Below are 55805 nucleotides of genomic sequence, written 5' to 3'. Positions count from 1 at the left end.
ATGCACTGGGCCTGGACTGGACCTGCGATATCGGCAACGCCCGCGCCCGCGTCGGCGACAAGGTCGCGCTGCAAGGCAACATGGACCCGACCGTGCTCTACGCCAAACCGGAAGCGATCCGCACCGAAGTCGGGCGCATCCTGGCCAGCTACGGCAAGGGCAGCGGCCACGTATTCAACCTCGGCCACGGCATCACGCCTGAGGTTGATCCGGAACACGCCGGTGCGTTCCTGCGCGCGGTGCATGAGCTGTCGGCGCAGTATCACGAATAACTCAGCGACGGCAGTACAAAAAAACCTGTCCCGTGTCATGCGGGGCAGGTTTTTTTTTGCCGTTTAGAAAGCTTTAGGTTAATAGTTTCTTATTGTAAGAATTTTTTATTTAGTTGTCGGATTAGTTCCCGTGGCGACTATTCCTGCCGAACCCGGTGATTACTCCTACATAGAACTTTTAACTATCCACGTAAGGTTTCAGGCGTGTGTCCGGCATGGCGTCGAGCACCGTATTAGAGCCTGGCGTCGCGCCAGGCTCGCTTATTTGATATGAGCCTGGAATAACAATGAAAAAATCAATTTTCCGGAGGAGTGCATTGGCAACGTGCACTTCTTCGCTACTCTTGCTGTCGGGCATGCTGGGTTCTTCCGGCGCTGCGGCCCACGGTTATGTGGAGTTCCCTCCATCGCGCGCTTTTCTCTGTCAGAAGGGAATGAACACCGGTTGTGGTGGTGCTCAATATGAACCGCAAAGTGTTGGCGAAACCTTTCAGGGCTTTCCGGCCGGCGTCGGCGGCGCGGAGGGCCAAGGACCGATCGATGGCAAAATCGCCAGTGGCGGACATGAGTTGTTTTCTGCCGTGGACGTGCAGTCCGCCACACGCTGGCAGCTCACCGACATCAAAGAGCGCACTCAGGATTTCAAGTGGCATTACGAAGCTCCACATCCGGTGGCCAAGCACGAGTATTTCATTACCCGTAATGGCTGGAACCCGAATGAATCGCTGAAACGCAGTTCTTTTGAGAGCACGCCTTTTTGTCAGGTCGCGGGTGACTTCCAGATGCCGGTTCCCGGCACCAAGCACCGTTGCAGCATTCCCGAAGACAAAAACGGCCACCACGTCATCCTCGCCATTTGGAGCGTGGGCGATACCAAGATGGCGTTCCACAGCGTCGCTGACGTCAACATCCTTGCCGAAGCCGTTCTGCCGGGTGGCTGGTCTGCTGTCGGCGCCATCGCTGCATCGACGCCACTGCTGACTGGCGACAAGGTCAAGGCCCGTGCCTTTACCGCTTCCGGTGAAAATCCGTCCTACAGCGTTGAAATTTCGATCGACAATGCGCAAGACGCCGAGGCGCAAAACTGGTCGTTCAAACTCGCCGAGCAGATCAACAAGACACACACCCTGATCCGCGCTGGCGTGCGTGATGAAAACGGCAACATCGAAGCGATCCGCGGCAGCAACACGTTGTACGCGCAAAAAGAAAGCGGCGTCGTCCGCTACGAAGTGCAGTTACTGATGAAAGAGGACGCCGACGCCCGCTTGTCGGTGGCCTCGCAACAAGCGGAATATGTACTCGACAAAGGCAAAACCAAAGTCGACTTCAGCCTGATGTCCAACCGCAAAATGAACGTCGAAGCCAACCTGTTCAACGAGCAGAACAAACTGGTCGGCACCACCACCGCACAAGCGGACAGCGGCGCAACCTGGCTGTCCATGGACATCCGCAGCAATCCCGGCCCGCACACTCTGACCCTGGTCGGCACCACGCTGGATGGTCGGACCACCCGTCAGGACACCCAGCCTGTCAACGTCACCGGTGAAGGCGCTGGAGCCGATTACGACTTCCTGTTCCCTGAAGGCCTTAGCGACTACACCGCCGGCACCAAGGTACTGCAGCCGAAAACCAACGAGGTCTTCGAGTGCAAGCCATTCCCGGCTTCTGGCTATTGCAAGCAGTACAAACCTGAGGCGAACGGTTTTGAACCGGGCGTGGGCGAACACTCGCATGCGGCGTGGAACAAGCTCTAAGGCTCCTCCCGTGTAATTACGTCAGACGACCGTCCAGGTCGTCTGATCGCTGGTGGTTTTCAGGGGCGATTCAAATGGCGCTTTCGGTTTATTCCAAGCAACAAATACTGCTGCACTGGGTGTCGGCAGCTGTAATCCTGTGGACGCTGGTCACCGGGTTTTATGTGGCTAACGTCAACGTGGCCAACGACACCAAACAATGGGTGGCCGGGGTCAATGTGTCGCTGACCACGCTGTTCATTCCGGTGTTCTGCTGGCGGCTGGTGGTGTTTATCAGCCATCTGCGACATGAACGCATGTCGCAGTTTTCTTCGGCAAAAATGCTTGCGATGTTTGTCCATCGGCTGATCTATCTGTTGGTGGCCGTGGTGCTGTTGAGCGGGGTGCTGATGATGGATCGGCCGATCCCTGTATTTGGCCTGCTCGAATTCCCCCAGCCGCTGGACGATGTGGCGCTGACTGACGGCTTTTTCGTGCTGCACATCTGGGCCTGCACGGCGCTGGCGGTGCTGGTGGCGATGCACATTGGCGCGGTGATTCTGCACGAGCTGCGCGGTTATCGCGTACTGCGGCGCATGTCGTGGCGCTCGCGCGTTCGCCAGGCGTGCGGGCGCATCGGATGAGCCGTCAGTGAGACTTTTATCGCTGTCGGGACTGTGGGCGCTGCCGTTCGCGTGTGCCGCGTTTCTCGCTTGGCAGGAATGGACATTTCGCAGTGCGCAACGTCTGCCGGCACCGGTCGCTGTGCCGCTGCCGGCATCGCCCGCGCTGGCGCGGTTGAACACCGCAGCAGTGGCGACGGTGTTCGGGCTCGCTGCACCAACCGCACTTCGGCCAAGCGCCGAGTCGTTGACTCTGCAAGCGACTTTCGCCGTCGACAGTGGTTTGTCGAAAGCCCTGATAAGCGTTGCTCAAGGGGCGCGGTTATATCGGGTCGGCGATGACTTGCCGGGCGGCAGCGTGCTGCGTCGGGTCGAGGCGCAACATGTGGTGCTGTGGAACAAGGGCCGGGAGGAATCGTTGCCTCTCGCACCTTTTGCCAGTGCGTTTCTCAAGCGTTTGCCCGCATCCACCGAGGCAGACCCCGCTGGCATTTCCGCCCGTTTTCTACGCCCGCTCGCCGGGCAGTCAGAGTGATCACATTGATGAACAGCTTGATTGGCGCGCAAGCCTTGCGCGCCCTGTTGGTTTGCGCCGTGTTGGTGACACCGCTCCTCAATCGCCCAGTGCACGCCGGGGAACAGCGCTGGCAGTTGGCGATGAATCAGGCCGAACTGCGCGACATCGTCGAAGAGATCTCGGCGATTCTCGGCACCACCGTGGTGCTCGACCCGCGCGTCTCGGGACGCATTACCGTCATGTCCCGTCAGGCGCTGGATCGCGAAGGCGTACGGCGCTTGTTCTACTCGGTGCTGGACGCGCACAACTTCACGGTGATCGATGAGGGCGACCGCATCCTCATTACCCCGGTGGCAGACGTGAAAACACGTGCTGGACAGGCTGCCAGTGAGCGCGTCACCCCCGCGCAATTCATTACCCAGGTTTTCGAACTCAATACCAGCAGCGCTGCCGATCTCGCCGCGCTGATCCGCCCGTTGGTGTCGGCCAATGGCTACCTTGGCCCATCCGTTTCGGCCAACGCTTTGGTAATCACTGACACCAGCGCCAACGTCAAACGCATCAGCCAGGTGGTGCGGCAACTCGACGCGGGGCAGCAGGATCAGCACACAGTGGAGTCGCTGCGCTTTGCTCAGGCCAGTGATATCGCCACGGTGATCGAGTCCTCATTGGGCAAGCGCAATGCTGACTCGCTCATTCAGGTGCTGGCCGATGTCAGAACCAACCGCTTGATCGTCATCGGCCCGCTCGCCGTGCGCCAGCGCTTGACCGAGCTGATTCGCCAACTCGATGTCCCCGCCACCGCCAGCCTCGATACCGCGCGGGTGATTCGTTTGCGCCATAGCGACGCCAAGCAGTTGGCGCAGGTGCTGGAAAGCATGGGCCAGAATCGCAAGGCGCCGGCAGCCCTCAACGGCAGGGACGCAGCTGCTGCGACGCCGTTCATGCTCAAGGCCGACGAAAGCCAGAATGCGCTGGTGCTGATTGCCGAACCGGCTCAGGTCCGAACCATCGAGAACATCGTCCGCGAGCTGGATCAGCCGCGTGCGCAGGTGCTGATCCACGCCGCTATCGTCGAAATCTCCGGCGATATCGCCGATGCCGTGGGCGTGCAGTGGAGTTTGAACACCGGCGACGCGAAAGGCTTTATCAACTTCCCCGGCACCGACATTCCCATTGTCGGCGGACTGAAGTTCGACGAGAAAAAATCGGCGCCCGACGGTGCGATTCTGCAATTGGGCGGCGACCGTTTCGGCGCGTTGATTTCGGCACTGGCGAGCAACACGCGGAGCAATCTGCTGTCCACGCCGAGCCTGCTGACCCTGGATAATCAGCAAGCGGAAATCATTGTCGGGCAGAACGTGCCGTTCAAGACCGGATCCTACTCTACCAACAGCAGCGGGGCGGATAACCCGTTCACCACGGTCGAACGCAAAGACGTCGGCATCAGCCTGAAAATCAAACCGTACATCAACGAGGGTGCGACCCTGCGTCTGGAAGTCGAGCAGGAAGTCTCGGACATCGCGCCTTCAGTAACAGGCATCGACTCCTCGGATCTGATCACTAACAAGCGCGCCCTGAAAAGCACGATTCTCGTCGACGACGGCGAAATCATCGTCATTGGCGGGCTGATCCGCGACAGCGTGCGCACGCAGAAAAGCGGTGTGCCGTTGCTGCGCGATATTCCGTATCTCGGCGCGCTGTTTCGCTGGAGTCGCGACACCCAGACCAAAAGCAATCTGATGGTGTTCCTGCGCCCGACCATCGTCCGCAGCCGTGAGGATCTCTCGGGCATCAGTCAGCAGCGCTACAACACTTTGCGCGACCTGAGTCAGCCAAAGGCCGGGGAGAGCAACTCGCTATTGCTGCCGGCCGAAGCGCGACAGTTGTTTGAGCCGGCAACGGTGGCGCCATGAGTGCCGCGTTGGCAATCCTGCCATTCGGTTTCGCCCGACGATTTGGCGTGCTGCTGGAAGGCACGGGCACGCAGGCCCGCGTGCTCATGCGAGCCGACACGCCGCTGACGGCGCTGGCCGAAGTGCGCCGCTTGTGCGCTCGCGAACTGCCGATCGAGATACTTGCGCAGGAGTCGTTCGCCGCGCGGCTGGCCGCGACCTATCGCGAAGGACATAGCGCTGCGCAACAGGTCGCGCAAGGGCTGGACGATGAGCTCGATCTGCTCAGCCTCGCCGAACAGGTGCCGCAGACCGCTGACCTGCTGGAGCAACAAGGCGACGCGCCAGTGATCCGCCTGATCAATGCGCTGCTTAGCGAAGCCGTGCGCGCACAGGCCTCGGACGTCCATCTGGAAACCTTCGAGCAGTACCTTTCGGTACGCATGCGCGTCGACGGTCAGTTGCGCGAAATGCTCAGGCCAAGACGTGAACTGGCGACGTTGCTGGTGTCGCGGATCAAGGTCATGGCGCGGCTCGACATCGCCGAAAAACGCGTGCCGCAGGACGGCCGGATTGCCTTGCGTCTGGCCGGGCACGAAGTCGATGTGCGCGTCTCGACATTGCCGTCGGCGCACGGCGAACGTGTGGTGCTGCGCTTGCTCGATAAGCAAGCCGGGCGTCTGCAACTGCAACGTCTGGGCATGCCGGACGACACTCTCGCTACCCTGCAAAGCCTGCTCGCCAGGCCGCATGGGATTTTGCTGGTGACCGGGCCGACCGGTTCCGGCAAAACCACCAGTCTCTACGCGGCGTTGAGCAGCCTCAATGATCCGTCGCGCAACATTCTCACGGTCGAGGATCCGATCGAATATCACCTGCCGGGGATCGGCCAGATGCCGGTCAATCCGAAGGTGGAAATGACCTTCGCGCGCGGCTTGCGCGCCATTCTTCGTCAGGATCCGGACGTGGTGATGGTGGGTGAAATCCGTGATCGCGAGACCGCGCAGATTGCCGTGCAAGCTTCGTTGACCGGACATCTGGTGCTGTCGACCTTGCACACCAACAGTGCGGTCGGCGCGGTGACGCGACTGAGCGACATGGGCGTGGATGCGTATTTGTTGGCCTCGTCGCTGGTCGGTGTGCTTGCGCAACGCTTGTTGCGCACGTTGTGCGTGCATTGCAAGGCGCCGTACTTTGCCGACGCTGCGACCTGTCATCGGCTGGGGCTGGATCCCTTATTGGCGGCGCCGCTTTTTCGTGCGCAGGGCTGTGAGCATTGCCAGCACGGTTATCGCGGGCGCATCGGCATCTACGAACTGATCAGCATCACCGATGCGGTTGCCGCGCTGATTCATCAGGGCGCCAGCGAGCGCGAGCTGATTGACGCAACGCGCAAGGAGTCTCGCAGCCTGTTTCAGGCCGGCCGGCAACGTGTGCTCGACGGCGAGACCAGCGTCGATGAGTGGCTGCGCGTGACGCAGGAGGATTAATCGATGCCGACCTTCGATTACCGCGCCGACAATGCTCAGGGCCACCGCTGCCGTGGCAGACTCGAAGCGGAAAACGCCCGGCACGCGCGACAGTTGTTGCGTGAGCGCGGACTGTGGACGTTGCAACTCAAGGAAATGCAAGGCAATGGCAGCGGCCATGGAGCGTGGCGCGCCGGTCGCTTGAGCGTTGCCGATCTGGCGCTGCTGACCCTGCAATTGTCGACGCTGGTACAGGCCGGTTTGCCGCTGGAAGAAGCGCTGGAAGTGGTCGCCCGCCAGACCGCCAAGCGGCGCGTTGCCGGTTTACTGTGGGCAGTGCGCGGGCGGGTCATGGAAGGGCACGCGCTGGCCGTCGCGTTAAGCCGGTTTCCTGCGGCGTTTCCCGAGTTGTTCCGCGCCACGGTGGCGGCGGGTGAGCGCTCTGGCCATCTCGGTCATGTGCTGGAGCAACTGGCTGTTTACACCCAGGCGCGCCAGGCATCGCGACAAAAGATTCAGATGGCGCTGATCTATCCCTCGATTCTGATGTTCGCCAGCGTGGCCATCGTCGGTTTTCTGCTCGGCTACGTGGTGCCGGACGTGGTGAAAATTTTCGTCGACAGCGGTCAGCCGTTGCCCTGGTTGACCCGCGCACTGATCAGCCTCAGCGACGGTGTGCGCCAGTTTGGTCTGGTATTTCTCGGCGGCAGCCTAGCGCTGTTCAGTGGCTGGCGCTGGAGCTTGCGTCAGCCGCTCTGGCGGCTGCGCTGGCATGCGCTGGCGTTAAATATTCCGCTGCTCGGCACGTTGCTGCGCGCCATGGAAGCGGCGCGATTCGCCAGCACGTTGGCGATCCTCGGCAAGAGCGCCGTGCCCTTGGTCGATGCGCTGGAAATCGCCGCCGCCGTGATCGGCAATCAGACCATTCGCGGGCGTATGAGCGAGGTCGCCCGCTCGGTGCGCGAAGGCTCGACGCTGACCCGCAGCCTGGAACGCAGCGGCGATATCCCGCCGATGATGCTGCACATGATTGCCAGCGGTGAACGCGCCGGCGAACTCGACGCCATGCTCGCCCGCGCCGCCGAACAACAGGAGGCGAGCCTCGCTGCGCGCATCGCGCTGATGGTGAGTCTGTTCGAGCCGGCGATGTTGCTGGTGATGGGCGCGGTGGTGCTGCTGATCGTCCTCGCCATCCTCCTTCCGATCCTCAGTCTCAACCAATTGGTGAATTGATCCATGGCTCTTTTGTACAGAAAAACAGCGGCCGCGCAGCGCGGTTTCACCCTGATCGAAATCATGGTCGTGGTGGTGATCATCGGCATCCTTGGCGCAATTGTCGTGCCGCAATTCATGAGCCGGCCGGATCAGGCGAAAACCACGGCGGCGAAGATCGATATTCAAGCAATCGCCACGGCGCTGGAGATGTATCGCCTCGACAACGCGCGATATCCCACGACGCAGCAGGGCCTCGAAGCGTTGGTCAAGCGCCCCTCCGGGACACCGGCGGCACGTAACTGGAACCCTGCCGGTTATCTGAAAAGTCTGGCGCGCGATCCCTGGGGTACGCCGTACCAGTACCTCAACCCCGGTACGCGTGCGGCGGGTGGCGGTTACGACTTGTATTCGCTGGGCTCCGATGGCGTCAGTGGCGGTGAAGGCCACGCCGCCGATATCGGCAACTGGGCCATCGATTGATGCGCCAGCGCTGCCGGGGTTTCACCTTGCTGGAATTGATGGTGGTCATGGTGCTGATCGGCGTGTTGCTGGGTATGGTCGGCCTGGTGGGCGGGACCAATCCGGCGCAAGTGGCGCGGCAGGAGGCGAGCCGGCTGGCTCGGCTGATCGAGCAATTTCGCGAACGGGCAGTGCTGGAAGGACGGGAGTTTGGTGTGGGTTTTAGTCTGGAAGGTTATCGCGTTCTCCAGCTCGGCGAGAAAGGCTGGCAGGCGTTGCTGCCCTTGCAAGCATGGCCGCCGGAACTGCAGCCGCGACTTACCGTGGAGGGCCTGCCGGTGCGCTTGGCGAACAGTGCGCAGCTGCCGCAATTGTTGATTCTCAGCAGTGATGAAATCAGCGCATTTACCATGTTTCTAGTAACTCGTGAGCGAGTTTGGGCGAATTTGTCTTCGGACGGTTTGAGTGAGATCTCACTCGATGAGTGACCGACCGACGATCACTCGCATGCGAGGTTTCACGCTGCTGGAAGTCATGGTCGCACTCACGATTTTCGCCGTACTCGCAGCGGCGATATTGTCGGCGAGCCGTTACGTGGTGCAGCAGAGCGGCGCCGCTGAGCAACGGCTTTTCGCCGCGTGGCTTGCGGATAATCATCTAAATGAGTTGCGCCTGAAAAACGACTGGGTCGCCGGACAACAGCAGCGGATTGTGCACATGGATCGCCGCGACTGGCGCCTTCGATCATATCTGCGCGTGGGCGAAATGCCGGGGCTGTTCACGGTGGAGCTGGAAGTCAGTCTCGGCGACAGCGATCAACTGTTGTATCGCACGTCTGCGCGGTTGCAGGGCCGCCATGAATAACCAGCGCGGATTCACCTTGTTGGAACTGGTGATCGCAATGGCGATTTTCGCTCTGCTCGGTCTCGCCAGCTGGCGCCTGTTCGACAGCGTGGTGCGCGTGCAACACGCGACGGCGAGCCATGAGCGCGGCTTCAGAAGTTTGCAACGGGCAGTCGCGGTGATCGAGCGCGATCTGCTGCACATCACCGAACAGCCTATCGTCTTGAGTGCCGGGCAACTGAGTGTGCAACGCAGCAACTGGCGCAATCCACTGGATCAACCACGCAGCGAACGCCAGGAGCTGACATATCGCCTGCTCGACAGTGTGCTGTGGCGAGAGAGCCGCGCCGAAGGATCGCTGACCGTACAGCGGCAGAAGTTGCTGGAGGAGGTTGTCGATCTGCGCTGGCGGTTGCTCGGTGGTTCTGCGGGCACACCTTTGACGCTGGAGTTTCTGGTCTCGACCCGACGCTATGACGGCATTCGCCGGGTACTTTTGCTGCCGGGAGCATTGCCATGAAACACCGGCAACAAGGGCTGGCGTTGATCAGCGTGATGCTGGTGCTGAGTCTCGCCTTGCTGATCACCAGTGGCATGTTGCGTAGCCACCGAATGTCGTTGCAGAGCAGCGCGCAACAGCTGCAAACCCTGCACTTGCGTCAGTGGGCGGTGGAGGGAGAGGTCTGGGCGCTGCGGCGTTTGCACAAGGCTGTTGTGGATCAGCAAAACCATGCCGAGATGCTCCTGGACTGGCCCCAAGACATTCCTGAACTGGGCCGCGAAGACACGCAAGTCGAGGTGCACATCGAAGACCTGTCGGCGCGTTTCAATCTCAACGCATTGCTGCATCAGGGGCAGATTGATGCGGTGACGCTGGAGCGCTGGGCGCGGTTGCTCGAATTGCTGGAGCTGCCTGCGCTGCAGCCGAGCCAGGTTGGCCAGTTATCCGAGGTGAGCCAATTACGTTTGCTGCCAGGTTTCGACGCACCAATGCTGCGGCGTCTGGAACCGTGGGTGGCGCTGCTGCCCACGGATGCGACGCTGAATGTCAACACGGCACCGGCGTTGTTGCTGCGTGTGCTCGAGCTGGAACCGGATGTGGCTGACGCCCTTGTTCGCCAACGTTCGACGACCTCCTGGCACAGCGTTCAGGCGTTTAGCGCCGACCCTTTGATCGCCGATACCGGAATCAATACACATGGGCTAGGCGTCGACAGTCGCTGGCATCGCATCACCGTACGCGTGGTGCAAGAACAGCAGGTGCTGACGCTGAACACTGACGTCGAATTCGTCACGAAAACCGCCCGATTGAAAGTCGTGCAACGCCGTTTGCTTCCTTCCCGCGGCATCGAGATAACGCAATGAAAAACTGGCTTTACCTGACCGCCGAAGGGCTTGCGCACCTGTCGTCCGACTGGCCTTGTTGCCTGTGGTCGCACGCCGGCGAACAACAAACGATGCCGCTGCACCAAGCGGTACAAGTGCTGCACGGGAAAAAAATCGACCTGTTGCTGCCCATCGAATCTTGCAGCTGGCTGCGCAGCGAACCCTGGCCCGGGCGACGTGCGCCGACCGCGCAGGCGCTTGCGTTTGCCGTCGAAGAGCAGCTTGGCGAAGTGCTCGACAATGTGCATTTGAGCATGGGTCAAGCAGATGGCGAGCGACGTTATCCGTTGATGGTCATCGCTCGCGAGCGCTTGGCGGCCGTTTTGTCGTTGCTCGCCGAAAGTGGTCTGCAAGTGCGCTCGGTGTTCGTCGATGCCGATTTGTTGCCAATGAATCAGCCTGCTGGTGTCCGCTGGTTCGGGCGCTGGTTGCTGGGCGGGGCGTTACCGGCCCGACTTGCAGTGACAGAGGAGGGATTGCTGGCGTTGAAAGGTGTGTTGCCCGAGAGCATGGTTTGGGTCGATGAGCCGGATGATCGGTTATTGCTGGCGGAAGGTTTTCGACAAGCGATCAATCTGCGGCATGGCGAATTCGCCTTGCGGCATTCGCCGCTGCCGTGGCGTGCGTTCTCGGCAGTATTGCTGATCCTGTTGTTGCTGGGTGTGGGCGCCAGCGAAACGCGGTTCCGTTTTCTTGACGACGAAACCCGGCGACTCGCCGAGCACAATGAGCTGCGCTTTCAAACGCTGTATCCCCAGCACGCGCAAACCCTCGATCTGACCGCACAGATGCAGGCGATTCAGAGTGTGCCAGCGCAGTCCCGTGACACCCGGGTTGCGGCGCTGGTCAGGTTGATCGAACAGGTGATTGGCGCCAGTCAGGTGGAGGTCAGGCGCATCGAGTTTGGCGAGGGCGATGGTTGGAAAGTCCAACTGACGGCCAACGGTTTCGCCGAGCTTGAGCAGTTGCGTGAGCGCGGGCGTCAGCAAGGTCTGGCGATCAAGATTGATGGCGCCAGCAAGATCGGCGATCGGGTGACGGCGACACTGACGTGTGAGGCTGGCGTATGAGGTCTGTGATGTTCCTTGAACGATGGCGACGACTGTCAGGTCGTGAGCGCAACCTGATACTTTTTCTGGCGACGGGTTGCCTTGGCGGCGCAATGTTACTGTGGCTCTGGCAACCGAGCGTGCAACGGCTGGAAGCGGCCGAGCGCCTATATCGTCAGCAACAGACTTTTGCGATTCAACTGAACCGCGCTCAGCCACCAAGCGGTGCCGTGTTCGATGCGAGTCAGCCATTGTCATTACGGATCAGCGATAGCCTCGCCACGGCGGGGCTTGACGTTCAGCAAATGGATAGCGACAACGAGCAGATTCGCCTGACCCTCACTGGCCCGCCCGAGCCTTTGCTACTCTGGCTGGACAGGCTTGAGCGTGGCGGTGTGGTATTGCACTCGCTGACGCTTGAGCCGCGCGACAATCTGCTGGAGGCGCGGTTGCTACTCAGATAGTCGTGCCGGTCAGGGGTGGCAGCTTCGCCAGTTTCAGTGCGACCAGCAGCGCGATCAGCAACAACGCGCCGATGAACAAACCGATGCCGTTCCAGCCGCCAAGGTGCCAGAAGACCCCACCCGCCGTCCCGGCGATGCTCGAACCGGCGTAATAGCTGAACAGATACAGCGAGGACGCCTGTCCCTTGGCCTTCAACGCCCGCCGACCGATCCAACTGCTCGCCACCGAATGTGCACCAAAGAAGCCGAAGGTGAAAATCAGCATGCCGACGATGACCAGCAACAGCGGTGTAAACATCGTCAGTGCCAGACCGACGAACATCAGCGCAATGGTCGCCCACAACACCTTGCGCCGCCCCAGTTTGTCCGCCAGTGAGCCGATCTTCGCCGAGCTGTAGATGCCCGACAGGTACACCACCGAGAGCAAACCGACGAACACCTGATCGAGGTTGTACGGCGCGGCCAACAGGCGATAGCCGATGTAGTTGAACAGCGTGACAAACGCACCCATCAACACGAACGCTTCAAGAAACAGCAGCGGCAACCCGGCATCGCGAAAGTGCATGGTGAAGCCGTCGAGCAGGCTGCGCGGGTGCAGCGAGCGCGAGCGGAAGTTGCGCGACTCGGGCAGGATCTTCCAGAACACCGCCGCTGCAATCAACGCCAGACCGCCGATCACCAGCATCGCCGTATGCCAGCTGACAAAGTCGATCAGCACCCCGGTGATCAAACGACCGCTCATCCCGCCAATCGCGTTGCCGCCAATGTACAAACCCATCGCCAGGCCAATGTGCTGCGGGTGAATTTCTTCGCTCAGGTAAGTCATCGCTACCGCCGCAAGACCGCTCAACGACAGCCCGATCAGCGCGCGCATGATCAACACGCCTTCCCAACTCGGCATCATTGCGCTGGCCATGGTGCACAGGGCTGCGGCGAACAGCGCGGTGACCATCACCGGTTTGCGCCCGACCCGATCGGAAATCGGCCCGGTGATCAGCAGGCCGATGGCGAGCATGCCGGTGGCCACCGAGAGGATCAGGCTGCTCTGCGCCGCATTGATCCCGTACTCGTGGGACAGCAGCGGCATCATTGGCTGCACGCAGTACAGCAGCGCAAAAGTCGCAAATCCGCCACTGAACAGCGCCAGCACCGTGCGCATGAACATCGGCGTGCCTTTTTCGATGTAGATCTCTTGCAGTTCGGCGACGACATCGTCGGCCGCTGCAGGCGGGACTTCATGGGCAAGGGGCGCGACAGCTGTTTTCACTTCAGACCTCGGAGGGCACGGCCAGGCAGGCAATGAAAAAATCATATAGCTGGCTAATGTTTCTATCCAATATATTGTTCGACCTGTTTGATAGCTTTAACGACCTAATGGGGTTTCCATGGAATTGCGTCATCTGCGCTACTTCATCGCTGTTGCCGAAGAATTGCACTTTGGCCGCGCCGCCCAGGTGCTGGGGATTTCTCAGCCGCCGCTGAGCCAGCAGATTCAGGCGCTGGAGCAAGAGGTTGGCGCGCGGCTGTTCGAACGGACCAATCGTCGGGTCGAGTTGAGTGAGGCCGGGCGGTTGTTTCTGGAAGAGGCGCGGCTGGTGCTGGCACAGGTCGACAAAGCGGCGGACGTCGCCCGGCGTGCGCAACTCGGTGAGCTCGGGGAATTGAAGATTGGCTTCACCTCATCGGCGCCGTTCAACTCGACCATTCCGCAGGCGATTTTCTCTTTCCGTCAGCGCTTTCCGGCGGTGCACCTGAACTTGCGTGAGATGAGCAGCACCCAAGTGGCCGAGTCACTGGTGGACGAATCAATCGAGGTCGGCATCATGCGTCCGCTGGGTTTGCCGGATTCCTTGAGTGTGGTCGAGTTGATGCGCGAACCTTTGGTGGCGGTACTGAGCGCCAAGCATCCGTTGGCTCAAGGCAGCGAGGATGGCCTGTTTCTTTCGGCGCTGGCGCTGGAGCCGTTTGTGTTCTTCCCGCGCAGTTACGGCAGCGGCCTCTACGCGCAACTGCTCAGCCTGGCCCGCGATGCCGGGTTCAGCCCCCACTTTGCCCAGGAAGCGGGGGAAGCGATGACGATCATTGGTTTGGTGGCGGCGGGGCTGGGCGTTTCGGTGCTACCGGCGTCCTATCAACGCATGCGCATCGACGGTGTGGTGTATCGGCCGCTGCTCGATCCGGAGGCGATTTCAGCGGTGTGGCTGGTGCAGCGCAAGGATCAGAAATCGCCGATGGCCAAGGCGTTTGTCGAACTGCTCACGCGCAAGGTCGAGCCTTCAAAAGCTTGATTGCTGCGCAATCAAATCGCGAGCAGGCTCGCTCCTACAGGGGAGCGCATTCCAAGGTGTGAGCGAGCATGCTCGCGAAGGCGTCAGCTCAATCACCACCACCCTCAGGGCAACCGCACCAGATCCCCCTTCAACGCCACCCGAGTCACAAAAATCCCCGCCCGACACTCGTAAGTATTCAAATCCTTGCGCACATGCCGGTCGTAATAACTGACGATATTGACCACCGCATTCGCCCCGACCCGCTTGGCCTCGGCTTGCAACTTGATCAGGTTCGATTGCAACACCCACTCGCAGGAATCGTGATCACTCTTGTTGAAACCATTGGTCTTCAGGTCGCTGATCACATCGCGCTGCAACAACCGCTGAGTACCCTGCGGCCCATTCCCGGCCAGATAAAACTTCACACTGCCATCCAGCCGCCCGGCGCGAATGGCGTCCGACAGCACGGTTTCGAAGGGCATGTACATCAGATTGGTGGCATGGCTGGCGCTGGGCAGCAGACTGAAGAGCGTGGCGGCGATCAGGGCTTTCACTTGCATGGTCATCTCCTTGACGGTGAAAGAGAGCAGCGAGTGCTCGACTGATGATGGCTCGCCGTTCTGGCAGGCGTTAAGGGGAGTGGCCTGCTTGAGCGAGTGTAGATGTTGCTGGTGAAGGTGTTCGGTGTGAGTGATTTGCAGCCATACATTTCGAGTTACGGAACTGCCGTTGGGGAAATTGCTGCTGTCGGGCAGGATCAGTTTTTTCTTGAATGAGTGTCACGGATGCCACTTCGATACCAGCCTAGGGAGGGCAGCGTTCTGATTTGCGATTTCAGGGGTCATGAAGTACCTGAGATGGTGAAAGTCAGGCCTGTCGTTGTGATACGCAAGCACCGAACGAATAGCTTGCTGGTGACGGTGGTGCCGCTGAGTACCACTGCTCCGGAGCGCTTGCTCGACCATCATCTTGAACTCGCAAGCCACCTTCACGGAGCCAGTCCAACCTGTTGGGCAAAGTGCGATATGGTTGCGACAGTCAGCCTTTCGCGACTTGATCGAATCAAAAGTCGGGATCGTCAAGGCAAGCGCGTTTACCTGATCTCACATCTTGCAACAGACGAGTTCTACGCCATCAAAACTGCAGTCAGACGGGCGTTGGGACTGTAATGGCAGATGCAGTGGCGCATTGAGGCCAAATGCCAGCCGTTGTCCCTCCCTGTTTTTCGGGCAATACTGCCAGCGTTCCCGAAAGGGGCTTGTGAGACTCTGAGGATCCTGGGCAACCAGCCATCGCAGAGCCAGACAGGTAACTGGCGATGACAAGCCAACCTGTTTGTGAAAGGGCGCCGAAAGGCGCCCTTTGTCGTTTCTACAGCTCAATCAATCAACGTGGGCGAGGTCACCACGCAACGCCACGCTCGACACCACCAGTCCCGCACGGCACTGGAATTTTTCGGTGTCTTTGTACAGGTCGCGCTGATCGACGCTGGCGATGTTGATCACGGCGTTGGCGTCGGCTTTTTTCGCGGCGTTCTGCAGGGTCGCGAGGGCCGATTGCAGGGCCCAGAAGCAGGCGTCTTCGTCGGATTTGTTCGAACCGTTGGTTTTGCGGCTGCTGCTGACGGTGTCGAGTTTGCGCACTTGTTTCGGCAGGGTTTCGCCGGCCAGGTAGAACTTCACGCTGCCGTCGAGCAGGCCGGCGTCGGTGGCGCGTTTGACGCCTTCGCGAAAGCTCAGGTAAGTCGGTTCTTCCGCACCCTGTTTGATGATGCCCAGATTGTTCACCGCTTCGATGTCCGGGTTGATCGACAGTTCTTTGAGCACGTTGTCGCGCAGGCGGTTGACCCAGCGGTTGTAGTTGCCGTGAATCTTGCCGTCCTTGGCGTCGAGGCCGTAGCTGCTGCGATAGTCGATTTCGAACGAGGTCGGGGTGAACGGGATATCGACTTCGGCGTGGTGGCGGCCACGTACGGTGATCGCGGCTTTGATCATGCCCGGGCGTACCGACTGCACGACCCATTGGCGGTCGTTCAGCGCGGTGACGATGGCGCGGCTCATCTGTGACTGGGTGAAGCCGAGGTCTGGCGAAAACTCTTCCTTGGCGTTGTACACCGGTTTGCTGGTGCAACCGCCGAGGACGAAGGCCAGGGCCAACAGGGCGGCGATGCGGTGAAACTGAGTCATTCCCTTCACTCCAAACGTATTGCGGTCAGTGCCAGCGGCGGAAAATCAACGAGGTGTTGACGCCACCAAAAGCGAAATTGTTGTTCATCACGTATTCGTGATGCATCTGGCGGAATTCGCCGCGCAGGTAGTCGAGCTTGCCGCAGTGCGGATCGACCTCGTCGAGGTTGAACGTGTGCACGTACAGGTCGCGATTCATCATCTCGATGCTGAACCACGACTCCAGCGCCCCGCACGCCCCGAGCGTGTGGCCGAGAAAACTCTTCTGCGAGCTGATCGGCATGCGCTCACCGAACAAACTGCTGGTCGCCAGTGTTTCGGCAATGTCGCCCTGTTCTGTAGCGGTGCCGTGACCATTTACATAACCGATGGCATCCGCTGTCAGCCCGGCATCTTCCAGGGCCAGCTCCATGGCGCGGCGCATGGTGATCTGTTCCGGGCGCGTGGTGTGCTGGCCGTCGGCGTTGCTGCCGAAACCAACGATCTCGGCATGGATGTGCGCGCCGCGAGCGAGGGCGTGTTCCAGCTCTTCGAGCACCAGCATGCCGCCACCTTCACCGATCACCAGACCGTCGCGGCCCTTGTCGTAGGGGCGTGGGCTGGTTTGCGGTGCGTCGTTTTTCAGACTGGTGGCGTACAGCGCGTCGAAGACCATGGCTTCGGTCGGGCACAGCTCTTCGGCGCCGCCAGCGAGCATCAAGGGCAGGCGGCCGAACTTGATTGCTTCGTAGGCGTAGCCGATGCCCTGACTACCACTGGTGCAGGCGCTGGACGTCGGGATCAGACGCCCGGTGAGGCCGAAGAAGATGCTGATATTGGCCGCCGTGGTGTGCGGCATCATCCGCACATAGGAGTTGGCGTTGAGGCCCTCGGCCACCGAGTTGAGCAGCATGTTGCCGAACGCTTTGATCTCGTCGGTGCTGCCGGTGGACGAACCACAAGCCACGCCCATGCGCCCGTCCTTGATCGACTCATCACCCAGCAAACCGGCGTCGGCCAGCGCCTGTTCCGCCGCGCCGACCGCCAGCCGCGACACCCGGCCCATGCTGCGCAGTTGCTTGCGCGTCCAGTGCGCCGGGACGACAAAGTCATCGATCGGCCCGGCCAGACGGGTGTTGAGTTCGCTGAAGCGGTCCCACTCGTCCATCCGGCGGATGCCGCTGCGGTTGGCCGCGAAGTTGCCGGCGATGGTCTGCCAATCGCTGCCCAGCGAGGTGATGCCGGCCATGCCGGTGACGACGACGCGCTTCATCAGCACAAGCCTCCGTTGACCGCCAGCACCTGGCGGGTGATGTACGAGGCTTCCGCCGACATCAGGAAATTCACCGCACCAGCGACCTCTTCCGGGGTGCCCATGCGCTGCGCGGGGATCATTTTCATCAGTTCTTCCACCGGCACGTTTTCGTCGAGCATCGCCGTGTCGATCAGGCCCGGCGCGACGCAGTTAACCGTGATTTTGCGCTTGCCCAACTCGATCGCCAATGCCTTTGCCGCGCCGATCACGCCAGCCTTCGAGGCGCTGTAGTTGACCTGGCCACGGTTGCCGATCAAACCCGACACCGAGGTGATGCAGACGATCCGACCGGCGGCGCGGCGGCGGATCATCGGCATCATCACCGGGTGCAGAACGTTGTAGAAACCGTCGAGGTTGGTGCGCAGCACCACGTCCCAATCGTCGTCGCTCAACGCTGGAAACGCGCCGTCGCGGGTAAGGCCAGCGTTGAGTACTACGCCGTAATAGGCGCCGTGGGTTTCGACGTCGGCCTCAAGAATGCTTTTGCACGCTTCGCGGTCGGCAACATCGAATTGCAGGACACGTGCGTTGCGGCCCAGTGCTTCGATTTCGGCCTGCACCGCTTGTGCGTCGGCAATGCCGGTGCGGCAATGCACGACGATGTCATGCCCGGCCTGCGCCAGACGCAGGGCGATGGCGCGGCCGATGCCACGGCTGGAGCCGGTGACCAGTACGGATTCAGTCATCGTTCGACTCCTGTGTTTGTTGCAGATATTGGGACGGTTGGGGCGGGCGAAACACGTTCAACCGGGCGCTGACTTCAATGCCCGGCGCGTTGATATGGCATTCGAAAACGCCCATACCGTTGTCGTCTTCCAGCGAGCGGATACCGTGGACAGTCAACTCGCTGCCGGCCGGAAATGCGTCGACGTTGCACTCGAACTTGCGTGTGCCGAGCAGGAAACCCAATTCCACCGGATTGCCTTTCAGGCGTGCGTGGCAACCGGCAAATGCGGCGACACTCTGCGCCATCAACTCGATGCCGACCCACGCCGGCAAACTGCCGTCGGGCAGGTTGAACAGGCCGTCAGGCTTGACCGTGAGGCGGGTGTAAATCTGTTCATCGTCGAAGCTTTCGATCTTGTCGATCAGAATCATGTCGCCGGCGTGGGGCAGCAGGTCGGCGAGCGGCCAGTCGGTCATGGGGCGTCTCCGATAATCAGGCTGACGTTATTGCCGCCGAAGGCAAACGAGTTGCTCATCAGGTAGCGGGGTGCAATGGACGTCAGGCGTTCGTTCGCGGTCACCCACTTCAGCGGCGGCAGGCCGGGATCGGCCTGGCCATCCCAGACGTGCGGCGGCAAGCCGTGTGCCGGGTTGTCAGCGCTCAGGCTCAACCAGCAGAACGCCGCTTCCAGTGCCCCGGCCGCGCCGAGCGTGTGACCAGTCATGGGTTTGGTCGACGAGCAGGCTACGCCGCCCGGGAACAGTGTGGCGACCGCCAGGCTTTCCATGGCGTCGTTGTGCTGGGTCGCGGTGCCGTGCAGGTTCAGATAGTTGATCTGGGGGGCTTGCAGTTGCGCGCGGCTCAAGGCCTTTTGCATCGCTTGCAGGGCGCCGCGACCGCTCGGCTCCGGGGCCGAGATGTGGTGAGCATCGGAACTGGCACCGGCGCCGAGCAGCGCGATGGCCGGGCCGTCGCCACGCTGCTTGCTCATCACGAACAGCACCGCCGCTTCGCCGATGTTGATGCCGTTGCGGTTGGCCGAGAACGGATTGCAGCGCTCGTCGGACACAGCCTCCAGCGACGAGAATCCATTCAGAGTCAGCTTGCACAAACTGTCGACACCGCCACACAACACTGCGTCGCACAGGTCGAGATCAAGCAGACGCTGCGCGCTCATCAAGGCCCGTGCGCTGGAGGTGCACGCGGTGGAAATCACGTAGGCCGGGCCGCTCAATTGCAGCCAGTCGGCGAGGAAGTTGGCCGGCGCGCCGAGTTCCTGCTGCCGGTAGTCGTACTCGGCCGGGAATTGCTGCTCACGGATGTAATGCTCCAAGCCACGGCTGGCCTCGTCGATACCCGAGGTGCTGGTGCCGAGGACCACGCCGATGCGCTCGCGGCCGTAGGTCTGGATCGCCCGATCGATGTCGTCGCGGATCTGCAGCGCGGCTTCCAGCAACAACTGATTGTTGCGGCTGCTCTGGTCGGCCAGGGCTGACGGAATGGGCGTCAACTCACCGTGCACCGCCGCCACCGGCAACTCGCGCCCGGCCACCCAGCCGGATTCGCGGCGCATGCCCGAGCAGTCACCGGCAAACAGGTTCTGCGCGACTTGATGCTTGTCGCGGCCCAGGGCGCAGATCACCCCGAGGGCATTGAGGTAGGCAGTCATGGCTTCGGGTCACCGAGGGGAGAAACCCGATAGTGCGGGCCTTGGGACAGGTTCAATTCGAAGCTCAACGGTTGCGTATAACGGATCGCCCAGCGCGGCGGCAGCGAGCGTTGCCCGGCCTGTTGCTGCGCGGCGGGATAATTGCGCAACAGCTCGCCGGACGGGATCAGGGCGAACAGCAATGCGGCGAACAGCTCACGGGCTTCAGGATTGGGCGGCAACAGACCATCGGCCTGCCAGTGTCCATCGATCAATTGCTGACGGGCTTGAGGAATTCCCAGCGGGTCCATCATCGACCAGCGAATGCCGGGGCCTTCGCGCTGAATCACCAGCAGCCAGTCCTGGCGCTGATCGGCGAGGTTACGTTCAATGTGCAGTTGCAATGGCAGTGGCAAGGTCGGGTTGCTCGCAGGCAGGGGCGCCTGGCTGGCGCAACCACCCAACAGGGCAAACATCACCACCATCAGCCACACCAGAAATCCTGTGGGAGCTGGCTTGCCAGCGATGGGGTCGGCACGTCCAGCATTCACGCTGACTGACACACCGCTATCGCTGGCAAGCCAGCTCCCACAGGTTTTGGGTTGTACAGGTCGAATGCGGTACATCAGACGGCACCTTCAAGCGGCTTGCGCGCGACGACATTGACCAACGTCTCTTCCCGCTGCCCAAACGGCTTCGGCTTGCGCAACCCGAACCGCTCGAGCAAGCCGAAATCCTTCGACCGGCTCCACCACAGATACGGGTACGAGACATTGCGCTCACCAAACTCGAAACCCTGCTCGCGAATCATCTGCAAATACTGCGCAGCGCTCTTCTGCACATGCATCGGATGGCGGAACAACCAGCGAATCACCCACGTATCAATGTATGCCTCGGTGGACTCGGCGAACAGCAGATAGCCGCCCGGTTTGAGCACCCGATAAAACTCGGTGAGGGCTTTCTCTTGCTCGACCAGATGATGAAAGGTCTGGTGACAGAACAGTAGATCGACACTCGCATCCGGCACCTTCAGCGTCGCGCAATCACTGCCAATCAACTCGACGTCCAGACCCTGACGCGCCGCCTCTTCGCCGCTTAACTTCAGGCTGTGCGGATCGGCATCGACGCCGATCAGACGCTGTGGCGCGAAGGTCTGGCGCAGGTAACGGAACGACTTGCCCTGACCACAACCGGCGTCCAGCAACACCGGGTTCGCCGGCAGCGACTCGCTGAACAAGCCACGGAGATCGTTGATCGCCACGCGCAACACGTGGTGCTGCCAGGTGTGGCTGCGTAGGAACCAGAAGCCGAAGCGGGTTTCCTCGACGTAGCTGTCGCTCAGGTAACTCATGGGGCGTCCTTTGCACAAAGTTCGGAAATCATCTTCAAGCGGCGACGCGCTTCGCTGACGAACGGGTTGCGCTCGTCCCAGGCGTAGCCGGCGAGGATCGAGCAGATCATCCGGCGGATTTCCGGCTGGCTGTCTTCATAGAAAATCACGTCCTGAAAGGTCCCGGCGTACCAGCCTTCGACGTAGCAGCGGAAGGTGTTGACGCCGCGCTTCAGCGGCTCGGCGAATTCGCCTTGCCAATCGACCGTTTCACCCTGCAACTGACGGTGCAGCACCGCCGCCGCCATGCTCGCCGAACGCATGGCGATGGTCACGCCGGAAGAGAACACCGGGTCGAGAAACTCCGCCGCATTGCCCAGCAGCGCGAAGCCCGGGCCGTGCAGTGTCTTGACGTTGGCCGCGTACCCGCCGAGGGTGCGTGCCGGGGTATCCCACACGGCCTTGTTCAACACGCCAGCGAGGCTTGGCGTCTCGGCAATAAAACCGCGCAGGCAGGCGTCGAGGTCGGCATCACGACCGTTGAAGTGCTCGGCAGCGGCGACCACGCCGACCGAGCAGCGGCCGTTGCTGAACGGGATCGTCCAGAACCAGATATCGCGATGGTGTGGATGGGTGGTGACGAGGATTTTTTCGCGATCGAACGCCGGGTTGTCGATGTGATCTTCGACATGGGTGAAAACTGCCTGACGCACCGGGAAATTCGACGGCGCTTCCAGGTCGAGCAAGCGCGACAACACGCGGCCGTAGCCGCTGGCATCGAGTACGAAATCCGCCTCGACCCGGTACTCGCTGCCGTCTTCACGGCGCACATCGAGTCGCGGTTTTGCCCGTTCGAAATCGACGCTGACGATGGCATCGCCATAGCGGATCTCGGCGCCTTGCAGCGCCGCTTGATCAGCCAGCAATTTGTCGAAGTCGGCGCGTTGCACCTGGAACGTGGTGGGCTTGCCGTTGGTGAAGGTATCGCCGAAATCAAAGGCACTGTAGCGCTCGCCCCAGGCAAACGCGGCACCGGTTTTACGCTGGAACCCGGCGGCGTTCACCGCTTCAAGCATGCCGGCCTCTTCGACGAAATCCAGGCAATGACTCAGCAGGCTTTCGCCGATGGAAAAGCGTGGGAAGTGCTGGCGCTCGATCACCAGCACGTCGTGGCCCTTGCGCTTGAGCAGCGCAGCGGCAATGGCGCCGGACGGACCGGCACCGATGATCACTACCTGACGACGTTGCATTTCAACGGTTGGCACGTGAACTCCCGGGCGCAATGGCGGTGTGTTTCTGGGGCGCGCGATGCAGGCCGATCAGGGCCGGCAACAGCGTCGCGATCAGGCCCATCAGCATCAGCGCGAAGTACAGCGCCGGGGTGATGAGCTGTTGTTGCAACAGCAAGTTGAGAAAGACGATTTCGCTGAGGCCGCGAATGTTCAACAGCACACTTTCGCGCCAGCGGCTGGCACCTTCGAACGAAGCGCCGGCCCAACCGAGACCGAACCAGTTGCCGAGCAGTTTGCTGGCAATCGGTAACATCAGCAGCGCGGCCCATTGTGCGGGGCCGAGGCTGGCGAGGGCGCTGTGCACGTCAATCTGCACAATGCCAAAGGTGAGGATCAACGGAATCGCAATCCATGTCTGCAAACGGCTCATCCAGCGTGCTGGCAATGGCAGCACCAGCGGCACTTTCAACGCAGCCATGCACAGCAGATAACCGATGCCGAAAATCAGCGCGTTGAGTTTGTAGTGCTCGGCCATCACCAACAGGGCAAAGAAGCCGAAGCTGTAAGTCAGTGGTCGGCGCACACCGAACAGGCGCAGCAGCAACGGCACGCAAGCGAGACCCAGCGGCAGCAACAGACTGCTCAGGTGCAGACTGCCTTGGGCGAGGCCGAACAACGTCCAGCAGGTCAGGTCGATCAGGATCGCGGTCTGTACCAGACGTCGGGTGGCAGCGGGCGGGTAATCGATGTGACGCAGATACAGGTACAGCACCGGAATCGCGGTAATCGCGAACACCAGACCAATGGCCAGCGAGTTGAGCCAGGGTTGCGCCGGCAGCAGCCAATACGCGACCGCGAGACCGCAGGTGAACGGTACGGCGAAACTCGGCACGGCGATTTTCACGCTCTGACGATCCAGTCGCAGGTCGATCACGTCGCTGAGAATATGCCCGAGCAACAGCGCAAAACTCAGACTGTAGAGGTTTTTCAGCCACTCTGGCGCGATCAGTTCCGCGCCGCTGAGCTGCCAGCCCGGCTCGATCCAGAAGTACATCAACAGCGGCAAACCGAAGCTGGCCAACAGCAACTGGCTGACGATCGGAATCAGGCCGAAATGTCGACCGACACGGGTGGCGACGGCGAACAACACCAGGGCCAGCAACCAGAAACCGATGACCATCATGCTGCCGGCTCCGCTACGGGCGCCGCATGCTCATGTCGGCCGGCCCACGGCGCGAGCATGAAACTGAACGCCAGACCGAGGCTGACCGACAGCCCAAAATTGCTCACGGCCGGGGTACTGGAAACAGCCAGCAAACCAAACGACAGCCACGTCGTCACAGCCGCCAGCAAGGTGCCGAGCAGGCTCACCGCCGCACCGCCGACCTGCTCACGCATGAGGATCGCGTAGTCGACGCTGATCGCCGTCACCAGCAGCAGGCCGAACAGACTGAACAGGGTCAGCGGTTGTCCCAGCCAACCGAGACTGGCGAGACTGCACAGCGCTGCCAGCAACGGCAGGGCGACGATGCGCAATGCGCCGCCGAAGCCGAATGGCAGGATCAGCACCAGCACGATCAGCACGCAGGAGGCGAGTTTCAATTCGGCGGCGCTGATCTGCGTCGCGGCGAAAACATTGTTCAGATCGCCGAGCCGATCCACCAGCATCACCCCCGGCAGATCCAGCGCCTGCACCCGCAGCAACGACGGATTATTCAGGCCCTGCAGGCTGGTCATCGCTGCTACGCCGTCCTCGGTCGGGCCGAGCCACAACGTGCGATACGGTTCGCCGAGCGGCCCGGCCAGCGCAGCGTCGATGTCTTCGGTCGGCAGGGTCTGTAACTGTTGCAGCTCGGTTTGCAGCGCAGCGAGGGGCACGCCGAGGTCGAGCAACGGCTGCCAGAACTGCGGCAGTTTGTTCAGTGCGTCGCGTACTTGCTGTTGCTGGCCTGGCGGGCTGACCAGTTGATCCAAGGCGAGATAGCCTTGCAGCTTGTCGAGATTGACCAGTTGTTCCAGACGCTCGCTCAGCGCCGCTTGTCGCTCCAGCAGTTCCTGCTGATTGGCCGCACGCACGAGGAAGAACTGGCTGGTTGGCTGATAGCCGGTGATGCGCGCAATGGTCTGCGCTTCATCGGTCAGACGTTGCGGTGCGCCGACCCATTGGCGGATGTCGTTCTTGCTTTGCAGTTGCACCAGACCGCCGGCGCAGAAGGCGATCAGTAGCGCCAGCAACACCGGGGTACGAACGCGTTCGAGCAGCTTCTCGCGCAGATAGACCATGCGCTCAGCCAGGTGCAACGGCCATTGCGCGGGGCGCAGTTCGACGTTTTTCAGCAGCGCCGGCAGCAAGCACACGGCTGACAGATAGGCACCGAGCAACCCGGCAGCGGAGAACACGGCGATTTGCGTCAGCGCCGGAAACGGCGTCCACGCCAGCGCCAGATAACCGATGGTGCTGGTGAGCAGGCTCAGGGTCAGCCCGGACAGGGTCAGGCGCAAGGCTGGCCAACTGCGCCACGGCTTGAGGCTCCAGCTCTTCGACAGATAGTGCAGCGGGTAATCCACCGCCACGCCGATCAGGCTGGAGCCGAGCACCAGCGTCATCACATGCATGTGGCCGAACAGCGCCACGCACGCAACCGCGCCGAACAACATGCCCACCAGCACCGGCACGAATGCCAGCAGCACGCGCCAGCGGCGGAAGGCGAGCAACAACAGCAACAAAATACCGACCGTCGCGCCGCCCCCGACCCAAGTCATTTCACGGGTCGCTTGCTGCTGACCATTGGCTGCGTAGAGCAGACCGCTGGCGGCCAACAACTGCACGTCTGATTGCGCCGCTTGCTCACGGCTGTGTTGCAGCAGGGCGGCGACTTGCAGCGGCAGGTTCATGTCGAACGCGTTGCCCGTGGTGCGCGCCCGCAGCAGCACCCAGCTCTTGCCGTCAGCGTCGGCGACCAATGCGCCGCTGCCGATATCCAGTTGCACCGCGCCGTGTTTCGGCTGGCTGTTCTGGATACGCCCGGTCAGGCCCAGCCAGTCATCCTGGCTCGGCACCAGGCTGAAACCGGTAAAAGGGTCGAACAGTGCCTGCACCCGTTGTTGAATAAGCGCATCGGGGTGCTCGGTGAGAAGTTGCCGGTCATCCGCCGAAAGCATCGCCAGCCGTCCTTGCAGCAACTGCGTGCGCAGTGCGGGCAAGTCCGCTTGCAGGTTCCACTGGACTTTTTCGAACAGCCCGCTGGCCTGCCATTGCTCGCCCAGGGTCTGCGCCATGGCGACCGCTTGCTGGCGATCGGCATGGCCGACCAGCACCAGCATTTCCCGGTTGAGCGGTTCCTGCATGCGTTGTTCGGCGCGCAGTTCGAGGGCGTCAGGATGGGTACCGGGCACCAGTTCCATCAGGTTCGCCGACAACGGCGCACCGTCGCGCCATTGCCAGCCGGCCAGCGCGACAACCGCCAGCAGCAGGATCAGGAACAGCCAGGGCAGCCTGCGTTCACTCGGCAAAGTCATGTTGCTCCGTGTCGCTCAGCGGTTGGCCGGCGGTGCTGTTCTGCATGCGCAGCACCGTACTGTCGCCCTGGGTTTCCAGCAGTTCAATGGTTTGCACCAAAGCGCTGCCGTCGATGTTGATCTGGTTGAACACTTGCTTGAGCAGCAATGAGCGTGGAGTCAGGGTCAGTTTCCACTGTTGCGCGTCACCGCTCAGGGCCAGTTCGAAATCCCGTTGCAGGCCGCTGCTGTCACCTTGCAATACGGCGAGGAACAAACGGTTCTGCTCCGCTCCAGCACTCTTGTTCGGCAACAGTTGCCAGCCATCGCCGTCACGCCGGGCGATGCCTTTGGCAGTGATGCGGTAATCCTGTTGCAGCGGGGTTTTCAGCAGCCAGAGCAGGCCGTGATTTTTCGCGAGGACGAAACTGCCCTTGCTGATCAGCGGCTCGGGCAGGGCGCGCAGGTGTTTTTCCTGAATGAACTGGCCGTGGATCACGTCCGGTTTGGCCAGTTGCTCGCTGAGTTGTTGCAGATCGAAGGCGTTGGCCAGTGTCGATATGGCCAACAGCGCCAGCGCGCCAAGACTTCTGGAAATCAGGTTCATCGCAGCATCCTTTCCACGGCCTCGGTGAAGATTTTTGGCGAGGCCAGTTGCATCTCGCGACTGCTGACTTCGACCGCCACTTGCACCGAGCTGGCGCGGGTCAGGCGTTCGCCGGTTTGCGCGTCCGTGATCAAGTAGTTGATCTTCAGTCGGTTTTCCCACTCCACCAGACTGGCGCGCACGTTCAGACGCTGGCCGAACACCGCGCCGCGCACGTAGCGCAGTTGCAGATCGATCACTGGCCAGGCGTAACCCGAGTCGACCATCTGGTTGTAGTTGTGGCCGATCTTGTCGAGCAACGCGCAGCGCGCCACTTCGAGATATTTGACGTAATGGCCGTGCCAGACGACGTGCATGGTGTCGACGTCGAAAAACGGCACGAGGATTTCCGTGTCGGCGTGAATCACTCCGGCGCTACGCATGCAGCCTCCAGTGTTGCGCGGCGATGCGTTGCAGGCACAGGCGCAGTTCGCCTTCCAGCGCGCGGTCCTCGATGACCGGCGGGAAGTCCTTGGTCAGCGCTTCGTGCATCGCCGCCAGCGCTGGCGGTAGTGGTCGGGCATCGTCGGCCTGACCCCGCAGCCAGACGCCTTGGTTGGCGGCGAGCAGGGTGGCGGCGGCGACCTGTTCGGTCAGTTCCAGCACACGGATTGCGTCGCGGGCGGCGATGGTGCCCATGCTCACCTTGTCTTGATTGTGGCACTCGGTGGAGCGTGAGAAGACGCTGGCCGGCATGGTGTTTTTCAGTGCTTCGGCGGTCCACGCACTGGTGCCGATCTGCACAGCCTTGAAGCCGTGGTTGAGCATTGCGCGATCCGCCGGAGCGCCGGACAGGTTGCTTGGCAGGCCATGGTTGTAGCGCTCGTCCACCAGCAAGGCGAGCTGACGGTCGAGCAGGTCGGCGACGTTGGCCACCAGATTTTTCAGGCTGTCCATGGCGAAGGCGATGTGGCCGCCGTAGAAGTGGCCGCCGTGCAACACACGCTCGGCTTCGGCGTCGATGATCGGGTTGTCGTTGGCGCTGTTGAGTTCGGTTTCGATGAACGAGCGCAGCCAGTTCAGACTGTCGGCCAGCACGCCGAGCACATGCGGTGCGCACCGCAGCGAGTAGCGATCCTGCAAACGATGCAGCGGTGCGGTCGGTGCGTCGATCGCCAGATCCTTGCGCAGCCACGCGGCGACTCGCATCTGCCCCGGGTGCGGCTTGGCGGCGAACAGGCGTTCGTCGAAGTGCTCCGGATTGCCTTGCAGTGCGACCACGTTGAGCGCGGTGATGCGCGTGGCCAGTTGCAGCAGATAATCGGCGCGGGCGTAGGCGAGGCAGGCGAGGCCAGTCATCACCGCGGTGCCGTTCATCAATGCCAGCGCTTCTTTCGGGCGCAGCACCAATGGCGTCCAGCCGAGTTCGCGGTGCACGTCGGCGGACTGGCGGCGTTCGCCACGGAACATCACTTCACGTTCACCGGACAGAGTCGCGGCGACGTAGGACAGTGGCGTCAGATCACCGCTGGCGCCCACCGAACCTTCTTCGGGAATCAACGGCAGGATGTCGTATTCGAGAAACGCGTGCAGACGCTCCAGCAGTTCCACGCGCACGCCCGACACGCCGTGGCACAACGACTGCAAACGCGCCGCCAGCACAGCGCGAGTAGCTTGTGCATCGAGCAGTTTGCCGAGGCCGCAACCGTGAAAGGTGTAGAGATGACGCGGCAATGCCTCGACGTGATGCAGCGGCACCGCGACCACGCAGGAGTCGCCGTAACCGGTGGTCACGCCGTAGATCACGCCTTCCTTGTCCAGCAGCGAGTCGAGGAACCGCGCACCCTTGGCAATGCGTTCGCGGTAAGCCGCATCGCTTTGCAACTGCACGGGCGCCTGACGGTTGGCCAGGGCCAGCACGTCTTCGATGCGCAAAGGGCGTTCGCCGAAGGTTACCGGCTCATGGGTTGGCGTCGTCATCGGTCTTCCAGAAAGGGTAAAAGTTGAACCATTGCTGCGGGGCTTCGAGGCAATAGTGACTCAGGCGCTGCGCATAGCGGGTGGCCCACTGATGAATGACCTGCTCGCGCTCGCGGCGTGTCCACGTCACGGCATCGGCGAAGGGCTCGAGGGTCAGGCGATAGTGGCCGTCGGGTTGTTTCAGGCACATCAGCAGATTGACCGGGCATTTCAGCAGGCCGGCCAGCAGCCAAGGGCCTTGCGGGAACGGCGCCGGGTGGCCGAGAAAGTCGACGGTCACGCTGCGTCCCCCGTGCAGCGGCACGCGGTCACCGGCAATCGCCAGCCACTCTCCGCGCTCCAGGCGTTCGTGCAGTTGCAGCATGATCACCGGGTCCAGTTCGCTGACCTGAATCAGGCGCAGATTGGTCGCTCCGGCCTCGCCCAGCAGTCGATTGAACTGCTCGGCGTGCTTGGTGTGCACCAGCACATTCATGGTGACCTTCTCGCCGATCTCCGCCAGTGCCCGGCACACTTCGAGATTGCCCAGATGTGCGCCAACCAGCAGTTGCCCACGGCTGCCACGCAACTGATTGCGCAGCAGGGCCGGGTCGATGATTTCAATCTGTTCGATGCGGATGTTGCCGTTCCACACGTCGAGCTTGTCGAGCATCGAATCGGCGAACGCCATGAACTGGCGGAATACCCGCCAATGACTCGGGCGCAAGTCTGCACGGTTACTCCACTCGGCCAGCCGTTGCTGGTATTGCCAGGCACTGCGTCGAGCGGTGCGGCCGAACAGGAAAAAGTACAGGACGATACCGTACAGCAACGGGCTTAGCAGCCGCCGGCCAAAAACCTTGGCAGCGAACGCAGTGAATTTCATCAACAGGAAACTGCCGCGCTCTTCGCGGTCGGCCCAATGCTTTTTGTCGGCCTCGACAGTCATGGGCGCCACCGCCGCCAGAGGATCACCGGCAAACGCAGTAACATGCCGAAGAACAGGCGCGTGTGCATGCTGGAAATCAGTACGTTGTCGTGGAACAACCGGAAGTGCGAGACGCCATCGAGCGGGTAATGCACGCTGGTTTGCAGCCAGCGCATCGGCTGATTGCGCCAGGCCAGACGCACAAGAATGTCCGAGTCGAAATCCATGCGTTTGCCAACCTTGGCCGAGTCGATCACGGCCAGCGTCGGCGCCAGCGGATAGACACGAAAGCCGCACATCGAATCGCGGATCTGCAACGACAGCGTGTTGATCCAGACCATTACGTGGGTCAGATAGCGCGCGTACAAACGGCCCTTGGGCACGCTTTCATCGAACAGCGGATAACCGCAGATCATCGCTTCAGGGTGTGCTTGCGATTCTTCGACGAAACGGGCGACGTCGTGCAGGTCGTGCTGACCGTCGGCGTCGACCTGCAAGGCATGGCTGAAACCCAGTCGCGAAGCTTCGCGCAGACCGGTCATCACCGCGCCGCCCTTGCCCTGATTGACGGTGAGGCGGACCAGATAGACGTTGTCGCGCTCGGCCAAAACATCCAGCACTTTCGCGCAGGATGGCGTGCTGGCGTCGTCCACCAGAATGCACGGCAGATGTTGCGCGAGCAGAGCATCGACCACCGTGCCGATGGCGGTTTCGTGGTTATAGACCGGGATTACTGCGCAGGGGTTATGCATGGATTTTCCCCAGGATCACACAAGCTTTGTGGCGAGGGAGCTTGCTCCCGCTCGAGTGCGCAGCGCTCGCCTTCGGTATTGTGCCGAATAATTTTGGGGCTGCTTCGCAACCCAGCGGGAGCAAGCTCCCTCGCCACAGGTTATGCATCGCCAGTCCCCAGAAGGATTCGGCCGCTGGAGCAGGTCGCGGTGTCGTTGCGGTAGGCGAAATACAGCTTGCTGCGCTCGGGATCGAAGCGCAGGTGCAACTGGACTTCATCGCCGGGGCGCACCAGTTGCTGGAACTTCAGCACTTCCATGCCGGCAAACGGGCCGCTCAGCTTCAGTAGTTGCCGACCGAGGTTCAGCGCCCATTCAACCTGGACCACGCCGGGCAACACCGGGGCTTTGGGGAAGTGGCCGCTGAAGTAGGTCAGGTCCGGCGGCACGCTCAGTTGCAGGCTCCATTCGCCGTCGGTTTCGATTTGCTCCAGCACTTCGGGGGCTTTCGGCCGTGGTGCGACAAGCAGTGCTTCGACGTCGGCCTGAGGCAGTTTGCCCTGGCTGTTCAACGGCATTTGTCGCAGCAGACGCCAGCGACGGGGCAGGGCGAGGGCTTCGCAATGTTCGCGTAGATGCTGACGAAGGGTTTCGGTCAGGCTGCGGCGGCCGTGTTCGCGCAAGGCAAACAGGCCCGTTTCGCTGAGCACCAGCAATGCGCCGAGGGAGGCACGGTTTTCCTGGACCACGCCCAGTCGTGCTTCGGCGACCCAGTCATGGGTGACCAGCGCTTGTTCGAGCATCGGCAGGGAAATTCGTTTCTCTTCGAGTTTGACAATCCGGTCCAGCCGTCCGAGCAGTTCGAAACGACCATCGGCGGCGATGCGCGCAGCGTCGGCGGTGTGTTCGACATGGCCCGTCGGCAGATACGGTGAGGCGATCAACAGCGCGCCGTCGTTGTCCTGACTCAGTTCGACACCGGCGAATGGCTGCCACAGGGTTTCACCCTGCCGCCAGGCGATGCCGCCGGTTTCCGAGCTGCCGAGGATTTCCGTCGGCCACTGTTGCAGGCGTTGTTGCAGGCTCTGCGCCGCGTCGGCTGGCAGTGCGCCGCCCGAGGAGAACACTCGCCGCACGGCGCTGAGGGCCGGCCAGTCGAGGTTGTCGCCCATGCGCTTGAGCAGCGCCGGGCTCGCGACCCAGGCGAAGGCCGAATGCTCGCGGCTGGCGCGCTGCATGTCCTCGGAGAAGGCCAGTTGCTTGCGCACGAATGCTCGCCCGGCACACAGCGGCCACAACACGCGAAAAAGTAAACCGTAGATATGTTGAGTGGCGACGCTGCCGATGATGCATGCCTCACCGAGATCCGCGCCCCACAATTGCTCCAATGCCTCGACCTCGTTGGCCAGTTGGCGCAGAGTCTTGTCGATACGCTTGGGTTCACCACTGGAGCCGGAGGTGCACAGGCTCAAACGGCACTTGTCGAGATCCAGTTCGGCGCCGGGCAATGGCGCCTGCTGAAAGTCAGTCAAACAGCTGTCACCTGGTAGATCGGTCAGCCATAGATCGACTTCGCCCGACCAACGCTGGCGGGTTTGTGCTTGCAGATCCGAAGGCAGCAACACGCTGACGCCTGCGCGCCACGCGCCGAGTAGAGCGATGGCCAGGTCGGCGGCATCTTCCAGATGCAACGCCAGACGTCGCACACCCTGGGCTTGCAGGCCGGCGGCAACAGACAGTGCCTGTTCGCACAACTGCGCGTGATCGAGAGCCGGCGCGTGGCTGATTGCCCGCGCGGGCAAGACCTTGAGCAACAACTGCTCAAGTTTTATCCAGTTCATGTACGGCCTCTTACCCGTTGTCGTATCAGCCATTCAATGGCAAACATCAGGCCGATCAATCCGTAGGAAATCAGGCCGGTGTACAACATCCACCAATTCAGCGGCGCCCATAGTGTCAGCAGGGCGGCGCACAAACCGTTGCAGAAGAAAAACACGCTCCAGGCCACCGTGACCTTGCGGGTGTAGACAATCGCGTTGGCCGGTAACTGCGGTTCACGCAGCCGGGCCAGACGCTCGACCATTGGCGGGCCGTATTTCAGGCTGAGGCTGAACAGCACGAGCATGAAGCCGCTGATCAATACCGGATACCAACGCAGCAACAGCGGGCTGTCGAACACTGCCAACAACAGGCAGAAGCCGATGGCCACGCAGGCCATCCACAGGCTGCCGGGTTTGCGTTCACCGGTCAGGGCCCGTGCCAGCCACAGGCTGCCCAGCAGCAGGCCGAACTGCCACGGCGCAAAGTGTTCCATGCCGAAATACACCGCAAAGGGGTACAGCAGACCGGCCAGCAGCAGGCCGAGGCCGATCAGACGGCTCATGCGGCCGGTTGAACCAGACGGTAGACCGCCTCGACCACGTCACCGACGGTGCGCACCGATTTGAATTCTTCGGCGGCGATTTTCTTGCCGGTCTGGCGCTTGATGTGATCGATCAGATCGACCGCGTCGATGCTGTCGATTTCCAGATCCTGATACAGGTTTGATTCCAGACTGATGCGCGCAGGCTCCAGTTCGAACAGCTCGACCAGGGCATCACGCAGGGTGTTGAAAATGTCGTCACGAGTTTGCATGGTCCGGTCTCAAGCTGCCTGTTTTGCCGTGACGAACGCCGCAAGGCTGGCCACGTTGGTGAAATGGTTGCGGGTGTCTTTGGCATCGGCGTCGATCTTGATGCCGTACTTTTTCTGGATCGCCAGACCCAGTTCCAGCGCATCGACGGAATCCAGGCCCAGGCCTTCACCGAACAGCGTCTGGTCGTCGCCGATGTCGTCGACGCTGATGTCTTCGAGGCCGAGGGCGTCGATGATCAGGCCTTTTATTTCACGGTGCAGATCGCTCATCTTCGGCGAGCTCCTTAATAAAGTAAGAGTGCAAATAATCGTTGAGCTTGCGCGAGGCTTGCGGAGCTGGCCCTTGCGCGGCAAATGTCTGTGGGTCTATATCGGCGCCGACCCGAAAACTGAAGTGCACGCGGCGGCTGGGGATCCGATACCACGGCTCGGCTTTGGTCAGCGTGGTCGGGCTGACCTTGATGATCACCGGCGTGAGGATTTTCGCACCTCGCAGGGCAATCGCTGCGGCCCCCCGATGAAAGGCCGGTGCCTGCCCCGGCTGAGTACGCGTGCCTTCGGGGAAAATGATCAGGGTCTGGCCGTTTTGCAGCGACTCGGCGGCGGCATCGAGCATGTCCATGCTGCCGTCGTTGCTGATGTATTCGGTGCTGCGCAGCGGGCCACGGGTGAAGGGGTTTTCCCACAGGCTTTTCTTCACTACGCAATTGGCGTTGCGCACCAGGCCGATCAGAAACACCACGTCGATCAGCGAGGGGTGGTTGGCGATGATCATCTGCCCTGGACGACCGAGGCGTTCGGCGCCCTGAATGTCGTAGGTAAGCACGCCGGTGCGGGCCATGAAACGCACGAAAAACCAGAACAGCCGACTGACCGTTTGCCGAGCGCGCTGGCGGTGTCTGATGGCATCGCCCGGCAGGCAGCCGAGCAGCGGGAAAACCACTAATCGCAGGCACAGCCCGCCGAGCCCGAACAGAGCGAAGCTTGCAGCGGTGGCCAGCAGACGCCAGTAGTAGGCGTCGCGGTGCTTCGCGATCACGGGCTGCGTTGCCAGGTCCATACACGATTTTTCCAGGCATGTTGGCAAAGGGTTTGCTGGCCGAGCAGGGTGCGCAGCAGATTGAGCGCGTGGGGCCAGTGCGCTTTTGACAGTGCTTCGGTGGTGCTGTTCAAGGTCAGCCGCCAGTCGGTACCGGGGGTCAGCAGCAGACCCAGCGCATAAGGAAACGGCACGTCGTCGATCCACTTCGAATAGGCTTCGGGCGGTTGTTCCTCGGTGATGATCAGCAGTACCGCCGCAGCGCCCTCATTGAGCAGGGCGGCGGCTTCGAGCATGCCGTGTTCGAGGCCGTCGCCGGCCGCAGCGAGGGCGGTCATTTCGGCGGTTTCGCCGCGCATGATCGACCACAGGCCAATGATTGCGTTGTGCACCGAGAGGCTGAACTGGGTTGGCGACAGTGGTTCGTCCCTGGCCAGATCGCTGAGGATGTCGTAGGTGCGCGGGGTCTCGCCGTGCCGCGAGACAAACACCAGCGGCAGGTTTTCCCGTCCGTCGGCCAGTGGCCAGCCCACACTGAACGCCATCCGGGCCAGTCGGCTGAGGCGACGGCGTTGCATGGCCGGCAAAAACGACACATCGGGCGCGGCATCACTGCTCTGGAGCACGACCGGCTGTCGGCTCCAGGCCTGCCAGGCGTCCACGCTGTCGAGCCCCGGGGCCCACGCGCGCCATTGGGCGATGTTGAAGTTGATCACGGACATTTATCCCGCCCCTGCGGGCTTGTAGTGACGCATTGAGTCGCCAAAACCGCGGCGGGCCTGACGTGGCGCTTGGCGCCGGGTGGCGCGCATTATCCCGGTGCGACGAGTGTGTAGCAAATGCTGGTTACATTTTGTGCAACGAAATGTACCGACTGGTTCGCGGCAGAACTGTCACTTGGCCATTATCCAGATTGCGAGCGGCTTGTCTGTCGGGAATCTCGGCGATTCATGACGGTTTTTACTCGGTCTCCACGGGGATATTTGCACCTGACCCTGTAGTCCGTGTCCGTGAAGGTAGCGAAGCGAGGTCGCGCGCATCTACACTCGGTCATTCTTTGATACACGGAGGTTTGGTCATGCGGCGCGTGGTGTTCAATCAGAAAGGTGGCGTAGGCAAATCCAGCATTGCCTGCAATCTGGCGGCGGTCAGCGCGAGCGAGGGTTATCGCACGCTGTTGGTGGACCTCGATGCCCAGGCCAACTCCACTCAATATCTGACCGGGCTTACCGGCGATGACATACCGATGGGCATTGCCGACTTTTTCAAGCAGACCCTGTCTTCCGGGCCGTTTTCGAAGAAAAACCAGGCCGATATCTACGAAACTCCGTTCGATAACCTCCACATCATCACCGCCACCGCCGAACTCGCTGACTTGCAGCCCAAACTTGAGGCCAAGCACAAGATCAACAAGCTGCGTAAGTTGCTCGATGAGCTCGATGGCGAATACGACCGTATTTACCTCGATACGCCGCCAGCCTTGAATTTTTACGCGGTATCGGCGCTGATTGCTGCCGATCGTGTGCTGATCCCCTTCGACTGCGACAGCTTTTCCCGTCAGGCCTTGTATGGCTTGATGGCCGAAATCGAAGAATTGAAAGAAGACCACAACGAAGGCCTGGAAGTCGAAGGCATCGTGGTCAACCAGTTCCAGGCACGGGCCAGTCTGCCGCAGCAGATTCTTGATGAGTTGATTGCCGAGGGTTTACCGGTGTTGCCGGTGTATCTGACCAGCTCGGTGCGCATGCGTGAGTCGCATCAGGCCAGCATTCCGCTGATCCACCTTGACCCACGGCACAAGCTGACCCAGCAGTTCGTCGAACTGCACAATTTGCTCGAAGATCACTGATCCCACGAGTAATCCACAATCCCTGTGGGAGCTGGCTTGCCAGCGATAGGGGCGGCAAATCAAGTTTCTATAGTGACTGATCCACCGTCATCGCTGGCGAGCCAGCTCCCACAGGTTTTTTGGTGTATCAGATACCCTGGCTGCGCAGCCACGCCATCAGTTGCGGCAGCGGAAACGCGCCGCTCTGCCGCGCCACTTCCCGGCCGTTCTTGAACAGAATCAAACTCGGAATCGAGCGAATCCCCAACTGCGCCGACAACTGCTGATTCGCCTCACTATCGAGCTTGGCCAGTCGGCACTTGCCCGCCAACTGCGCAGCCGCCTGCTCGAACACCGGTGCAAACGACTTGCACGGCCCGCACCAGTCCGCCCACACATCCACCAATAGCGGCAGATCGCCCTTGATCTGGCTGGCGTAATCGCCTTGCTTGAGTTCGAACGGCTTGTTCAGCAGCACTACGGATTTGCAGCGGCCGCATTTTGGTTGGTCAGCAAGGCGCTCGGCGGGAATGCGATTGAGGCCGTTGCAGGAAGGGCAGGGGATAAGCACTGGGTCAGTCATGAGCGTGGTCCGGTGAAGAGCTGATATCCCTTAGTTGGAGACGTTTGCTCATATTTTCAATCGTGCGGAGTTCGGCGGTGTTCCTAGGCTGAAGCACGCCGAGCAGGTCCGTTGGTCTGCTTGGAAGTATCGCAACTTGCGATAATCCTGATCTGTGATTAACTCCCCATAGCAAAATGCGATAAGGATGTTGCATGCATGTCATCACTGCAAAACGGATACGAGAAGCGAAAGATAAATGGCCGAAAGCGGCCACCGCACTTGATCACTGGCTTGAAGTGGCAAAAGGAAGCAAGTCGTTGGACTTTGCTGCCATGAAGGCGCTGTTCCCGGCTATGGATAAAGTGGGTGAATTTCATGTGTTCGATATTGGCGGTAATAAACTGAGATTGATCGCCTACGTCAGATACCGACCACAAAAGTTGTATATCAAGTATGTGCTGGATCATCGCGAATATGATCGCGGTAAATGGAAGGAGGCGCAGGCATGAGTGTTCTGATCAAAAAAGCCGCCGAGCACTGGGAGTTCGTCTCGCCATTGCTGCGCAAACCGAAAAACGAAAGCGATTACGACAGACTGGTCCAAGCACTCGACGAGTTACTCGAAATGACCGGCGATGACGAATCCCATCCTTTAATGAGCCTGGTAGATATCATCGGTGACTGGATCGAGGAATGGGATCACACTCATCACCCAATGCCCAAACCACCTGGTTACGAAGTGCTGGGATATCTGATGCGCGAACATGGTTTGACCCAGAGTGACTTGCCCGGTGTTGGCCCTCAGTCAGTCGTTTCGGAAATTTTGAGCGGCAAGCGCCAGCTCAACTTGCGCCAGATCCGCTGGCTGGCCGATCACTTCAAGCTACCGGTAGATGTATTTATCTGAAGGGCGTTGCAGAGCCATCCAACGCCAGGGCAGTTGCACTCTGCTAGCATGTCGCGCGGCTTGTTCAGCCGCGCTTTCATCTAAAGGGAATTTACTGTCATGAGTTCTACCCAAGAAGCCGCAGCGCCTACCGATTCCACGCCTTACAAAGACGCAAGCATGAGTTGCGGGCATTGCAGCTATACGCTCAAGCCGACGTATCACCAGGCCTTCGAGTTGGTTCGGTTGCAGCCGATCAACTGTTATCAGTGCAGTTCGGATCTGTTGCTCGAAGAGGCTGACCGTCAGGTCCTGGACAAAAAACTGCAGACAGCCACCCGCATTGGCAAGCTGGCATTGCTGATTCTGGGGCCGTACTTCCTGATCAGCATGCTTGCGACACTCTATTTCATGTTCTTCGCCGAGCCGCCGTTCTCCGGGTTCACGGGTGTGTTGTTTGGCGGTGGGTTAGTAATCGGCTTCCTCCTCAAGAGCGCCGCCACGGACAGCGAAGAGCGCGATTTCGTGCTGTTCAAACAGGGCGAGCGGCTCGCTGCAGAGGCGCAGGCTGCATAACTCAGCGATGCCGCGGACTCGCGAGCGCTATTGTGTTCCGGGCCCAAAGATGCGCTGCTTCCACGCAGCGCTGGCATCGACCAGCGAGTAGCCATCGTTGCAGCTCAGCACGATGCCGACGTTCTTGCAGAACACCACTTCGACGATGTTCTGTTCGCGGGTGAAATCCGTCAGTTGATCCACTGCCATGAACACCTCGACGTTTTGAATCGCGTAATGCACTTCCCCGCCCCATTGCGAACCATATCCGGAAATCTTCAACGGTCCGCGCAACTGATAGACCCCAGCGGCTTTGCCCTGCGCGGCTTCCAGCTCACGGAAGGGCAGAATGGTCGTCCCCACCAGGTGAAGGAAGCCGATCGCCCGACTGTCCATGAACGCCAGCGCGGCTCGTTCCGCGTCGTTCAATTGGCGAAGGGGTTGCGCCTTGGCGATGAAGCGGCGAGTCGACCAGGACAGGGCCACGAGTTTCCAGAGAACCACCACCGCCGGCCCGGTGAGCAGCGCCACGATGACGAAAACCGCGAGCATTTCGAACTCTGACTGGCCCATCAGGAGGCGCCCACGCCGTTCGATACAGGCCGGCGCTCCCAAAGACGCCTGGCCAGATTGGCGCCGTAGGCGACGCACAATCCACCGCTGACATATTCCACCCACGCCTGCGCGTTGCTGCGATCCGCGTCGGGGTAGCACACGTGCGCCACCAGCCAGGAAGTCGCGAACAGCCCCATCATCACCGCGTTGCCGAGCCAGGCTTCGTGTTCTTGATACCGCCAGTCGGCATAGGCGTCGGGCAGACCTTCGATCTTGAGCAGCCAGTCATACCAGCCTCTCTGCGCATCGATCTCGATATGAGCAATAACGGTCTGGCCTTCCTTGATGTGATTTTCAATCTGCAGCCGGACCGGTGGTTCGACGGACACACTTTTTTTACCGATGGTCATTCCCTCCTCAGGAACGCTGCGATAAACGCCTTGAATCAGATTGACCACACTGCGTGGCTGATGCTTCTCCAGCGTCATGGGCAGGAAGCCCGCCAGGGTCACGAAGAAGAAAGGGACAAACCATTCCTTGGCGGTCAGCCACTCAAATGCCATCGCCCAGAACAGCAGCACGCTTGCCACAACTGCACAGGACCCCCAAAAGCGCCGCAGACAGGGCATGTGCGTGTTCATTTCATACGCGAGGCGTCGACGCTCTTTCTTGCGGGCAGGGCGCTGTCCCAGGATCAGTGTCTCTTCGTCGCCGATACATGGGCCCGGGATGCCGAACGTCCATTGAACGTCAGCCCGCTCGTGGATTTCGACACGCTGGGCGAACGCCTCGATGTGATAGCCATCATTCAGGCGGATCACATAAGCGCGCTTTTTGCCGCAGATGATTTCGGCCTCGTTGTTGCCTTCCTTGTTCAGAAACGGCAGGGCCGGTGCAGGCAGGAATACCGGGAATTCAGCGATGCGGTCCATGCCGGACCAGTCTTTCATGGTGCCGGTTTTTCGATAGGCGCCGCTGATCAGGTGAACATCGCGCTCGACTGTTTCCTTGGGGTAATAGAGGGCGAGCAGCCGGTGCTCTTCGATCGTTGCGCACCGCGCAGGTTCGTCGCGGCGCAGGGCGTTGAGTCTGAACTGACATGCCCAGATGCCGCCGACATACATAAGCATTGAAAGCGTTTGAAACAGCGTGATGCCAACGGAAAGATAGCCGAGCACTGCAACGTCCTTGTCCTGTAGTGCCGCGTTGTCCCGTACGCGGCGGTGTTCTATGAAGCCAGAATGCCCGGCAGTGTCACATCGCTTGCCTCACGACGAACAACTGATCTCCAGATGCTTGCCCCATTCCGGCGGCCGCTCGGCGTAGCTTTCCATCCCCGGCTGCTCCTCGAAAGGTTTGCTCAGCACCGCATGCAGGCGCCGAACCTCGGAGTAGTCGCCTTGTTCAGCCGCATCAATGGCTTTTTGCGCCAGATAATTGCGCAGGATGTACAGCGGATTGACCGCATGCATCCGCGCGCGACGTTGCGTTTGATCAGCCGCGCCATCACGGGCAACCCGCGCCACGTAGCGCTCGCCCCAGGCATCGAAACCTTTGATGTCGACGAAGTCGTCACGCAAAAGGGCGACGGCTTGTTCTGCTGAGTCCTCTCCGAGCCGGCGGAAAAACAGCGTGTAGTCGACGCCGCTGTTCTGCATCAGTTGGAGGAGGTTTTCCAGCAGTGTCTGGTCGTCCTCTTCGGCGCTGGTGAAACCGAAGCGACGGCGCATCAGGTCGAGGTAATGCGCCTGGAACAGCGGCAGGTACAGGCCGAGGGTTTCGCGCAATGCTTCGACGCTGATGAACGGCGTCAGCGCCTGCGCGAGGGCGCTGAGGTTCCACTGGCCGACCGGCACCTGATTGCTGAACGAGTAGCGACCCTGATCATCCGAATGGTTGCAGATGAAGTTGGCGTCGAAGTCATCAAGGAAGGCGAACGGGCCGAAGTCGAAAGTGATGCCGAGGATCGACATGTTGTCGGTGTTCATCACGCCGTGGCAGAAACCATAAGCCTGCCATTTGGCGATCAGTTCGGCGTTGCGCTCGACGATCTCGCGGAACATCGCCAGATACGGTTCCGGCTGCTCCAGGCATTGCGGATAGTGCATCGCCAATACGTGTTCGCCGAGCTGCTTTTGCTGCTCGGGACGCTTGGTGTAGTAGAAGTATTCGAAGTGGCCGAAGCGGATATGGCTCGGCGCCAGACGCAGCACCATCGCCGCACGTTCCTGCTTTTCCCGCCAGACCGGCGTGTCGGAGCCGATCACACAAGCCGCACGCGACGAAGGAATGTTCAGCGCATGCAGCGCTTCAGAGGCAAGGAATTCGCGGATCGACGAACGCAGCACCGCACGGCCGTCGCCCATGCGCGAAAACGGCGTTTGCCCGGCGCCCTTGAGGTGCAAGTCCCAGTGCTCGCCGGCCTGGTTGTAGACCTCGCCGAGCAGCAGACCACGTCCGTCGCCCAGTTGCGGCGTGTAGCCGCCGAACTGATGCCCGGAATAGACCATCGCCCGCGGCTCGGCATCGGCCCACAGTTTGTGGCCGCCAAACAGCTCGGCAAACTCCTGGGTTTCGGCGGTCGCCGGATCGAGATCCAGCAAGGCCAGGGCCGCCGGGCTGGCGACGACCAGGCGCGGATTGTCGATCGGCTCGGGCAGCACGTGGGCGGAGAACGCATCACCGAGGCGGGCGAAGCGATTGTCGAAGGTCAGTTCGTCGAGGGCTTTCAAGGGCCGGCTCCAGCAGAATGTCCGAGCATTCTGCTGGGAATAGACCGGTTAGTCGAGTTTGGCCGGCGGCGGTTCTTGCAGCGGCTTCTGCTCGTCGGGCACTGCGACGATGGTTTTGGCTTCCGGCTCGATGGGCACCAACTTGTATTCCTGGCCATGCAGGTTCTTCAGGTAAACCTCCATCTGGCGGAACGAGATGTTGATGTGCTGCTTCTTGAACTCGCGGTTGATGAAGCGGTTCACTTCATCGATCACCGGGTTACGGTCGCCGAGGTCACGCACGTGCATGCGCAGTTCGTGGTCGAGGGTGCTTTCGCCGAAGTTGAGGAAGTACACGTGCGGCTCGGGTTCCTTGAGCACGCGCGGATTTTCCCGGGCAGCCTTGAGCAGCAGTTCCTTGACCAGATCCAGATCGGAGCCGTAATCGACACCGAGTTTCAGCGTCACACGGGTGATGGTGTCGGTCAGCGACCAGTTGATCAGTTGCCCGGTGATGAACGTCTTGTTCGGGACAATGATGTCCTTGCGGTCGAAGTCGGTGATGGTCGTGGCGCGGATGCGGATCTTGCTCACCGTGCCCGACAGGCTGCCGATGGTGATGGTGTCGCCGATCCGCACCGGGCGTTCGAAGAGGATCATGATGCCGGAGATGAAGTTGGCGAAGATTTCCTGCATACCGAAGCCGAGACCCACCGACAGCGCCGCCACCAGCCATTGCAACTTGTCCCAGCTGACGCCGAGGGTCGACAGGGTCGAGACGAAACCGACGCCGGCGATCACGTACGACAACAGCGTCGTGGTCGCGTAGGCGCTGCCCTGAGCCAGATTGAGCTTCGACAGCACAAACACTTCAAGCAGGCCCGGCAAGTTGCGCGCCAGGGCGAAGGTGATGCCGATGATGATCAATGCACCGAGCATGTCGCCGATGCTGATCGGCACCATGCTCATATTGGCGCCGGTGCCGCTGGTGTATTCGTAGAGGGTGATGTTGTCGAGGTACGAGAACACCGAGATCAGGTCCGACCATACCCAGTACAGCGCCGCGATGAAGCCGCCGAGCAGGGCCAGACGGATCAGGCGCAGGGACTGTTCGTTGACCTTTTCGATGTCCAGCGTCGGCTCTTCGATCACTGCCTCGCCGTCGCCGGCTTCTCTCGCCGCCTGGCGTTTGGCCAGGGCGCGCTGGTAGGCCAGGCGTCGTGCGGCGACGCTCAGACCACGGACGAAGGTGGCTTCGATCACCAGCCAGAACATCAGCAGGTAAAGGGTATTGATCAGACGGTCGCTGAGTTTCAGCGCGGTGTAGTAGTAGCCGAAGCAGACCGCGACGAACAGGGCGATAGGCAGCAGGGTGAACATCACGCCGACGGCTTTGCGGAACAGCGAGGTGTTTTCGTGGGCCGGGCTGCTGATCAGCAGGCGGCTGAGCAACCACGCCATCAAGGCGTAGCAGGTCAGCACGACCGGCATGCCGAGCACGTCGTCTGCCAGCGCCGCCGGTTGCAGTTCGGCCACCGCCACCACGGTGACCAGCGCCATGACCACCAGCCCGAGTCGACGGATCCAGCCCTGCAGGAATTCGACTTGCGGCTTTTCCCAACGGAAGTGCAACTCGGCCACGCCGCCCGGCGCAAGAATCCGGTAGGCGGTGTAGAACACCAGCCACGCCTGACCCATTTGCAGCAGCGCCGCGCCCATGTTGGCGTTCTGCCCACGGGCGTCGATCTGCAAGGCCAGACCACACAATGCCAGACCGAGCGCCACCGGCATGGCCAGCAGAATATTGATCAGAATGGCCTGCGGCGTGTGCCACTGGCTGTCACGCTTGAAGTGGCCGATGTCCTGGTGAACCTTGTTCAACCGCGCGTACAAAGCCTTGCGTCGCCAAAGCAGCGCACCGATCAGCAGCGCCAGCGGCAGGAACAGCAACGGGCGCTGAGTCAGGCCGTCAGTCAGCTCGCTCAGGCTTGAGGCCAGCGGCAGGGTGTCGACCTGACGTTTCAGGCGTTCCGGCACGCCACGCATCCACTCGATGTCCAGCGGCTTGTTGCTGGGAATCCAGAACATCTGTTCGTCGAGGGTCGCGCGCAGGCTCTGCGCGGTGCTCAGCAGTTGCTTCTGATTGAGTTGAAGAGTGATCGATTCATTGAGCATCGCGCTCAGTTCGCGATTCAGGCGCTCCAGCAAGTCGGCACGGGTGCTGGCCAGCTCGAGCAGGCTTTTGCGCAGTTGTGGTGTGACCTGTTCCGGTGGCTGGGTGGCCAGCAGGTTGTCGACATAGGCCGCCGGATTGCTCAATTGTTCACGCTGCTGGCTGACGTCGAATTGCCACAGGCGAATGTCGGCGATCTGATCCGCCAGATCGCGGTCGACCTTGAGGCGCGGCAGGGCCTGTTTCTGCTTATAAAGAATCTTCGACAGCAGCAGGCTGCCCTTGAGCACGTTGATCTGCTCGTCGAGGGCCGAATCGCTTTGGGTCAAGCTGTCGAGCTGCTGCTTGGTCTGTAGATTCTGCTGAGTGACTTCGTTGAGGCGGTCGGTGCTTTTGAGCAGATAGTCCGACAACTTGAGGTTGGCCGTACTTTCGATGGCAAGCAGGCTGCTGCTGCCGGCCTTTTGCGCTTCGATCGATTGCTGGGTGACGGTTTCCTGAGACTGCGCCAGACGCTTCTGGTTGATCAGCGTTTGCAGCTCCTGGATCTCGCGGTCGAGGCGGTCGGACTTCTCCGAGAGCAAGTCATGCAGGCTGTTGCCCAGATCCTGCAACTGGTTGTTGCCGGCCAGTTCCTGGCGACGCAGCGGAATCAGTGCGTTCAGCGCGGCCAGCTCGGCGTTCAGCAGGTCTCGCTGCTCGGCGCTGACGGTCTTGCCCGCGTCCTTGCCGGACTTGAGGATGTTGTTGATTTGCTGGATGCGCGTCTGGCTGGCGGAAATTTCCGCCTGGGCGCGCTCGGGCCGGGTCTGCGCCGTGATGATCAGACTGTTGGCGTCGGCCAGGGCTTTTTGCAGATCGCTTTGCTGGGTCGAGCGATCGGTAAGGATCTGCTCCAGCTGCGTGATCGACTCTTTGGGAAAGCGCTGGGCCACCGGCACTACCGCGTTCGCCTTGAGCCGCGTCAGTTCGCGATTGTTCTCGATGGTCTGCTTTGGCGCGGTCGCCAATTGCTGCTTCAGATCGCTGAGTTTCTGCTCGTAATCACGCCGGTTGTTGAGCTGATTGAGCGTGTTCTGCAAAACGGCTTGCAGGGGTTTTTTATCAGCATCCGGCAGTTTGCTGTCGGCAAGCTTGTCCAGACTGGCCTGCACGGCGTCGCTGGACGGTGGTTCGGCGGCGTACAGCGGGCCGACAGTAAGACTCAGGCCCAGCAGGGCCGCGGCGAAAAAGGAACGCAGGATAGGCATAGAGACCGGTCAAGCAAGTGAGAGTGGACGCAGTTTAGAGGAAGAGCCCGGGGCCCGGGCGACTTCCTTCGGGGAATCTGACGCCCACTTTGCCGATCTTGTTCCCGTCCATGACCGCAACCGTCCAGTGAGTGTTGTTCCACTCCACCTGGTCACCGACGATTGGCGCACCGCCGACTTTCTGCGCGATGAAGGCGCCCAGGGTCATGTCCGGATCGATGCCGTCGGCCGGCAACCCGTAAAGCGCTGCAACCGCTTTAAGCTGGGCGTCTCCTTCGAGCACAAAGTCGCCGAAGAAACGCAGATCGAGGCCACGTTGCGGCGCCTGGCTGAACAGTTTTCCGAGAGCCGGCAAGTTGTGTTCATGGCCGATAACACACAGCAAATCATCGACTTCCAGCACCGTACTACCCGACGGATGGAGCAATTGCTGGCCACGAAACAGGGCAGCGATACGGGTGCCTTCGGGCATTTTCAGCTCACGCAGGGGCGAACCGATGCACCATTTCTCCGCGCCGAGCTTGTACACGAACAGCTCCCATTCGCTGGTGACGTGGACTTCCAGCGCTGAACGGGAAATGGGCGCAGGCTCGGGCGGTACCGTCACCTTGAGCAGTTTGGCCACCCACGGCAGGCTCGTGCCCTGTACCAGCAGCGACACCAGCACGATGAAGAAGGCGAGGTTGAAGTACAGCTGTGCGTTCGGCAGACCGGCCATCAGCGGGAACACCGCCAGAATGATCGGTACGGCGCCGCGCAGGCCGACCCAGGAAATAAAGGCTTTCTCGCGGCCATGGAAGGCCTTGAATGGCAGCAGGCCGACGACTACCGACAGTGGTCGCGCGAACAGAATCATCCACAGTGCCAGACCCAGGGCAGGCAGGGCGATCGGCAGCAAATCATGCGGCGTGACCAACAGTCCCAACACCAGGAACATGCCGATCTGCGCCAGCCACGCCATGCCGTCGAGCATGTGCAGGATGCCGTGGCGACTGCGCACCGGACGGTTGCCGATCACCAGACCACACAGATAAACCGCAAGGAAGCCACTGCCGTGCAAGGCGTTGGTCAGGGCGAACACCACCAGACCACCCGCGATCACCAGGATCGGATACAGGCCGGCGGCGAGGTTGATCCGGTTGACCAGTTGCAGCATCAGCCAGCCACCGCCCAGACCGATCACGCCACCGATGCCGAACTCGCGGATCAGGTGGGTCAGCAGGCTCCAGTGCAGGCCGGTCTGGCCGCTGGCGAGCATGTCGATCAGGGTCACGGTGAGAAACACCGCCATCGGGTCATTGCTGCCGGATTCGATTTCCAGGCTGGCGGTCACCCGTTCGTTCAGGCCTTTGCCACCGAGCAGCGAGAACACCGCTGCGGCGTCGGTCGAGCCGACGATGGCGCCGATCAACAAGCCCTGAATCAGGTTCAGGTCGAACAGCCACGCCGCCGCCATGCCGGTCAGCCCGGTGGTAATCAGCACCCCGACCGTGGCCAGCGACAACGCCGGCCATAGCGCCACGCGGAAACTCGACACCCGCGTGCGCAAACCGCCGTCGAGGAGGATCACCGCCAGGGCGAGGTTGCCGACCAGATAGGCCGTCGGGTAGTTATCGAAAATGATCCCGCCGCCATCCACCCCGGCCGCCATGCCGACCGCAAGAATGATGACCAGAATCGGAATGCCGAGACGGGAAGACAGAGAGCTGACAAGAATGCTTGCGCCTACCAGCAACGCGCCGATCAAGAACAGGCTGTTGATGGTCGTCGCATTCAAAGGCAGTACTCCAGAAGCGTAAAGACGGGCACAAACTGACCATGCAGTCTGCGTGCCAGCGATTCTAACCTGTTGAAATGTGATGCTGTCAAAAAGGTTTTTGCGCCGGCGTGTTCGGAATTTTGGTTCGGCTGGGGATTGCTGCCCTCACCCTAACCCTCTCCCGGGGGGAGAGGGAACTGACCGCGGTGTTCGTTCAAGCTGCACCGACCTGAGATATCGAGCCGAACTCAGGTCTTGAAGTGCATGAAGATCGGCCCCCTTTCCCCCTCGGCCCCTTGGGGGAGAGGGCTGGGGTGAGGGGGTAGCTTTTGATCTTAAAGGCTAAACCGCCCAACCATATTGTTCAGGTCCAGCGCCAACCGCGACAGCTCGTTGCTCGCCGCACTGGTCTGATTCGCCCCGGTCGCCGATTGCACCGACAGATCGCGGATGTTCACCAGGTTACGGTCCACTTCCCGCGCCACTTGTGCCTGCTCTTCGGCGGCGCTGGCGATCACCAGATTGCGCTCGTTGATTTCGACGATGGCAGTGTTGATGGTGTCCAGCGACATCCCGGCACCACGGGCAATGTTCAGCGTCGACTCGGCGCGCTCGGTGCTGTTACGCATCGAATCCACCGCGTGTTCGGTGCCGCTCTGAATGCTGCCGATCATGCGCTCGATTTCGCTGGTCGATTGCTGAGTGCGGTGCGCCAGTGCACGAACCTCGTCAGCCACCACCGCAAAACCACGACCGGCCTCACCGGCACGGGCCGCTTCAATAGCTGCGTTCAACGCCAGCAGGTTGGTCTGGTCAGCCAGACCACGGATCACGTCCAGCACCTTGCCGATGTCGCGGGATTCGTTGGCCAAATCCCCAATCAACGATGCAGTGCTCTGCACGTCGGCACTCATGCGTTCGATGGCGCTGACGGTTTCCTGAACCAGATCACGACCGTCGCCGGCCGAGGTGGTGGCGTTCTTTGACGCTTCCGAAGTGCTTACTGCGTTGCGTGCGACTTCTTCCACAGCGCTGGTCATCTCGTTGACCGCAGTCGCCGCCTGTTCAATTTCGTTGTTCTGCTGAGTCAGGCCCCGCGCGCTTTCGTCGGTGACACTGTTCAGTTCTTCAGCGGCAGAAGCCAGTTGAGTGGCCGAACCGGAAATTCGCTGCAAAGTGTCGCGCAGTTTCGATTGCATCTTGGCCATGGCAGCCAGCAGGCGCCCGGCTTCATCGGAACCGTCGACGTGAATTGGCTGGGTCAGGTTGCCCTCGGCAATGGTTTCCGCCGCGTCGAGTGCCTTGGAGATCGGCCGGGTGATGCTGATGGTCAGCAACCAGGCGAACAGGAAGGTCAGGCCGGTGGCGATCACCAGCAGGGTCACCACCAGATCGAACGCCGAGGAATACTGATCGGCCGCTTGCTGATTGGTCTCGCTGATCTGCTCGCCGTTGATCTGCATCAGGCGGTTGAGCACGGTGTTCATGGCTTCGGAGTTGTTCAGCAACTCGGTGTTGAGCAGGTTGCGCAGCTCATCCACCTGATTGTTGCGCGACAGGCTTTTCATCCGGTCTTCGATCTGGCGGTACTGACCGAGCAACTGCACGTACTGATCGTAGGCCGAACGCTCTTCCGGGCTGCCGATCAGCGGCTCGTAATCAGTCTGGGCCTTGCGGATCTGCTGATTGCGCATGTCCAGCAGCTCAATCGTTTTTTGCTGCACATCCGGTTCACGGTTGACCAGCAGGCGGTACGACAGCACGCGCAGACGCAGAGTCAATTGAGTGAACTCGTCGAGGTTCTTGATGCTCGGCACGCTGCTCGACGAGATGTCCTCGGCGGCGCTGCGGATTTTGCTCATCTGATTCAGCGCGAACACGCCCAGAATCAGCATCAGGCCGCCGATCAGGGCGAAACCGGTAAACGCCCGGGGGGCGATGTTCATATTGCGAAGGGACATGGGGCGGATACCAAGAGAGGGCCGCATCCATGCGGGCTGAGACTGCTGTATGGATGACTTATCGGTCATGCGACTAAAGTCTTGAGTCGGTGTGCGTATTTGTCGCAGAAGGGTTCGGGCGACGAAGTGCAGGAACCAGATCGGCAGATCACAGTCTTTTAAACTCGCGAGAACGCTCGCCCGCCAGGAAAATCAAGGCCTTGCGCCGGTTAAACCCTGGCATCCGTGGTGACTTTTCTTTATCGTACGCGCCCTTTGAAAAACGCTTGGAAGATCAAAATGTTGGAAGCATCCCTCAGCCAATTGGAACAGCTCGTCAGCGACCTGGTGCAACAGAACCAGGCCCTCTCGCAAACCAACCAGACCCTGTCCACGGAACTGGCCCAGGCCAAGGATGAAAACGAAAGCCTGCAACTGAGCCTGATGGAACAGGAAGAAAAGCACGGCGTCACCGCCGCACGCATTCAAGCCCTGGTTGATCGCGTCAACGCAGGTCCTGTCAGCGCATGAACCACCACACAGCAGGGGTAAAAGTCGTCTCCATTCTCGGGGAGGACTATTCGATCAAGGCACCGGCCGGGGAAGAACAGACCCTGCTGGACGCGGCAATGATGCTCAAGGCCGCTTTGGACGACACCAAAAGGAAATACCCGACGCTGATCGGCGACCGCCTGCTGGTGCTGGCGGCAATGAATCTGTGCTCGCAGCAGATCGAAATGAAGAAGCAGCACAAAGAAGAACTCGACCGTTACCAAGAGCAAGTCAGCGCCACGGTCGACACCATCGCCAAGACCATCAATCAGGGCTGATGGGTTTGCGCACAACCAAAGAATAGATTGTCGATTGAGTTGTATACAATCGGCACGGCTGTTGCATTGTTTCGGCCACTTATTCTTTGGGGGTGCTCCATGCAGTTGTGGCGACGCAGTATTCAATGGCAGCTGATTCTCAGCATGGGCACCGCCCTGCTGGTCAGTATCCTGATCGTGGTTGGCATTTATACCCTGGTGGTCAACCGCCTCGCCCAGAGCTATCTGGTCGAACAAGCGTTGCCGTCGAGCATCGAAGCGACGCGCAACGACATCGAACGTATCCTTATCCAGCCGCTGACGGCCGCGAAAGACATCGCCAGCAATTCCATGGTGCGCGACTGGCTGGCAGCAGGTGAAGACGGCAGCAAAACGGCGGCCTTCGCGCAGTATCTGGAAGGTATCCGCGCCGAACACAAGGCTTTTACCGCTTTGATCATCGGCACCGAATCGAATCACTACATCACCGAAAAAGGCTTGGATCGCACCCTCAGTCGCGCCAAACCGGCCGACGCCTGGTTCTATTCTTCCCTCGACAGCAGTCAGCCGCGCACCCTGAACATCGACAACGATGGGGCCACCGGAGAATTGGCGCTGTTCATCGATCTGAAGGTTGAACAGGCCGGCAAAGTGGTCGGCGTAGCGGGGCTTGGGCTGAGCATGAAAGAGCTGTCCGAGCTGATTCACAACTTCAGCTTCGGCGAGCGCGGCAAGGTCTATCTCGTGCGTTCCGACGGTTTGATCCAGGTGCACCCCGAGGCGCAGTTCAGTGGCAAGCGCACCTTGAGCGAGCAGATTGGCGCTTCGGCGGCGCAGGCCGTCATGGGTCAAAAAACTGCCATAAGCAGCAGCTTCCAGCGGGATGGCGAAGACTTCCTTGCCTTCAGCCTGCCTTTGCGTGATTTGGGCTGGACGTTGGTGGCCGAAGTGCCGCAGTCGCAGATCTATGCCGAAGCCCGCAAGGCGATGTGGATGAGCGGCGGCATCGGATTGGCGGTGGCGCTGGTGTGCCTCGCGTTGGTGGTATGGCTGGCCCAAGGGTTGGTGCGACCGATTCGTCAGGTAACAGCGGCGCTGGTAGCAATCGGTAGCGGTGGGGGAGATTTGACCCATCGGTTAGATTCCAGTCGTGCCGATGAGCTAGGCGATCTCGCCCGCGGCTTCAACCGTTTCCTCGATAGCCAACGCGGGATGATCGGCGAAGTGCTGACCACCAGCGAGCGCTTGCGCACGGCGGTCGGGCAGGTGGCAAAGGTGGTGGAGAACACTGCCGAGCGTTCTGGTCGGCAGCAGGAAATGACCGACATGGTCGCCACCGCCGTTCACGAAATGGGCCTGACCGTGCAGGAAATCGCCCAGAACGCCGGCAACGCCGCGCTTGCCTCGCAAACCGCGCGGGATGAAGCGATGCAGGCGCGGGAAGTGGTCGGTGGCTCGATTCGACATATTGAGAGCATGTCCGATGAGATCGGCGTGGCGGCGGGCGCGGTGGGTGAGTTGGCGCATCAGGTGGCGTCGATCGATTCGGTGCTGGCGGTGATTCGCGGGGTTTCCGAGCAGACCAATCTATTGGCGCTGAACGCTGCCATCGAGGCCGCACGCGCCGGGGACATGGGCCGAGGGTTCGCTGTCGTTGCAGACGAGGTTCGCACCTTGGCGCGCAGAACCCAGGCGTCCACCGACGAGATTCAGCAAATGATCGGCAGCCTCAAGCAAGGTGCGGAAAACGCCGTGTCGTCGATGCGCACCGGCCAGGCTGCGACGGGCACCGGGGTTGAGTCGAGCCAGCGTACCGGCGCATCGTTGACTGCGATTACCGGGCAGGTCGAGCGCATCAGTGACATGAACCACCAGGTGGCGACAGCGACCGAGGAGCAGTCGGCGGTGACCGAGGAGATCAACCGTAACGTGCAGGGGATTTCCGATCTGGCGCGGGCGACGGCGGGAGAGGTTCGGGCTTGTCGAAAGGATTGTCAGATGTTGCAGCGGTTGGCGGATGATCTGGCGCGGCAGATGGGTGGGTTCAAGTTGAGTTGATGCGCCACCCGTCCCGGCCCCTTCGCGGGCAAGCCCGCTCCCACAGGTACTGCGGCGGTTTCACGAAATGTGTGACCGCCAAAGAACCCTGTGGGAGCGGGCTTGCCCGCGAAGACGGTATCAGCCGCAACGCATAATCCAGATCAGAACCAAGCATCCTGCATCGCCAGACACGTCTCATCCCGCGCCTCCAGCAGCGCCAGTTCATGGTGGCAACCCGGCACTTCCCACGTCAGGAAATACCGCGCCGCCTGCAACTTGCCCTTGTAAAAGTCGGCATCCGCCGCATTGCCTTTGGCCAACCCTTCTTCGGCACGAATCGCCTGCTCCAGCCAACGCCAGCCAATCACCGTGTGCCCGAAGACCTTCAAGTACAACGCCGAGTTCGCCAGGCTGCTATTGACCTTGCCCTGCGCCAGATCGGTCAACAAACCAATGGTCACGACTTGCAAACGCGCGACCAGTTTCTCCAGCGGCTCACGCAGCGCGGTCAGCGATTCGTGCGCCGTTGCGCGCTCAGCGGTATTGGCAATCAGACGAATCAATTGCTTCAGTCCCGCGCCGCCGTTCTGCGCCAGCTTACGCCCGAGCAAGTCCAGCGACTGAATGCCATGAGTGCCCTCGTGGATCGGGTTCAGCCGGTTGTCGCGGTAATACTGCTCCACCGGGTATTCACGGGTGTAACCGTGGCCGCCGAGAATCTGGATCGCCAGCTCGTTGGCCTTCAGGCAGAACTCCGACGGCCAGGATTTGACGATCGGCGTCAGCAAATCCAGCAACTCATGGGCCTGCTTACGCTCGCTTTCGGTCTCAAGCGTGGTGGTGTCGTCAAATAAACGCGCGGCATACAAACCGAGGTCAAATGCCCCTTCGACGTAGGACTTTTGCGTCAGCAGCATGCGTCTGACGTCCGCGTGTTGAATGATCGCCACTGGCGCGGTGCTTGGGTCTTTGCTGTCCGGCACTCGACCTTGCGGACGCTCGCGGGCGTATTCCAGCGAATACAGATAACCGGCATAACCGAGCATCACCGCACCCATGCCGACGCCGATCCGCGCTTCATTCATCATCTGGAACATGTAACTCAAGCCGTGATGCGGCTTGCCCACCAGATAGCCGACGCATTCACCGTTATCGCCGAAGTTCAGTGCGGTGGAAGTGGTGCCACGCCACCCCATCTTGTGGAACAGCCCCGCGAGCAACACGTCGTTGCGCTGACCGAGGCTGCCGTCATCGTTGACCAGAAATTTCGGCACGATGAACAGAGAAATGCCCTTCACCCCCGGCGGCGCGTCCGGCAGTTTGGCCAGCACCATGTGCACGATATTTTCCGAGAGGGGGTGATCACCGCCGGAAATGAAGATCTTGTTGCCCTTGAGGCGATAAGTGCCGTCGGACGCAGGCTCGGCGCGTGTACGAATATCCGACAACGATGAGCCAGCGTGGGGCTCGGTCAGGGCCATGGTGCCGAAGAAACGACCGTCGATCATCGGTTGCAGAAAGCGCTGCTTCTGCTCGTCGGTGCCGAAGCTTTCGATCAGGTTCGCCGCGCCCATGGTCAGGAACGGATACGACGTCGATGCGGCGTTGGCCGACTGGAAGTGCGCGAAGCAGGCCTGCGAGAGCAGCGTAGGAAGTTGCATGCCACCGGCGTCGAAACTTCTCGCGGCGTTGAGGAATCCGGCCTCAAGGAAGGCATCCACCGCCGGTTTCACCTCGGGAATCAGAATCGCCTTACCGTCCTCGTAGCGCGGCTCGTTCTCGTCGCCCTTGCGGTTGTGCGGCGCGAAGTATTTTTCGGCGATGTTGCGTGCGGTGCCGATGGCGGCGTCGAAGGTCTCGCGATTGTGCTCGGCAAAACGCTCACGGCGGGTCAGGCCCTCGGCATCAAGGACTTCATACAGCTCGAAAGCCAGATTGCGGGAACTGAGCAGCGTCTCGGACATGGCGGCCTACCTTTTTTTGGGTTGGGCCGAGTTTAGGCGTGCTGATAAAAGCTGAACAGGATGATTGATAAGCGTGATGGAGGGGCAAAACGAGTGTAGGGCATGATCGTTCCCACGCTCTGCGTGGGAATGCAGCCCGGGACGCTCCGCGTCCCTAAACGGCGTGACGCAGAGCGTCACAGGAGGCATTCCCACGCGGAGCGTGGGAACGATCAATCAACCAGGGACGTTAGCCGATGGTCATCAGGCTGGCATTACCACCCGCCGCAGCCGTGTTAACGCTCAACGCCCGCTCGATCACCAGACGCTCCAGCGCAATGTTGGTCTCGCCCTGGGACAAGCCCTGAACACCAACAATGGCACCGGCACGCTTGGCAATCTGCTGGCAAACGCCACGCAACTGGTCGGAATGGCCGTGATGCAGAACCGCATCAAACACCACTTCGTCTTTATTCCAGTCGGAAACCAGCTTGATCCGCGCCTGAACGTCCTTCGGCAAGCGTGCGAACAAGGCCTTGCTGATGTCGGATTCCGGCCATACCGCCGAACCGCCAACCGCCAGCACTGCTGCCAGTTGCGTCAGCAGATCACCTTCAACCTCCGTCAGGCACAGCACGTGCTCGCGCGGCAGGATGGCGTAGCTGTTCTTCTCACCGGTCGGGCCGGCCAGCACGCGGGTGATGCCGCTCTGCGACTGCGCAGCGTACTGCACGCACAGAGCGCTCAAGTCGGCGTACTTATTGCTCTCGGCCCAGGCTTTCAGGGCATTCAGCGGTTTGCTCATGGCATCACGCAGACGCACGTCCGGCGCCACGGCAGCATCACCGCGAGCGAAGGATTGTTCGATCGCATCGGTAGGACGCGTCGACAGCAAACGGTACAGGTACAGCGGGCCGCCGGCTTTCGGGCCAGTGCCCGACAGGCCTTCGCCGCCGAACGGCTGCACGCCGACCACGGCACCGACGATGTTGCGGTTGACGTAGACGTTACCGGCGTTGACGTTGTCGATCACCTTGGCGATGGTCTCGTCGATACGGGTGTGCACGCCGAGGGTCAGGCCGTAGCCGGAAGCGTTGATCTGGCCGATCAGTTGATCGATCTCTTTGCGCTTGTAGCGCACCACGTGCAGCACCGGACCGAAGATCTCGCGTTGCAGCTCATCGAAGCTTTCCAGTTCGATCAGGGTCGGCATGACGAAGGTGCCGCGTTTGACTTCTTCAGTGTCGGCAATTGCCACTTGGTACACGTTGCGACCTTTGTCGCGCATGCCCTGGATGTGCTTGTCGATGCCAGCCTTGGCTTCAGCGTCGATGACTGGGCCGATGTCCACGGACAGGCGTTCAGGATTGCCGAGACGGCTTTCAGCCATCGCGCCTTTGAGCATTTCGATGACGCGATCAGCGGAATCTTCCTGCAGGCACAACACACGCAGCGCCGAGCAACGCTGACCGGCGCTGTCGAAGGCCGAGGACACCACGTCGATCACCACTTGTTCGGTCAGTGCCGAGGAGTCGACGATCATTGCGTTCTGGCCACCGGTTTCGGCGATCAGCGGAATCGGACGGCCCTGGCTGTCCAGGCGACCGGCAATGTTGCGTTGCAGCAGACGAGCAACTTCAGTGGAACCGGTGAACATCACGCCTTTGACGCGCTCGTCACCGACCAGACCGGCACCGACGGTTTCACCGCGCCCCGGCAGCAGTTGCAGCACGCCTTCTGGAATCCCGGCTTCGAGCAGCAAGCGCACGGCTTGTGCGGCAACCAGCGGGGTTTGCTCGGCCGGTTTGGCCAATACCGGGTTACCGGCAGCCAGTGCCGCAGCGACTTGGCCGCTGAAGATTGCCAGCGGGAAGTTCCACGGGCTGATGCACACCACCGGGCCCAGTGGGCGGTGGGCGTCGTTGCTGAAATCGTTGCGTGCCTGCACCGCGTAATAACGCAGGAAGTCGACGGCTTCGCGGACTTCGGCGATGGCGTTGGCGAAGGTCTTGCCGGCTTCGCGAGCCAGCAGACCCATCAGCGGCTGGATCTCGCCTTCCATCAAGTCAGCGGCACGCTCCAGAATCGCCGCGCGCTCGGCCGGCGGGGTGGCCTGCCAGATCGGTGCAGCGTTGAGGGCGCACTGGATGGCGTTGTCGACGTCCTCGACGGTGGCTTCCTGAACGTGACCGACCACATCACGATGGTCTGCCGGGTTCAGTACTGGCGCAGGCGTTTCGTTGCTGGAAGTGCAACCGAGCATCGGCGCGGCTTTCCAGTTGTTGTGCGCGGTGGCGAGCAGGGCGCAGGACAGCGAGGCCAGACGATGTTCGTTGGCCATGTCGATGCCGCTGGAGTTGGCGCGCTCGGAACCGTACAAGTCACGCGGCAGCGGAATACGCGGGTGCGGCAGGCCGAAACCACCTTCCACGGTTGCCATCTGCTCGATCTGCGCAACCGGATCGGCCACCAGTTCCTGAATCGAAATCGACTGGTCGGCGATGCGGTTGACGAACGAAGTGTTCGCGCCGTTTTCCAGCAAACGACGTACGAGGTACGCCAGCAGGGTTTCATGAGTACCAACCGGAGCGTACACGCGGCACGGACGGTTCAGCTTGCCTTCGGAAACTTTGCCTACAACCTGCTCGTACAAAGGTTCGCCCATGCCGTGCAGGCACTGGAATTCGTACTGGCCCGGGTAATAGTTCTGACCGGCAATGTGGTAGATGGCCGACAGGGTGTGGGCGTTGTGCGTGGCGAACTGCGGGTAGATGACTTCCGGCACCGACAGCAGTTTGCGGGCGCAGGCGATGTAGGAAACGTCGGTGTACACCTTGCGGGTATAGCCCGGATAGCCTTCCAGG

55 protein-coding genes and 2 pseudogenes (1 of these 57 running past the window's edge) are annotated in these 55805 nt (G+C 60.9%); 23 read left to right on the top strand and 34 right to left on the bottom strand.

The features are described 5' to 3' along the window. Window positions 1–272: the 3' end of a uroporphyrinogen decarboxylase gene (gene hemE, locus ACIONG_RS19495; RefSeq protein WP_016772044.1), read on the top strand. Its footprint begins 796 nt before the window's first position; the window shows 272 of its 1068 coding nt (coding positions 797–1068); the start codon falls outside the window, past its left edge; it ends in the stop codon at window positions 270–272. Between the two features lie 178 nt (window positions 273–450). On the opposite strand, the gene ACIONG_RS19490 is transcribed toward hemE, so the two are convergent. Then, a complete protein-coding gene (locus tag ACIONG_RS19490; RefSeq protein ID WP_177431434.1) occupies window positions 451–630 on the bottom strand; it encodes a hypothetical protein in 180 nt (59 codons plus the stop codon). Between ACIONG_RS19490 and gbpA the strand changes: the two genes are divergently transcribed. The 13 genes from gbpA (at window position 560) to gspM (ending at window position 11925) form a co-directional block, all read left to right on the top strand. Further along, window positions 560–2026, top strand: a complete 1467-nt coding sequence (gene gbpA / locus ACIONG_RS19485) for an N-acetylglucosamine-binding protein GbpA (protein ID WP_401302072.1) — start codon at window positions 560–562, stop codon at window positions 2024–2026. The two genes, ACIONG_RS19490 and gbpA, sit on opposite strands and share 71 nt — an antisense overlap. 74 nt (window positions 2027–2100) lie before the next feature. Beyond that, window positions 2101–2649, top strand: a complete 549-nt coding sequence (locus tag ACIONG_RS19480) for a cytochrome b (RefSeq protein ID WP_213027299.1) — start codon at window positions 2101–2103, stop codon at window positions 2647–2649. A gap of 7 nt (window positions 2650–2656) precedes the next feature. Then, window positions 2657–3163: a type II secretion system protein N gene (locus ACIONG_RS19475; RefSeq protein ID WP_401302069.1), complete on the top strand. Its 507-nt coding sequence runs from the start codon at window positions 2657–2659 to the stop codon at window positions 3161–3163. An 8-nt stretch (window positions 3164–3171) separates the two neighbouring features. After that, window positions 3172–5061, top strand: a complete 1890-nt coding sequence (gene gspD, locus ACIONG_RS19470) for a type II secretion system secretin GspD (protein ID WP_401302066.1) — start codon at window positions 3172–3174, stop codon at window positions 5059–5061. Beyond that, window positions 5058–6530 (top strand): type II secretion system ATPase GspE, encoded by a 1473-nt coding sequence (gene gspE, locus ACIONG_RS19465; protein WP_315445301.1) that lies wholly within the window; start codon window positions 5058–5060, stop codon window positions 6528–6530. The genes gspD and gspE overlap by 4 nt, the downstream gene beginning before the upstream one ends. A 3-nt stretch (window positions 6531–6533) precedes the next feature. Further along, window positions 6534–7742 (top strand): type II secretion system inner membrane protein GspF, encoded by a 1209-nt coding sequence (gspF, locus tag ACIONG_RS19460; RefSeq protein ID WP_401302063.1) that lies wholly within the window; start codon window positions 6534–6536, stop codon window positions 7740–7742. A gap of 3 nt (window positions 7743–7745) precedes the next feature. Then, window positions 7746–8204 (top strand): type II secretion system major pseudopilin GspG, encoded by a 459-nt coding sequence (gene gspG / locus ACIONG_RS19455; protein WP_401302060.1) that lies wholly within the window; start codon window positions 7746–7748, stop codon window positions 8202–8204. Then, window positions 8204–8671: a type II secretion system minor pseudopilin GspH gene (gene gspH / locus ACIONG_RS19450; RefSeq protein WP_401302078.1), complete on the top strand. Its 468-nt coding sequence runs from the start codon at window positions 8204–8206 to the stop codon at window positions 8669–8671. Before gspG ends, gspH begins: the two co-directional genes overlap by 1 nt. A gap of 19 nt (window positions 8672–8690) precedes the next feature. Beyond that, window positions 8691–9047 (top strand): type II secretion system minor pseudopilin GspI, encoded by a 357-nt coding sequence (gene gspI / locus ACIONG_RS19445; protein WP_401302057.1) that lies wholly within the window; start codon window positions 8691–8693, stop codon window positions 9045–9047. After that, entirely contained in the window at window positions 9040–9546 is a 507-nt protein-coding gene (locus tag ACIONG_RS19440; protein WP_103305436.1) for a prepilin-type N-terminal cleavage/methylation domain-containing protein, read from the top strand. The genes gspI and ACIONG_RS19440 overlap by 8 nt, the downstream gene beginning before the upstream one ends. Beyond that, a complete protein-coding gene (locus ACIONG_RS19435) occupies window positions 9543–10391 on the top strand; it encodes a general secretion pathway protein GspK (protein WP_401302054.1) in 849 nt (282 codons plus the stop codon). The genes ACIONG_RS19440 and ACIONG_RS19435 overlap by 4 nt, the downstream gene beginning before the upstream one ends. After that, on the top strand, window positions 10388–11482 hold the full coding sequence (gene gspL / locus ACIONG_RS19430; RefSeq protein WP_401302051.1) for a type II secretion system protein GspL: 1095 nt from the start codon (window positions 10388–10390) through the stop codon (window positions 11480–11482). Before ACIONG_RS19435 ends, gspL begins: the two co-directional genes overlap by 4 nt. An 8-nt stretch (window positions 11483–11490) precedes the next feature. After that, complete coding sequence (gene gspM, locus ACIONG_RS19425) at window positions 11491–11925, top strand: type II secretion system protein GspM (RefSeq protein ID WP_249412091.1); 435 nt, start codon at window positions 11491–11493, stop codon at window positions 11923–11925. On the opposite strand, the gene ACIONG_RS19420 is transcribed toward gspM, so the two are convergent. Beyond that, window positions 11918–13192, bottom strand: a complete 1275-nt coding sequence (locus ACIONG_RS19420; RefSeq protein ID WP_103305432.1) for an MFS transporter — start codon at window positions 13190–13192, stop codon at window positions 11918–11920. The genes gspM and ACIONG_RS19420 overlap by 8 nt on opposite strands. 118 nt (window positions 13193–13310) lie before the next feature. On the opposite strand from ACIONG_RS19420, the gene ACIONG_RS19415 reads away from it, so the two are divergent. Further along, window positions 13311–14213, top strand: coding sequence for a LysR substrate-binding domain-containing protein (locus ACIONG_RS19415; RefSeq protein ID WP_401302046.1), 903 nt, complete (start codon window positions 13311–13313; stop codon window positions 14211–14213). A 104-nt stretch (window positions 14214–14317) separates the two neighbouring features. Here the strand turns inward: ACIONG_RS19415 and ACIONG_RS19410 are convergent, their stop codons facing one another. Continuing rightward, window positions 14318–14755 carry an excinuclease gene (locus ACIONG_RS19410; protein ID WP_103305430.1) on the bottom strand — a complete coding sequence of 146 codons (438 nt, stop codon included), beginning with the start codon at window positions 14753–14755 and terminating at the stop codon, window positions 14318–14320. Window positions 14756–14980: 225 nt separating this feature from the next. Between ACIONG_RS19410 and ACIONG_RS19405 the strand changes: the two genes are divergently transcribed. Then, the gene (locus ACIONG_RS19405; protein ID WP_213027310.1) at window positions 14981–15364 is read left to right on the top strand and encodes a type II toxin-antitoxin system PemK/MazF family toxin; all 384 of its coding nucleotides are present in this window, start codon (window positions 14981–14983) and stop codon (window positions 15362–15364) included. Window positions 15365–15577: 213 nt separating this feature from the next. On the opposite strand, the gene ACIONG_RS19400 is transcribed toward ACIONG_RS19405, so the two are convergent. The 21 genes from ACIONG_RS19400 to ACIONG_RS19300 form a co-directional block, all read right to left on the bottom strand. Further along, window positions 15578–16381 (bottom strand): hypothetical protein, encoded by an 804-nt coding sequence (locus ACIONG_RS19400; protein WP_103305428.1) that lies wholly within the window; start codon window positions 16379–16381, stop codon window positions 15578–15580. Between the two features lie 25 nt (window positions 16382–16406). Beyond that, window positions 16407–17633, bottom strand: coding sequence for a beta-ketoacyl-ACP synthase (locus ACIONG_RS19395; RefSeq protein WP_401302042.1), 1227 nt, complete (start codon window positions 17631–17633; stop codon window positions 16407–16409). Next, window positions 17633–18361: a 3-oxoacyl-ACP reductase FabG gene (gene fabG, locus ACIONG_RS19390; protein ID WP_401302039.1), complete on the bottom strand. Its 729-nt coding sequence runs from the start codon at window positions 18359–18361 to the stop codon at window positions 17633–17635. Before fabG ends, ACIONG_RS19395 begins: the two co-directional genes overlap by 1 nt. Continuing rightward, complete coding sequence (locus ACIONG_RS19385; protein ID WP_213027313.1) at window positions 18354–18818, bottom strand: hotdog family protein; 465 nt, start codon at window positions 18816–18818, stop codon at window positions 18354–18356. Before ACIONG_RS19385 ends, fabG begins: the two co-directional genes overlap by 8 nt. Beyond that, a complete protein-coding gene (locus ACIONG_RS19380) occupies window positions 18815–20011 on the bottom strand; it encodes a beta-ketoacyl-[acyl-carrier-protein] synthase family protein (protein ID WP_401302036.1) in 1197 nt (398 codons plus the stop codon). Before ACIONG_RS19380 ends, ACIONG_RS19385 begins: the two co-directional genes overlap by 4 nt. Next, entirely contained in the window at window positions 20008–20616 is a 609-nt protein-coding gene (locus ACIONG_RS19375; protein ID WP_401302033.1) for a hypothetical protein, read from the bottom strand. Before ACIONG_RS19375 ends, ACIONG_RS19380 begins: the two co-directional genes overlap by 4 nt. After that, window positions 20616–21341: a class I SAM-dependent methyltransferase gene (locus ACIONG_RS19370; protein ID WP_401302030.1), complete on the bottom strand. Its 726-nt coding sequence runs from the start codon at window positions 21339–21341 to the stop codon at window positions 20616–20618. The genes ACIONG_RS19375 and ACIONG_RS19370 overlap by 1 nt, the downstream gene beginning before the upstream one ends. Then, window positions 21338–22585 (bottom strand): NAD(P)/FAD-dependent oxidoreductase, encoded by a 1248-nt coding sequence (locus ACIONG_RS19365; protein WP_401302027.1) that lies wholly within the window; start codon window positions 22583–22585, stop codon window positions 21338–21340. Before ACIONG_RS19365 ends, ACIONG_RS19370 begins: the two co-directional genes overlap by 4 nt. Next, window positions 22572–23735: a sodium:proton antiporter gene (locus ACIONG_RS19360; protein ID WP_401302024.1), complete on the bottom strand. Its 1164-nt coding sequence runs from the start codon at window positions 23733–23735 to the stop codon at window positions 22572–22574. The genes ACIONG_RS19365 and ACIONG_RS19360 overlap by 14 nt, the downstream gene beginning before the upstream one ends. After that, window positions 23732–26071 (bottom strand): MMPL family transporter, encoded by a 2340-nt coding sequence (locus tag ACIONG_RS19355; RefSeq protein ID WP_401302021.1) that lies wholly within the window; start codon window positions 26069–26071, stop codon window positions 23732–23734. Before ACIONG_RS19355 ends, ACIONG_RS19360 begins: the two co-directional genes overlap by 4 nt. Beyond that, the gene (locus ACIONG_RS19350) at window positions 26055–26657 is read right to left on the bottom strand and encodes an outer membrane lipoprotein carrier protein LolA (protein ID WP_401302018.1); all 603 of its coding nucleotides are present in this window, start codon (window positions 26655–26657) and stop codon (window positions 26055–26057) included. The genes ACIONG_RS19355 and ACIONG_RS19350 overlap by 17 nt, the downstream gene beginning before the upstream one ends. Beyond that, window positions 26654–27079, bottom strand: coding sequence for an acyl-CoA thioesterase (locus ACIONG_RS19345; protein ID WP_401302015.1), 426 nt, complete (start codon window positions 27077–27079; stop codon window positions 26654–26656). Before ACIONG_RS19345 ends, ACIONG_RS19350 begins: the two co-directional genes overlap by 4 nt. Next, a complete protein-coding gene (hutH, locus tag ACIONG_RS19340; RefSeq protein WP_401302011.1) occupies window positions 27072–28616 on the bottom strand; it encodes a histidine ammonia-lyase in 1545 nt (514 codons plus the stop codon). Before hutH ends, ACIONG_RS19345 begins: the two co-directional genes overlap by 8 nt. After that, the gene (locus tag ACIONG_RS19335; protein WP_401302008.1) at window positions 28597–29544 is read right to left on the bottom strand and encodes a glycosyl transferase; all 948 of its coding nucleotides are present in this window, start codon (window positions 29542–29544) and stop codon (window positions 28597–28599) included. Before ACIONG_RS19335 ends, hutH begins: the two co-directional genes overlap by 20 nt. After that, the gene (locus tag ACIONG_RS19330; RefSeq protein WP_401302005.1) at window positions 29541–30275 is read right to left on the bottom strand and encodes a glycosyltransferase family 2 protein; all 735 of its coding nucleotides are present in this window, start codon (window positions 30273–30275) and stop codon (window positions 29541–29543) included. Before ACIONG_RS19330 ends, ACIONG_RS19335 begins: the two co-directional genes overlap by 4 nt. Before the next feature lie 140 nt (window positions 30276–30415). Further along, the gene (locus ACIONG_RS19325; protein WP_401302002.1) at window positions 30416–32095 is read right to left on the bottom strand and encodes an AMP-binding protein; all 1680 of its coding nucleotides are present in this window, start codon (window positions 32093–32095) and stop codon (window positions 30416–30418) included. Continuing rightward, entirely contained in the window at window positions 32092–32637 is a 546-nt protein-coding gene (locus tag ACIONG_RS19320; RefSeq protein ID WP_103305413.1) for a hypothetical protein, read from the bottom strand. The genes ACIONG_RS19325 and ACIONG_RS19320 overlap by 4 nt, the downstream gene beginning before the upstream one ends. After that, entirely contained in the window at window positions 32634–32888 is a 255-nt protein-coding gene (locus ACIONG_RS19315; RefSeq protein WP_401301998.1) for an acyl carrier protein, read from the bottom strand. Before ACIONG_RS19315 ends, ACIONG_RS19320 begins: the two co-directional genes overlap by 4 nt. Window positions 32889–32897: 9 nt before the next feature. After that, window positions 32898–33158: a phosphopantetheine-binding protein gene (locus tag ACIONG_RS19310; RefSeq protein WP_103305412.1), complete on the bottom strand. Its 261-nt coding sequence runs from the start codon at window positions 33156–33158 to the stop codon at window positions 32898–32900. Continuing rightward, on the bottom strand, window positions 33139–33948 hold the full coding sequence (locus ACIONG_RS19305; RefSeq protein ID WP_401301995.1) for a lysophospholipid acyltransferase family protein: 810 nt from the start codon (window positions 33946–33948) through the stop codon (window positions 33139–33141). The genes ACIONG_RS19310 and ACIONG_RS19305 overlap by 20 nt, the downstream gene beginning before the upstream one ends. Next, window positions 33924–34649, bottom strand: coding sequence for a beta-ketoacyl synthase chain length factor (locus ACIONG_RS19300; RefSeq protein WP_213027324.1), 726 nt, complete (start codon window positions 34647–34649; stop codon window positions 33924–33926). Before ACIONG_RS19300 ends, ACIONG_RS19305 begins: the two co-directional genes overlap by 25 nt. A 356-nt stretch (window positions 34650–35005) precedes the next feature. On the opposite strand from ACIONG_RS19300, the gene ACIONG_RS19295 reads away from it, so the two are divergent. Next, complete coding sequence (locus ACIONG_RS19295; protein WP_401301992.1) at window positions 35006–35776, top strand: ParA family protein; 771 nt, start codon at window positions 35006–35008, stop codon at window positions 35774–35776. 127 nt (window positions 35777–35903) lie between these two features. On the opposite strand, the gene trxC is transcribed toward ACIONG_RS19295, so the two are convergent. Next, window positions 35904–36338, bottom strand: a complete 435-nt coding sequence (gene trxC, locus ACIONG_RS19290; protein ID WP_401301989.1) for a thioredoxin TrxC — start codon at window positions 36336–36338, stop codon at window positions 35904–35906. Window positions 36339–36532: 194 nt separating this feature from the next. On the opposite strand from trxC, the gene ACIONG_RS19285 reads away from it, so the two are divergent. From ACIONG_RS19285 to ACIONG_RS19275, 3 genes are all read left to right on the top strand, one after another. After that, entirely contained in the window at window positions 36533–36829 is a 297-nt protein-coding gene (locus ACIONG_RS19285) for a type II toxin-antitoxin system HigB family toxin (RefSeq protein WP_103305407.1), read from the top strand. Continuing rightward, on the top strand, window positions 36826–37227 hold the full coding sequence (locus tag ACIONG_RS19280) for a type II toxin-antitoxin system HigA family antitoxin (protein WP_103305406.1): 402 nt from the start codon (window positions 36826–36828) through the stop codon (window positions 37225–37227). Before ACIONG_RS19285 ends, ACIONG_RS19280 begins: the two co-directional genes overlap by 4 nt. A gap of 99 nt (window positions 37228–37326) precedes the next feature. Further along, complete coding sequence (locus ACIONG_RS19275) at window positions 37327–37782, top strand: hypothetical protein (RefSeq protein ID WP_401301985.1); 456 nt, start codon at window positions 37327–37329, stop codon at window positions 37780–37782. Between the two features lie 27 nt (window positions 37783–37809). Here ACIONG_RS19275 and ACIONG_RS19270 read toward each other — a convergent pair whose 3' ends face one another. The 7 genes and pseudogenes from ACIONG_RS19270 to ACIONG_RS19240 form a co-directional block, all read right to left on the bottom strand. After that, window positions 37810–38334 (bottom strand): hypothetical protein, encoded by a 525-nt coding sequence (locus ACIONG_RS19270; protein ID WP_401301982.1) that lies wholly within the window; start codon window positions 38332–38334, stop codon window positions 37810–37812. Beyond that, window positions 38334–39494 carry a hypothetical protein gene (locus ACIONG_RS19265; RefSeq protein WP_401301979.1) on the bottom strand — a complete coding sequence of 387 codons (1161 nt, stop codon included), beginning with the start codon at window positions 39492–39494 and terminating at the stop codon, window positions 38334–38336. Before ACIONG_RS19265 ends, ACIONG_RS19270 begins: the two co-directional genes overlap by 1 nt. 90 nt (window positions 39495–39584) lie before the next feature. Further along, window positions 39585–41048 carry a protein adenylyltransferase SelO gene (gene selO, locus ACIONG_RS19260; RefSeq protein ID WP_103305402.1) on the bottom strand — a complete coding sequence of 488 codons (1464 nt, stop codon included), beginning with the start codon at window positions 41046–41048 and terminating at the stop codon, window positions 39585–39587. Window positions 41049–41096: 48 nt separating this feature from the next. Continuing rightward, window positions 41097–44450, bottom strand: coding sequence for a mechanosensitive channel MscK (mscK, locus tag ACIONG_RS19255; RefSeq protein ID WP_401301975.1), 3354 nt, complete (start codon window positions 44448–44450; stop codon window positions 41097–41099). A 34-nt stretch (window positions 44451–44484) separates the two neighbouring features. Next, window positions 44485–46227, bottom strand: coding sequence for a potassium/proton antiporter (locus ACIONG_RS19250; RefSeq protein WP_103305400.1), 1743 nt, complete (start codon window positions 46225–46227; stop codon window positions 44485–44487). 317 nt (window positions 46228–46544) lie between these two features. Beyond that, a pseudogene (locus ACIONG_RS19245) lies at window positions 46545–47144 on the bottom strand (methyl-accepting chemotaxis protein); the annotation flags it as partial. 303 nt (window positions 47145–47447) lie between these two features. Further along, window positions 47448–48104: pseudogene (locus ACIONG_RS19240) on the bottom strand (MCP four helix bundle domain-containing protein); the annotation flags it as partial. 345 nt (window positions 48105–48449) lie between these two features. Here ACIONG_RS19240 and ACIONG_RS19235 point away from each other — a divergent pair. From ACIONG_RS19235 to ACIONG_RS19225, 3 genes are all read left to right on the top strand, one after another. Further along, window positions 48450–48680 carry a hypothetical protein gene (locus ACIONG_RS19235; protein WP_401301972.1) on the top strand — a complete coding sequence of 77 codons (231 nt, stop codon included), beginning with the start codon at window positions 48450–48452 and terminating at the stop codon, window positions 48678–48680. Further along, the gene (locus ACIONG_RS19230; protein ID WP_064117128.1) at window positions 48677–48979 is read left to right on the top strand and encodes a cell division protein ZapA; all 303 of its coding nucleotides are present in this window, start codon (window positions 48677–48679) and stop codon (window positions 48977–48979) included. The genes ACIONG_RS19235 and ACIONG_RS19230 overlap by 4 nt, the downstream gene beginning before the upstream one ends. A 99-nt stretch (window positions 48980–49078) precedes the next feature. Next, complete coding sequence (locus ACIONG_RS19225; protein WP_401301968.1) at window positions 49079–51016, top strand: methyl-accepting chemotaxis protein; 1938 nt, start codon at window positions 49079–49081, stop codon at window positions 51014–51016. A gap of 143 nt (window positions 51017–51159) precedes the next feature. On the opposite strand, the gene ACIONG_RS19220 is transcribed toward ACIONG_RS19225, so the two are convergent. Together ACIONG_RS19220 and putA are read right to left on the bottom strand one after the other, a co-directional pair. Then, a complete protein-coding gene (locus ACIONG_RS19220) occupies window positions 51160–52962 on the bottom strand; it encodes an acyl-CoA dehydrogenase (RefSeq protein WP_401301965.1) in 1803 nt (600 codons plus the stop codon). A 229-nt stretch (window positions 52963–53191) separates the two neighbouring features. After that, window positions 53192–55805 (bottom strand): bifunctional proline dehydrogenase/L-glutamate gamma-semialdehyde dehydrogenase PutA (gene putA, locus ACIONG_RS19215; protein WP_401301962.1); only part of this gene is annotated, 2614 nt, incomplete at its 5' end.

This window comes from Pseudomonas sp. NPDC087817 (assembly GCF_044742875.1).
Lineage (GTDB): Bacteria > Pseudomonadota > Gammaproteobacteria > Pseudomonadales > Pseudomonadaceae > Aquipseudomonas.
Note: the sequence above shows the minus strand (reverse complement) of the source record. Positions and strands in the feature narration are given on the sequence as shown.

What these genes read in the sequence shown, in the direction of transcription:
- ACIONG_RS19490 (WP_177431434.1), bottom strand. Translation starts at nt 630, where the DNA reads ATGCCCGACAGCAAGAGTAGCGAAGAAGTGCACGTTGCCAATGCACTC.
- gspI (WP_401302057.1), top strand. Translation starts at nt 8,691, where the DNA reads ATGCGAGGTTTCACGCTGCTGGAAGTCATGGTCGCACTCACGATTTTC.
- ACIONG_RS19300 (WP_213027324.1), bottom strand. Translation starts at nt 34,649, where the DNA reads ATGTCCGTGATCAACTTCAACATCGCCCAATGGCGCGCGTGGGCCCCG.
- ACIONG_RS19225 (WP_401301968.1), top strand. Translation starts at nt 49,079, where the DNA reads ATGCAGTTGTGGCGACGCAGTATTCAATGGCAGCTGATTCTCAGCATG.
- ACIONG_RS19355 (WP_401302021.1), bottom strand. Translation starts at nt 26,071, where the DNA reads ATGACTTTGCCGAGTGAACGCAGGCTGCCCTGGCTGTTCCTGATCCTG.
- trxC (WP_401301989.1), bottom strand. Translation starts at nt 36,338, where the DNA reads ATGACTGACCCAGTGCTTATCCCCTGCCCTTCCTGCAACGGCCTCAAT.
- gspH (WP_401302078.1), top strand. Translation starts at nt 8,204, where the DNA reads ATGCGCCAGCGCTGCCGGGGTTTCACCTTGCTGGAATTGATGGTGGTC.
- ACIONG_RS19320 (WP_103305413.1), bottom strand. Translation starts at nt 32,637, where the DNA reads ATGAGCCGTCTGATCGGCCTCGGCCTGCTGCTGGCCGGTCTGCTGTAC.
- ACIONG_RS19410 (WP_103305430.1), bottom strand. Translation starts at nt 14,755, where the DNA reads ATGCAAGTGAAAGCCCTGATCGCCGCCACGCTCTTCAGTCTGCTGCCC.
- ACIONG_RS19350 (WP_401302018.1), bottom strand. Translation starts at nt 26,657, where the DNA reads ATGAACCTGATTTCCAGAAGTCTTGGCGCGCTGGCGCTGTTGGCCATA.
- mscK (WP_401301975.1), bottom strand. Translation starts at nt 44,450, where the DNA reads ATGCCTATCCTGCGTTCCTTTTTCGCCGCGGCCCTGCTGGGCCTGAGT.
- ACIONG_RS19380 (WP_401302036.1), bottom strand. Translation starts at nt 20,011, where the DNA reads ATGACTGCCTACCTCAATGCCCTCGGGGTGATCTGCGCCCTGGGCCGC.
- ACIONG_RS19295 (WP_401301992.1), top strand. Translation starts at nt 35,006, where the DNA reads ATGCGGCGCGTGGTGTTCAATCAGAAAGGTGGCGTAGGCAAATCCAGC.
- ACIONG_RS19400 (WP_103305428.1), bottom strand. Translation starts at nt 16,381, where the DNA reads ATGACTCAGTTTCACCGCATCGCCGCCCTGTTGGCCCTGGCCTTCGTC.
- gspD (WP_401302066.1), top strand. Translation starts at nt 3,172, where the DNA reads ATGAACAGCTTGATTGGCGCGCAAGCCTTGCGCGCCCTGTTGGTTTGC.
- ACIONG_RS19325 (WP_401302002.1), bottom strand. Translation starts at nt 32,095, where the DNA reads ATGAACTGGATAAAACTTGAGCAGTTGTTGCTCAAGGTCTTGCCCGCG.
- ACIONG_RS19405 (WP_213027310.1), top strand. Translation starts at nt 14,981, where the DNA reads ATGCCACTTCGATACCAGCCTAGGGAGGGCAGCGTTCTGATTTGCGAT.
- ACIONG_RS19275 (WP_401301985.1), top strand. Translation starts at nt 37,327, where the DNA reads ATGAGTTCTACCCAAGAAGCCGCAGCGCCTACCGATTCCACGCCTTAC.
- ACIONG_RS19270 (WP_401301982.1), bottom strand. Translation starts at nt 38,334, where the DNA reads ATGGGCCAGTCAGAGTTCGAAATGCTCGCGGTTTTCGTCATCGTGGCG.
- ACIONG_RS19385 (WP_213027313.1), bottom strand. Translation starts at nt 18,818, where the DNA reads ATGACCGACTGGCCGCTCGCCGACCTGCTGCCCCACGCCGGCGACATG.
- ACIONG_RS19335 (WP_401302008.1), bottom strand. Translation starts at nt 29,544, where the DNA reads ATGACTGTCGAGGCCGACAAAAAGCATTGGGCCGACCGCGAAGAGCGC.
- ACIONG_RS19330 (WP_401302005.1), bottom strand. Translation starts at nt 30,275, where the DNA reads ATGCATAACCCCTGCGCAGTAATCCCGGTCTATAACCACGAAACCGCC.
- ACIONG_RS19230 (WP_064117128.1), top strand. Translation starts at nt 48,677, where the DNA reads ATGAACCACCACACAGCAGGGGTAAAAGTCGTCTCCATTCTCGGGGAG.
- ACIONG_RS19370 (WP_401302030.1), bottom strand. Translation starts at nt 21,341, where the DNA reads ATGAGTTACCTGAGCGACAGCTACGTCGAGGAAACCCGCTTCGGCTTC.
- ACIONG_RS19395 (WP_401302042.1), bottom strand. Translation starts at nt 17,633, where the DNA reads ATGAAGCGCGTCGTCGTCACCGGCATGGCCGGCATCACCTCGCTGGGC.
- ACIONG_RS19360 (WP_401302024.1), bottom strand. Translation starts at nt 23,735, where the DNA reads ATGATGGTCATCGGTTTCTGGTTGCTGGCCCTGGTGTTGTTCGCCGTC.
- ACIONG_RS19235 (WP_401301972.1), top strand. Translation starts at nt 48,450, where the DNA reads ATGTTGGAAGCATCCCTCAGCCAATTGGAACAGCTCGTCAGCGACCTG.
- ACIONG_RS19305 (WP_401301995.1), bottom strand. Translation starts at nt 33,948, where the DNA reads ATGGACCTGGCAACGCAGCCCGTGATCGCGAAGCACCGCGACGCCTAC.
- ACIONG_RS19415 (WP_401302046.1), top strand. Translation starts at nt 13,311, where the DNA reads ATGGAATTGCGTCATCTGCGCTACTTCATCGCTGTTGCCGAAGAATTG.
- gspG (WP_401302060.1), top strand. Translation starts at nt 7,746, where the DNA reads ATGGCTCTTTTGTACAGAAAAACAGCGGCCGCGCAGCGCGGTTTCACC.
- hutH (WP_401302011.1), bottom strand. Translation starts at nt 28,616, where the DNA reads ATGACGACGCCAACCCATGAGCCGGTAACCTTCGGCGAACGCCCTTTG.
- ACIONG_RS19435 (WP_401302054.1), top strand. Translation starts at nt 9,543, where the DNA reads ATGAAACACCGGCAACAAGGGCTGGCGTTGATCAGCGTGATGCTGGTG.
- ACIONG_RS19440 (WP_103305436.1), top strand. Translation starts at nt 9,040, where the DNA reads ATGAATAACCAGCGCGGATTCACCTTGTTGGAACTGGTGATCGCAATG.
- ACIONG_RS19285 (WP_103305407.1), top strand. Translation starts at nt 36,533, where the DNA reads ATGCATGTCATCACTGCAAAACGGATACGAGAAGCGAAAGATAAATGG.
- gspL (WP_401302051.1), top strand. Translation starts at nt 10,388, where the DNA reads ATGAAAAACTGGCTTTACCTGACCGCCGAAGGGCTTGCGCACCTGTCG.
- fabG (WP_401302039.1), bottom strand. Translation starts at nt 18,361, where the DNA reads ATGACTGAATCCGTACTGGTCACCGGCTCCAGCCGTGGCATCGGCCGC.
- ACIONG_RS19480 (WP_213027299.1), top strand. Translation starts at nt 2,101, where the DNA reads ATGGCGCTTTCGGTTTATTCCAAGCAACAAATACTGCTGCACTGGGTG.
- ACIONG_RS19220 (WP_401301965.1), bottom strand. Translation starts at nt 52,962, where the DNA reads ATGTCCGAGACGCTGCTCAGTTCCCGCAATCTGGCTTTCGAGCTGTAT.
- ACIONG_RS19280 (WP_103305406.1), top strand. Translation starts at nt 36,826, where the DNA reads ATGAGTGTTCTGATCAAAAAAGCCGCCGAGCACTGGGAGTTCGTCTCG.
- ACIONG_RS19315 (WP_401301998.1), bottom strand. Translation starts at nt 32,888, where the DNA reads ATGCAAACTCGTGACGACATTTTCAACACCCTGCGTGATGCCCTGGTC.
- gbpA (WP_401302072.1), top strand. Translation starts at nt 560, where the DNA reads ATGAAAAAATCAATTTTCCGGAGGAGTGCATTGGCAACGTGCACTTCT.
- gspE (WP_315445301.1), top strand. Translation starts at nt 5,058, where the DNA reads ATGAGTGCCGCGTTGGCAATCCTGCCATTCGGTTTCGCCCGACGATTT.
- ACIONG_RS19345 (WP_401302015.1), bottom strand. Translation starts at nt 27,079, where the DNA reads ATGCGTAGCGCCGGAGTGATTCACGCCGACACGGAAATCCTCGTGCCG.
- gspF (WP_401302063.1), top strand. Translation starts at nt 6,534, where the DNA reads ATGCCGACCTTCGATTACCGCGCCGACAATGCTCAGGGCCACCGCTGC.
- gspM (WP_249412091.1), top strand. Translation starts at nt 11,491, where the DNA reads ATGTTCCTTGAACGATGGCGACGACTGTCAGGTCGTGAGCGCAACCTG.
- ACIONG_RS19375 (WP_401302033.1), bottom strand. Translation starts at nt 20,616, where the DNA reads ATGTACCGCATTCGACCTGTACAACCCAAAACCTGTGGGAGCTGGCTT.
- ACIONG_RS19310 (WP_103305412.1), bottom strand. Translation starts at nt 33,158, where the DNA reads ATGAGCGATCTGCACCGTGAAATAAAAGGCCTGATCATCGACGCCCTC.